Source organism: Candidatus Pantoea communis, from assembly GCF_011752685.1.
In the GTDB taxonomy this organism is placed as follows: domain Bacteria; phylum Pseudomonadota; class Gammaproteobacteria; order Enterobacterales; family Enterobacteriaceae; genus Pantoea; species Pantoea communis.
In genome coordinates, this window is sequence record NZ_VWXC01000006.1 from 172,491 (window position 1) to 230,003 (window position 57,513).

The 57,513-nt window shown below is 54.4% G+C and carries 57 protein-coding genes (2 of these 57 running past the window's edge); 16 read left to right on the plus strand and 41 right to left on the minus strand.

The features are described 5' to 3' along the window. A protein-coding gene (locus tag F3J37_RS10540; protein ID WP_166933342.1) for an aminotransferase-like domain-containing protein crosses the window boundary here: on the minus strand, positions 1-1,220 show its 5' portion. 229 nt of this gene lie to the left of the window's left edge; only the first 1,220 of its 1,449 coding nucleotides appear in the window; the start codon lies at positions 1,218-1,220; the stop codon falls past the left edge of the window. 183 nt (positions 1,221-1,403) lie between these two features. Between F3J37_RS10540 and F3J37_RS10545 the strand changes: the two genes are divergently transcribed. The 6 genes from F3J37_RS10545 to F3J37_RS10570 are packed head-to-tail and all read left to right on the plus strand — an operon-like array spanning position 1,404 to position 7,126. Continuing rightward, positions 1,404-2,870: a hypothetical protein gene (locus F3J37_RS10545; RefSeq protein ID WP_166933344.1), complete on the plus strand. Its 1,467-nt coding sequence runs from the start codon at positions 1,404-1,406 to the stop codon at positions 2,868-2,870. A gap of 17 nt (positions 2,871-2,887) precedes the next feature. Then, positions 2,888-4,165: an ATP-grasp domain-containing protein gene (locus F3J37_RS10550; protein ID WP_166933346.1), complete on the plus strand. Its 1,278-nt coding sequence runs from the start codon at positions 2,888-2,890 to the stop codon at positions 4,163-4,165. Continuing rightward, positions 4,153-4,863 carry a class II glutamine amidotransferase gene (locus F3J37_RS10555; protein ID WP_160869102.1) on the plus strand — a complete coding sequence of 237 codons (711 nt, stop codon included), beginning with the start codon at positions 4,153-4,155 and terminating at the stop codon, positions 4,861-4,863. The genes F3J37_RS10550 and F3J37_RS10555 overlap by 13 nt, the downstream gene beginning before the upstream one ends. Positions 4,864-4,868: 5 nt before the next feature. Further along, complete coding sequence (locus F3J37_RS10560; RefSeq protein ID WP_166933348.1) at positions 4,869-5,669, plus strand: 2OG-Fe(II)-dependent halogenase WelO5 family protein; 801 nt, start codon at positions 4,869-4,871, stop codon at positions 5,667-5,669. A gap of 27 nt (positions 5,670-5,696) precedes the next feature. After that, the gene (locus tag F3J37_RS10565; RefSeq protein WP_034829989.1) at positions 5,697-6,197 is read left to right on the plus strand and encodes a YbaK/EbsC family protein; all 501 of its coding nucleotides are present in this window, start codon (positions 5,697-5,699) and stop codon (positions 6,195-6,197) included. Positions 6,198-6,220: 23 nt separating this feature from the next. Further along, complete coding sequence (locus tag F3J37_RS10570; protein ID WP_166933350.1) at positions 6,221-7,126, plus strand: EamA family transporter; 906 nt, start codon at positions 6,221-6,223, stop codon at positions 7,124-7,126. 56 nt (positions 7,127-7,182) lie between these two features. Here the strand turns inward: F3J37_RS10570 and ibpA are convergent, their stop codons facing one another. Further along, positions 7,183-7,599 (minus strand): small heat shock chaperone IbpA, encoded by a 417-nt coding sequence (gene ibpA, locus F3J37_RS10575; RefSeq protein ID WP_034830093.1) that lies wholly within the window; start codon positions 7,597-7,599, stop codon positions 7,183-7,185. Positions 7,600-7,876: 277 nt separating this feature from the next. Here ibpA and F3J37_RS10580 point away from each other — a divergent pair, with 277 nt between their 5' ends. After that, complete coding sequence (locus tag F3J37_RS10580; RefSeq protein WP_034829992.1) at positions 7,877-8,224, plus strand: YceK/YidQ family lipoprotein; 348 nt, start codon at positions 7,877-7,879, stop codon at positions 8,222-8,224. On the opposite strand, the gene F3J37_RS10585 is transcribed toward F3J37_RS10580, so the two are convergent. The 15 genes from F3J37_RS10585 to dnaA all read right to left on the minus strand — a co-directional run bounded on the left by F3J37_RS10585 (position 8,202) and on the right by dnaA (position 26,409). After that, positions 8,202-9,464, minus strand: coding sequence for a YidR family protein (locus tag F3J37_RS10585; protein WP_166933352.1), 1,263 nt, complete (start codon positions 9,462-9,464; stop codon positions 8,202-8,204). The two genes, F3J37_RS10580 and F3J37_RS10585, sit on opposite strands and share 23 nt — an antisense overlap. Positions 9,465-9,736: 272 nt before the next feature. Continuing rightward, the gene (locus F3J37_RS10590) at positions 9,737-11,029 is read right to left on the minus strand and encodes an MFS transporter (protein WP_166933354.1); all 1,293 of its coding nucleotides are present in this window, start codon (positions 11,027-11,029) and stop codon (positions 9,737-9,739) included. 297 nt (positions 11,030-11,326) lie between these two features. Further along, positions 11,327-12,475 carry a galactonate dehydratase gene (gene dgoD / locus F3J37_RS10595; RefSeq protein ID WP_034829995.1) on the minus strand — a complete coding sequence of 383 codons (1,149 nt, stop codon included), beginning with the start codon at positions 12,473-12,475 and terminating at the stop codon, positions 11,327-11,329. Further along, a complete protein-coding gene (locus tag F3J37_RS10600; RefSeq protein ID WP_045833469.1) occupies positions 12,472-13,089 on the minus strand; it encodes a 2-dehydro-3-deoxy-6-phosphogalactonate aldolase in 618 nt (205 codons plus the stop codon). Before F3J37_RS10600 ends, dgoD begins: the two co-directional genes overlap by 4 nt. Beyond that, positions 13,073-13,948 (minus strand): 2-dehydro-3-deoxygalactonokinase, encoded by an 876-nt coding sequence (locus F3J37_RS10605; RefSeq protein WP_166933356.1) that lies wholly within the window; start codon positions 13,946-13,948, stop codon positions 13,073-13,075. Before F3J37_RS10605 ends, F3J37_RS10600 begins: the two co-directional genes overlap by 17 nt. Next, positions 13,945-14,643, minus strand: coding sequence for a FadR/GntR family transcriptional regulator (locus F3J37_RS10610; RefSeq protein WP_034829999.1), 699 nt, complete (start codon positions 14,641-14,643; stop codon positions 13,945-13,947). The genes F3J37_RS10605 and F3J37_RS10610 overlap by 4 nt, the downstream gene beginning before the upstream one ends. Before the next feature lie 453 nt (positions 14,644-15,096). Next, entirely contained in the window at positions 15,097-15,906 is an 810-nt protein-coding gene (yidA, locus tag F3J37_RS10615; RefSeq protein WP_034830000.1) for a sugar-phosphatase, read from the minus strand. 88 nt (positions 15,907-15,994) lie between these two features. Then, positions 15,995-17,284 carry an MFS transporter gene (locus F3J37_RS10620; RefSeq protein ID WP_058961707.1) on the minus strand — a complete coding sequence of 430 codons (1,290 nt, stop codon included), beginning with the start codon at positions 17,282-17,284 and terminating at the stop codon, positions 15,995-15,997. Next, entirely contained in the window at positions 17,281-17,775 is a 495-nt protein-coding gene (locus F3J37_RS10625; RefSeq protein WP_166933358.1) for a NanQ anomerase/TabA/YiaL family protein, read from the minus strand. Before F3J37_RS10625 ends, F3J37_RS10620 begins: the two co-directional genes overlap by 4 nt. Positions 17,776-17,847: 72 nt before the next feature. Next, the gene (locus tag F3J37_RS10630; RefSeq protein WP_166933360.1) at positions 17,848-18,771 is read right to left on the minus strand and encodes a dihydrodipicolinate synthase family protein; all 924 of its coding nucleotides are present in this window, start codon (positions 18,769-18,771) and stop codon (positions 17,848-17,850) included. A 44-nt stretch (positions 18,772-18,815) separates the two neighbouring features. Then, positions 18,816-20,012, minus strand: coding sequence for a PfkB family carbohydrate kinase (locus tag F3J37_RS10635; protein WP_166933362.1), 1,197 nt, complete (start codon positions 20,010-20,012; stop codon positions 18,816-18,818). 199 nt (positions 20,013-20,211) lie between these two features. Next, entirely contained in the window at positions 20,212-22,620 is a 2,409-nt protein-coding gene (gene gyrB, locus F3J37_RS10640) for a DNA topoisomerase (ATP-hydrolyzing) subunit B (protein WP_034830003.1), read from the minus strand. A gap of 17 nt (positions 22,621-22,637) precedes the next feature. Further along, entirely contained in the window at positions 22,638-23,723 is a 1,086-nt protein-coding gene (gene recF, locus F3J37_RS10645; RefSeq protein ID WP_034830004.1) for a DNA replication/repair protein RecF, read from the minus strand. A gap of 179 nt (positions 23,724-23,902) precedes the next feature. Then, the gene (gene dnaN / locus F3J37_RS10650) at positions 23,903-25,003 is read right to left on the minus strand and encodes a DNA polymerase III subunit beta (protein ID WP_034830010.1); all 1,101 of its coding nucleotides are present in this window, start codon (positions 25,001-25,003) and stop codon (positions 23,903-23,905) included. Between the two features lie 5 nt (positions 25,004-25,008). After that, complete coding sequence (gene dnaA, locus F3J37_RS10655) at positions 25,009-26,409, minus strand: chromosomal replication initiator protein DnaA (protein ID WP_034830012.1); 1,401 nt, start codon at positions 26,407-26,409, stop codon at positions 25,009-25,011. Between the two features lie 232 nt (positions 26,410-26,641). On the opposite strand from dnaA, the gene F3J37_RS10660 reads away from it, so the two are divergent. The 7 genes from F3J37_RS10660 (at position 26,642) to F3J37_RS10690 (ending at position 31,666) form a co-directional block, all read left to right on the plus strand. After that, entirely contained in the window at positions 26,642-26,818 is a 177-nt protein-coding gene (locus F3J37_RS10660; RefSeq protein ID WP_166933364.1) for a hypothetical protein, read from the plus strand. Between the two features lie 191 nt (positions 26,819-27,009). Continuing rightward, positions 27,010-27,150, plus strand: coding sequence for a 50S ribosomal protein L34 (gene rpmH / locus F3J37_RS10665; RefSeq protein ID WP_000831330.1), 141 nt, complete (start codon positions 27,010-27,012; stop codon positions 27,148-27,150). 14 nt (positions 27,151-27,164) lie between these two features. Continuing rightward, entirely contained in the window at positions 27,165-27,524 is a 360-nt protein-coding gene (gene rnpA, locus F3J37_RS10670; RefSeq protein WP_034830013.1) for a ribonuclease P protein component, read from the plus strand. Continuing rightward, positions 27,488-27,745, plus strand: a complete 258-nt coding sequence (gene yidD / locus F3J37_RS10675; RefSeq protein WP_007893564.1) for a membrane protein insertion efficiency factor YidD — start codon at positions 27,488-27,490, stop codon at positions 27,743-27,745. Before rnpA ends, yidD begins: the two co-directional genes overlap by 37 nt. Positions 27,746-27,747: 2 nt before the next feature. Beyond that, positions 27,748-29,394 (plus strand): membrane protein insertase YidC, encoded by a 1,647-nt coding sequence (gene yidC / locus F3J37_RS10680; protein WP_038643953.1) that lies wholly within the window; start codon positions 27,748-27,750, stop codon positions 29,392-29,394. Between the two features lie 141 nt (positions 29,395-29,535). Further along, complete coding sequence (mnmE, locus tag F3J37_RS10685) at positions 29,536-30,900, plus strand: tRNA uridine-5-carboxymethylaminomethyl(34) synthesis GTPase MnmE (RefSeq protein WP_034830015.1); 1,365 nt, start codon at positions 29,536-29,538, stop codon at positions 30,898-30,900. Between the two features lie 175 nt (positions 30,901-31,075). Further along, complete coding sequence (locus tag F3J37_RS10690) at positions 31,076-31,666, plus strand: malonic semialdehyde reductase (RefSeq protein ID WP_058961702.1); 591 nt, start codon at positions 31,076-31,078, stop codon at positions 31,664-31,666. A gap of 43 nt (positions 31,667-31,709) precedes the next feature. Here the strand turns inward: F3J37_RS10690 and F3J37_RS10695 are convergent, their stop codons facing one another. Next, positions 31,710-32,219: a flavin reductase family protein gene (locus F3J37_RS10695; RefSeq protein WP_034830017.1), complete on the minus strand. Its 510-nt coding sequence runs from the start codon at positions 32,217-32,219 to the stop codon at positions 31,710-31,712. A gap of 291 nt (positions 32,220-32,510) precedes the next feature. Between F3J37_RS10695 and F3J37_RS10700 the strand changes: the two genes are divergently transcribed. Then, a complete protein-coding gene (locus F3J37_RS10700) occupies positions 32,511-33,260 on the plus strand; it encodes a 4'-phosphopantetheinyl transferase family protein (protein WP_034830018.1) in 750 nt (249 codons plus the stop codon). A 31-nt stretch (positions 33,261-33,291) separates the two neighbouring features. On the opposite strand, the gene F3J37_RS10705 is transcribed toward F3J37_RS10700, so the two are convergent. Beyond that, positions 33,292-34,605 carry an NCS2 family permease gene (locus F3J37_RS10705; RefSeq protein ID WP_058961700.1) on the minus strand — a complete coding sequence of 438 codons (1,314 nt, stop codon included), beginning with the start codon at positions 34,603-34,605 and terminating at the stop codon, positions 33,292-33,294. Between the two features lie 150 nt (positions 34,606-34,755). On the opposite strand from F3J37_RS10705, the gene yieH reads away from it, so the two are divergent. Then, on the plus strand, positions 34,756-35,415 hold the full coding sequence (gene yieH / locus F3J37_RS10710; RefSeq protein ID WP_160833305.1) for a 6-phosphogluconate phosphatase: 660 nt from the start codon (positions 34,756-34,758) through the stop codon (positions 35,413-35,415). A 229-nt stretch (positions 35,416-35,644) separates the two neighbouring features. Here the strand turns inward: yieH and F3J37_RS10715 are convergent, their stop codons facing one another. The 22 genes from F3J37_RS10715 to ovoA form a co-directional block, all read right to left on the minus strand. Beyond that, positions 35,645-36,883 carry an MFS transporter gene (locus tag F3J37_RS10715; RefSeq protein ID WP_045815084.1) on the minus strand — a complete coding sequence of 413 codons (1,239 nt, stop codon included), beginning with the start codon at positions 36,881-36,883 and terminating at the stop codon, positions 35,645-35,647. A gap of 119 nt (positions 36,884-37,002) precedes the next feature. After that, the gene (gene phoU / locus F3J37_RS10720; RefSeq protein WP_038643963.1) at positions 37,003-37,737 is read right to left on the minus strand and encodes a phosphate signaling complex protein PhoU; all 735 of its coding nucleotides are present in this window, start codon (positions 37,735-37,737) and stop codon (positions 37,003-37,005) included. Positions 37,738-37,751: 14 nt separating this feature from the next. Continuing rightward, positions 37,752-38,525 carry a phosphate ABC transporter ATP-binding protein PstB gene (pstB, locus tag F3J37_RS10725; protein ID WP_034830029.1) on the minus strand — a complete coding sequence of 258 codons (774 nt, stop codon included), beginning with the start codon at positions 38,523-38,525 and terminating at the stop codon, positions 37,752-37,754. Positions 38,526-38,569: 44 nt separating this feature from the next. Continuing rightward, on the minus strand, positions 38,570-39,457 hold the full coding sequence (gene pstA / locus F3J37_RS10730; RefSeq protein ID WP_034830030.1) for a phosphate ABC transporter permease PstA: 888 nt from the start codon (positions 39,455-39,457) through the stop codon (positions 38,570-38,572). After that, on the minus strand, positions 39,454-40,416 hold the full coding sequence (gene pstC, locus F3J37_RS10735; protein ID WP_034830032.1) for a phosphate ABC transporter permease PstC: 963 nt from the start codon (positions 40,414-40,416) through the stop codon (positions 39,454-39,456). The genes pstA and pstC overlap by 4 nt, the downstream gene beginning before the upstream one ends. Before the next feature lie 90 nt (positions 40,417-40,506). Beyond that, positions 40,507-41,550, minus strand: coding sequence for a phosphate ABC transporter substrate-binding protein PstS (gene pstS, locus F3J37_RS10740; RefSeq protein WP_166933366.1), 1,044 nt, complete (start codon positions 41,548-41,550; stop codon positions 40,507-40,509). A 177-nt stretch (positions 41,551-41,727) separates the two neighbouring features. Further along, positions 41,728-43,557 carry a glutamine--fructose-6-phosphate transaminase (isomerizing) gene (gene glmS / locus F3J37_RS10745; RefSeq protein WP_166933368.1) on the minus strand — a complete coding sequence of 610 codons (1,830 nt, stop codon included), beginning with the start codon at positions 43,555-43,557 and terminating at the stop codon, positions 41,728-41,730. Between the two features lie 244 nt (positions 43,558-43,801). Next, on the minus strand, positions 43,802-45,172 hold the full coding sequence (gene glmU / locus F3J37_RS10750; protein ID WP_166933370.1) for a bifunctional UDP-N-acetylglucosamine diphosphorylase/glucosamine-1-phosphate N-acetyltransferase GlmU: 1,371 nt from the start codon (positions 45,170-45,172) through the stop codon (positions 43,802-43,804). Between the two features lie 265 nt (positions 45,173-45,437). Further along, on the minus strand, positions 45,438-45,857 hold the full coding sequence (locus F3J37_RS10755; protein ID WP_034830038.1) for a F0F1 ATP synthase subunit epsilon: 420 nt from the start codon (positions 45,855-45,857) through the stop codon (positions 45,438-45,440). Between the two features lie 24 nt (positions 45,858-45,881). Further along, positions 45,882-47,279, minus strand: a complete 1,398-nt coding sequence (atpD, locus tag F3J37_RS10760; protein WP_034830039.1) for a F0F1 ATP synthase subunit beta — start codon at positions 47,277-47,279, stop codon at positions 45,882-45,884. A 63-nt stretch (positions 47,280-47,342) separates the two neighbouring features. Beyond that, the gene (atpG, locus tag F3J37_RS10765; RefSeq protein WP_034830040.1) at positions 47,343-48,209 is read right to left on the minus strand and encodes a F0F1 ATP synthase subunit gamma; all 867 of its coding nucleotides are present in this window, start codon (positions 48,207-48,209) and stop codon (positions 47,343-47,345) included. Between the two features lie 52 nt (positions 48,210-48,261). Continuing rightward, on the minus strand, positions 48,262-49,803 hold the full coding sequence (gene atpA / locus F3J37_RS10770) for a F0F1 ATP synthase subunit alpha (protein ID WP_166933372.1): 1,542 nt from the start codon (positions 49,801-49,803) through the stop codon (positions 48,262-48,264). A 14-nt stretch (positions 49,804-49,817) separates the two neighbouring features. Continuing rightward, entirely contained in the window at positions 49,818-50,351 is a 534-nt protein-coding gene (gene atpH, locus F3J37_RS10775; protein WP_034830043.1) for a F0F1 ATP synthase subunit delta, read from the minus strand. A gap of 14 nt (positions 50,352-50,365) precedes the next feature. Further along, positions 50,366-50,836, minus strand: a complete 471-nt coding sequence (gene atpF, locus F3J37_RS10780) for a F0F1 ATP synthase subunit B (RefSeq protein WP_034830044.1) — start codon at positions 50,834-50,836, stop codon at positions 50,366-50,368. A gap of 107 nt (positions 50,837-50,943) precedes the next feature. Continuing rightward, a complete protein-coding gene (gene atpE / locus F3J37_RS10785; protein WP_003849523.1) occupies positions 50,944-51,183 on the minus strand; it encodes a F0F1 ATP synthase subunit C in 240 nt (79 codons plus the stop codon). A 50-nt stretch (positions 51,184-51,233) separates the two neighbouring features. Then, on the minus strand, positions 51,234-52,052 hold the full coding sequence (atpB, locus tag F3J37_RS10790) for a F0F1 ATP synthase subunit A (protein ID WP_034830046.1): 819 nt from the start codon (positions 52,050-52,052) through the stop codon (positions 51,234-51,236). An 8-nt stretch (positions 52,053-52,060) separates the two neighbouring features. Beyond that, the gene (gene atpI / locus F3J37_RS10795) at positions 52,061-52,441 is read right to left on the minus strand and encodes a F0F1 ATP synthase subunit I (protein WP_034830047.1); all 381 of its coding nucleotides are present in this window, start codon (positions 52,439-52,441) and stop codon (positions 52,061-52,063) included. A gap of 713 nt (positions 52,442-53,154) precedes the next feature. Then, entirely contained in the window at positions 53,155-53,772 is a 618-nt protein-coding gene (rsmG, locus tag F3J37_RS10800) for a 16S rRNA (guanine(527)-N(7))-methyltransferase RsmG (protein ID WP_038643976.1), read from the minus strand. Between the two features lie 47 nt (positions 53,773-53,819). Continuing rightward, entirely contained in the window at positions 53,820-55,709 is a 1,890-nt protein-coding gene (mnmG, locus tag F3J37_RS10805; RefSeq protein ID WP_166933374.1) for a tRNA uridine-5-carboxymethylaminomethyl(34) synthesis enzyme MnmG, read from the minus strand. 441 nt (positions 55,710-56,150) lie between these two features. Next, on the minus strand, positions 56,151-56,591 hold the full coding sequence (gene mioC, locus F3J37_RS10810; RefSeq protein WP_034830052.1) for an FMN-binding protein MioC: 441 nt from the start codon (positions 56,589-56,591) through the stop codon (positions 56,151-56,153). A gap of 155 nt (positions 56,592-56,746) precedes the next feature. Further along, complete coding sequence (gene asnC, locus F3J37_RS10815; protein ID WP_034830053.1) at positions 56,747-57,208, minus strand: transcriptional regulator AsnC; 462 nt, start codon at positions 57,206-57,208, stop codon at positions 56,747-56,749. A gap of 108 nt (positions 57,209-57,316) precedes the next feature. Next, on the minus strand, positions 57,317-57,513 hold the 3' portion of the coding sequence (ovoA, locus tag F3J37_RS10820; RefSeq protein ID WP_166933376.1) for a 5-histidylcysteine sulfoxide synthase. Its footprint extends 1,930 nt past the window's final position; 197 of the gene's 2,127 nt are visible here — the last part of the coding sequence; its start codon lies off the right edge, out of view; its stop codon occupies positions 57,317-57,319.

Below are 57,513 nucleotides of genomic sequence, written 5' to 3' on the forward strand. Positions count from 1 at the left end.
CCTTCCGGATTTGACACGCGCGTGCCCGCAGGGAAGTAGCGCAGCACCGCCTGGCGCATATGGTGAATCTGATTCTTCAGCTCACGACGCAATTTGCGCAAATGCGCATCGTAGCCGCCGCTGCGCAGCAGTTCGGCAATCGCTGCCTGTGACAACACCGAGGTGCCCATGCTGGTGGTGTATTTCAGCGAGGCGATTTTGCGCATGTAATTACTGCTGTGCACCCAGCCAATGCGGATACCGGGCGCCACCGTTTTCGAGAAGCCGCTGCACAGAATGGCATTCGGGCTAAAGGCGCGCATCGGGAACGGACGGCGATCGCCAAACGCCGTATCACCGAAAATATCGTCCTCAATGATCACCACATCATTCTCATCAGCCTGACGCGCAATATAGGCTTTCTGCTCGTTGGGAATGCTTTTCCCGAGCGGATTATTGATGTTGTTGATGGTGAGATAGGCCTGCACCGCTTTACGCTGAAATAGCGCGGTGAGTTTGCTGACATTAACGTAACCTTCCGGCCCGGCTTCCACTTCAATCACGCGCAGATTGAGGTTGTGCAGCATCTGTAACAGCACGAAGTAGCACGGCGATTCCACCGCCACAATATCGCCGGGGCGCGTGGTGGCGCGCAAAGCCAGTGAGATGGCTTCGATACAACCGTTGGTGATCAGGATGTCATCGGCGCTGATATTGCAGCCATAATCCACCGCACGGCGCGCAATTTCGGCTTTGAGCGGCGCATAGCCGGTGCCTTTCACCGTGTTGCCGAGCAGTGCCGGTTTGCTGTACCCCATCTGGCGCATCAGCAATCCAATTTTCTTGACCGGATAGAGCGAGATGTCGCCATTGGCCAGATCCAGCCGCACACGACAATCGGAGCCCAGCATGGCCAGATGCAGCTCGGTTTGCTCATCCAGCGGCGCGACTTCACGCGGCTGTTCGCTGTTGATCGCTGCCGGTAATGTCACCGGAGCCTTAAGGGGTGCCACAAAAAAGCCGGACTTAGGACGCGCCACCGCGTAGTGCTCATCCTCCAGCGTGCGTAATGTTTTCAGCGCGGTGGTCATGCTGACGCTGTACTGCGTCGCCAGCGTGCGCACCGACGGTAAACGGCTATCGGGCGGCAGTGATCCGCTGTGAATCGCCTGTTTTATCTGCTCTGCAATCTGACGGTAACGACTACTCTGGCTCTCCTGTTCACCCGTTCCATCCGCCATCTGTTCCACCCTATATCGTGCTGATCTGTGCGTATCCATCAGATTACATTCAAAGTACTTTAGGCTGCATCTGTTAATTCAGCCTCAGACATTCATTCCGTTGCAACTTCGTGGCCCCTTTTTCCTGCCCGTTGCCGCCAGCACGGTAACGGCGATTTTATTAGCCAAAGGATGAAGTGAAAAATGAATAATCTGTCCACCATGATGAGAGAAATTGAAGGTTATCTCACGCCCGCGATTATCGATTCTGCTCAACGCTGTTCTCAACGCTTACTTGCCGCCCTGCCCGATAGCGACAATCCCGCGCACAATCGAGTGCTACTCGCCTATGGCGGCGGGAAAGACAGCAGCTATATGGTGGCGTATGTGCGCTACATTCAGGGGCTGATCTGGCAGCAGCAGGGCAGCACCTTCCAGCTGCGCATCAGCACCAATCGTCATGCGGCGATGAACGACAGCGTGATGGACAATATCGACCGTGTGTACCGCGCATTGCAGATCCACAACGATGACTTTACCGAATGCCTGGTGACTGATGGCTTGCAAATCCGCCACTTCGAACGTCATCTGCCGATGCCCGACAGCGTGCGCCAGCAGAATCGCAACGATGTGCTGATGAATGGCCATCGCTTTCGTGCCGATGCGCGCTCCACTTTCTGTAACGCCTGCAACCTCAGCATGGTGAACTCGTTTGGCCTTGCCGCGCACTACGAGGGCGGCGTGGATGTGATCATCACCGGTGATTCGCCGCAGGAGCAAACCGCTTACCTCGCCTGGGCTCGTCATCTTTCACGCCTGTTTGATGCGCCCGTTGCCGACAAATCGCGCGGCTTTAGCGGCTTCCTGCAAACCCTGGATGGCGTGGCAGAACGCTATTTCGCCGACATTTACGGCGCCGATCAGGTTACCCCGGCCCATCGCATCACCTGGCAGCTGGCACGCGATCCGCTGTTCTTCAACATCTATCAGGACACCGCCTATGAAGCGGGTGCGCACTGGTCGCTACTCACCGAGTTCATGCACTTCCGCTTTGATGAGCTGATGTTCAGCTTCTCTGAATCGGACTGCGGCAACCCGACGTTAATGGCACATATTCGCGGTCTGCGAGCGGAGACGCTGATGCAGCGTAACTACGCCGAAGGCATTCGCGAATATGTGCGCTTTGCGCTCGGCCTGATGGAGAAGAAAGATTTCCCGCCGCAACTGATTGCGGAAATGGCGGCGCGTTATCAGGACGATGCGGCGATTGAACGTGCTCGCCAGCGTGCAGCGCAGTTTGCCGAACAGGCGTTTGGCCTCAACGAAACCCAGCTGGTGTGCATGATCTATTCGCCGTTTATCGCGCAGGGCCAGCAGCTCAATGTCTGGCTACAACAGCTCGATCAGGCGCCTGATGAACAGGCGGTGCGGGCGCTGCTATGCGGCGATAGCGATGATTTGCTGCTGGCACAGCAGCTTGAGCAGCTCTCCGGTCTGACGATTGCACAGATGCGCCAGTGCTGGCGCAGTGCACAGGTCAATACGCTGCTGGATGGCACGCGCGGCGATGCGCTTTCACGCGTGCTGCGTTTCGATCCGCACAAAGCAGTGATTCAGGTCAACAACGGTGCCTTGCAAGACATCGTCACTGAAGTGATCTCCGGGCGATAACCCGGTAAGGCGACGCGATGAGAAAGATTTTCCTGCAGATTGGTGCCACGCGTGACGGGCAAAATCCGTACTGTGCGGTGGCAAAACGTGAGGGCTATTTTACCGTGCTGGCGGAGATGGGCGACTTTGTCGACTATCAAAGCTTAAGCATTCAGCTGCCGTTCGATCTGATTGTGCGTCTCGATCGCCCGGAAAATCCGTGGGATGTGTTACAAGCCTGTCTGCGCGCGGGCTTACTGGAACATCCTCAGGTGGTGCTGGCAGGCTTTGAAGCCTACAACGCCAGCGCCGGTCGCGTACGCGAACTGCTGGCCGGGCCGGATGCCGGACCTTGCTTTATTCCGCCGGATAAGTACGCACAGCGCATGGCCTTGCGTAAAGCCTGGCCACGCTTTCCACAGCCGGAGTTTCGCTTCTTTGCCTCACCGCTGAGCATTCGTGACGCGCGTGATGCACTGCTGTATCCCTGCGTGATCAAACCGGTGGATGGCGGCGGCGGATTAGGGATCTGGCTGGTGGAAGAGGCCAGCCAGCTCGATGCGGTGATCGGCAAGCTGGTGGAGACCATGAACTACGGCGGGCGCGGCTTTAGCGGCTTTATTGTCGAAAGCTGGCTGCCGGGCGACGAATATTCACTACAAGGTGTGGTGGATAACGGACACGCGGTGGCGCTGACCTGCTGTCAGAAGGTGATCGAGCACCACATCGATGCAGAAGGCTGTATCAGCTTTTACGAATCCGGCCATGTGGCGATGGCTGCACAACAGCTGCCTGCTGCCTTTGCCAGTTTGATGAGCTTTTGCTGTGAGACCTTTGGCTATCGCCAGGGCGCCTTCCACATCGATTTTATTATGGTGAACGGTGAACCGCACTTCCTCGAAATGGGTTTCCGCTTATCGGGCATGGGCGTGGTGAATCTGGTCGAGGAAGTCACAGGTATTAACTGGGCGGAGGTAGCGTTTAAGATTGAAGCCGGACGGGGTTTGCCGGTGCTGCACTTCCCTAAGCAAGCCCAGGCCATTGGTCGCCTGCGCCTGCGTCAGCGCCTGCAATATGACGCAGCGGAACGCTGGATCGCCCAACATCAGCGCGGTCAGTTATTGCCACCGCTCAATCTGCCCGCGCTGGCCGTTTCGCCGCGATCCTCGCTCTACGCCGACCTCACCCGTCATGCTGGTATCCTCGCCACCTTCCGTCTTGCCGCAGACAGCCGTGACGATGTGTTAGCGGTGTTCCAGCAGATTCTCGACGTTCCGTCCTTAGCCCCCCGGAGAGATCTTCTATGTGCAGAATGATTCTGGCAAGCGGCCAGTTTGATGCGGCAGCGGTACTGGACGCCGCACGCGCCATGAGCTGTGGCGAAACCGCCACGCATGACGGCCCGATCAAACAGCACCCTAATGGCTGGGGCTGTTTGTGGCTGGATCAGGGAAAGATTCGCACCCTGCATGGCACTGGCACCTTTGCTGATGCGCTGCCTGGTATTGACGTTGATGCACTGCGTCACAGTCGTTTTCTGGCGGTACATGTCCGCCACGCCACGCTGAGCAAAAATCACGGCATCGAGTTTTCCCATCCGCTGTGGCGCACCAGCGGCGCGACGCAGTGGTACATGATGCACAACGGCTTTTTACCCACGGTCTATGCGCAACTGGGCATGGCGGAATCGCGCTTTGACTCCGCCGAATACCTTGAATATATCGTCGACCAGGTGACGCCTGCCGATTTTACCCGTGACTACCTGCGCAGCAAGATGGCGCGCGTGGCACCGGGTGGCAGTGCGGCTAATGCGATTTTTGTCACCCGGGATAAAGCCTGGGCGTGGCAGTGGCATCCCGATGACACCCCTTATCCTGACTATTTCACGTTGCATCATTATCAAAATAACAGCACCACTTTCATCTCTTCTGAACCTATTGCTGCACTGGGCACGGCGTCTGACTGGCGTCGCATGAACAACCATGAACTTCATGAATTTCCACTTGGGGAGTGATCAGCATGGCCATTTTCAATCAGATACGCGTTATCCATCCAAAAATGTTCGTCGAAAGCACCTGGCTGGATGACATCGTGACCGCGCGCGTGCCGCTGTTGGTGCTGCGCAATTTCCTGACGCCTGAAGTGCGCGAAGCGGTGGTGGACGATCTGCAACAGTGCCGCGATCAGGTGCGCGTCTCGCGCTATCCAAATGGCGCACTGACCACGCTCGGCCCCTATCTGGCTAAACACACTCGCGCACCCGAAAATTACTTCACCGAGTTGCGCGACATCCAGCCTGCACTGCCAGCATCACTGCACTGCCTGCGCGATCAGGTTTACAACTGGGTGAAGCACTCATTGCGTCTGGAGAGTCTGCACACTGCCCGCGAGCCGGAGTTGGGCGATTACGCGGGTTCGATTGTGCGCTTTCATGCCAATGGCGTCGCCAATCCACTGCATAACGACAACATCGTACGCGATGCCGCGGGCAGTGGTTTGGCCGTCACCCACATCCTGCATCAGTTGAGCTGCGTGGTCTGTTTGCAGGAGTGCAATGCGGGTGGAGAGCTGCGCATTTTCAACAAGAAGTGGCATCCGGTGGATGAGCGCTTCAAAACGCCGGGTGAGCTCGGCTATCAGACTGGCGTGATTGAGCAAAGCGAGGCGTGTGAGTTCTCCCCACGCAGCGGCGATATCTACCTGTTTAATCCGGCTTTTTATCACGAGATTGATCGCGTGGAAGGCGACACGCGCATCACCATGGGCTTTTTCTTTGGCCTGACCGACAAAAAAATGAAGCACGCCATTGCCTGGAGTTAATACCGGGCCTTCGACGAGGAGATGAACATGAATACCTATGAAAAAATCACCACCCTGCTGGATCAACACCACGCAGACTATCGCGTGGTGGAGCATGAGGCCATCGGTCAGACCGATGTGATCAGCGGCATTCGCGGCAACGATCTCAATCAGGCTGCCAAAGCCATGGTGCTGGAAGTGACGATGCCTGACGGTGCCGATGCGCGTTACCTGCTGGCGATAGTGCCGGGCGACTGCAAGATCAACTTCAAAAGTGCGGCACGCGCCATTGGTGGCAAGAAGTCGAGTTTTGCCGCGCCAGAGAAAGCACAGGAGCTGACGCAGTGTGTGATGGGCGCGGTGCCGCCCTTTAGTTTTGATGACCGACTGGCGCTGCGCGTCGATGCGCGCCTGCGTGATGTCGGCACGCTGTGGTTTAACGCCGGCGCGCTGGAGCGTTCCATGGCGCTGAATGTGGATGATTTTTTTCGTGTTATCGGCGATGACTGTTGTGCAGACATTGCCACTCCGATGACGGCGACTGCCTGAAACGGCTGCAGTAAGGAACGAGTATGTCAGTAAAAGATATGATGTTAGCCCTGTGCGTAGTGGTGGCGTGGGGCGTGAATTTTGTGGTGATCAAACTGGGTCTGCACGATATGCCGCCGTTTCTGCTGGCGGGATTGCGTTTTGCACTGGTGGCGTTCCCGGCGATCTTCTTTGTGAAGCGGCCGCAGATCCCTTTGCGCTGGCTGATCGTGTACGGCATGACTATCAGCTTTGGTCAGTTCGCTTTCCTGTTTCTGGCGATCAAACTCGGCATGCCTGCGGGACTGGCCTCACTGGTGTTACAGGCACAGGCGTTCTTTACGCTGCTGCTCGGCGCTTTGTTACTGGCGGAAAAACTGCGCTGGAACCACATCGCCGGGATTTTAGTGGCGACACTTGGCATGTTTATGCTGGCAACGGCGGGCATGGAGGGGCAAACCACCGCCGGGATTACGCTCACCACCATGATGCTGACGCTGGCGGCGGCGCTGTCATGGGGACTGGGCAATATCACCAACAAGATCATTCTGCGTAACCGTAAGGTGCCGGTGATGTCGCTGGTGGTGTGGAGTGCACTGGTGCCGGTGGTGCCCTTTTTCGCCTGCTCATGGTGGTTCGATGGTGAGGCAGCGATCGTCACCAGCCTGCTGAATCTCTCGTTGCAGACGGTGCTGGCGCTGATTTACCTCGCGTTTATTGCCACTATTGTCGGCTACGCGATCTGGGGCAATTTGCTCGGTCGCTATGAGACCTGGCGCGTGGCGCCGCTGTCACTGCTGGTGCCCGTGGTGGGCATTCTTAGCGCTGCGCTGGTACTCGACGAAACCCTGTCAGCGCAGGAAATTCTCGGTGCGTCAGTGATTATTCTCGGCCTGCTGGTGAACGTGTTCGGCGGGATGGTGAGCCAGCGATTATGGGTGCGCACCTGATCCGCAGAAACAAAAACGCCGCATTTCTGCGGCGTTTTCTTCTCAACACAATATCCTTAATTCAGGATTTCAATGCGACGCGGTTTCGCTTCTTCAGGAACGATGCGTTCCAAATCGATGCTCAGCAGGCCCAGTTCGAGACGCGCATCGCGCACCACGATGTGATCGGCCAGCTGGAATTTGCGCTCAAAGTTACGTTCGGCGATACCCTGATACAGGTATTTGCGCTCCGGTTGCTCTTCGGGGTGCGCACCGCGAATAATCAGCACATTGTCGTGTGAGGTAATATCTAACTCGCTCTGGGCAAAGCCCGCAACGGCAATGGTGATGCGATAGTGGTTTTCATCCACCAGCTCAACGTTGTACGGAGGATAGCCACCATTGGCCTGGTTCTGATTGGACTCAAGCAGACTAAACAGACGGTCGAAACCAATAGCAGAACGATAAAGCGGAGTGAGATCAAAGTTACGCATAAAAAGACTCCTGAAAATCAGCAAGTTTTGGCAACCTTCCACCATGGACAGGTTGTGCGGCCCGCTGCTGCCCCTGTCGGCAACAGCAACGCGACCGTGAAGTAAAAATGGGTGCGCTTTGATCGCTTTCAAGGGCAATGCGTATTTTTTTACAGCAATTTTGACGAAATAGCATACACTCAGAAATTCTTCGCCTGCATTGCATGACATCGCCACAGAGCTTTGCTGCAGCAGGAGACACACTCCAGCCAGAAGTGATGGCTGTAGGGATGATGAAATGAAAATGATGAAAAGCTTTCCGCTCACCGGCCTGCTGGTCTGCGGCGTTTTGACTACTTCGGGTTGCTCCAGCGTCATGTCTCACACTGGCGCCAGCCAGGGTTATTATCCCGGCACTCGCGCCAGCGCAGATATGATTGCCGATGACAATACCAGTTGGGCGATAAAGCCGCTGGCGGTGATCGATCTGCCCTTCTCCGCCGTACTGGATACGATTCTGTTGCCGTGGGATTACTTCCGCACTGACAAAGATTCGGCGCATGACCGTGTGCTGCAAAGCGAAAAATTGGCTGGCACTGACGCCAGCCTGGCGACTGCCGCCGCTATGCCATCGACGTCGCACTGACGCAGAACAGCTGGCGCCAGCCCTCAATTTCCCGCATATAAGCGATCTGTTTGCCGTCCGGTGACCACACTACCGCATCACCGGAAGGCGGCTGCTCGCTGCGTTTGGTTAAACGCGTGACGTGCCCGGTCGCCACATCACAGCGCATCACGCTGTTATCGCAAATAAAGGCGATCGCCTCGCCTGACGGCTGCCAGCTGAATGCTGACTGAATAGTGCTGCTGAGCCGTGTGATTTGACGCGGTGAACCACCGTTAGGCGACACACACCACAGCTGTACAAGGCCCTGCTCATCCGCCATCAGGAAGGCGATGGTGCTGCCGTCCGGCGACGCGCGCAGCCAGTGACGTGGCTGCAATGCTAACCCTTTACTGTGCGTGATGCGGCGCTGCTGCACACCGGCAGGCGGTGCAGGCAGTTTATCCGCCGTGCCCTGTAACGGTGATGCACCGGGTTTGGCGTAATCACTCAGCGCCTCGGGCAAATCCACCACAAACACTTCCGGCACTTTATCGCCGTTGGCAGCACGCGTATCACCGATAAACGCCAGCGCCCAGCGCTGCCAGCTGCCGTCTTCTTTCTGATACCCACGATCGCCAATCCAGCCCTCTTCATAAGCGCGGTCAATCTGATCGCTGCCAGGCTGTGGATCGCGCGTGGTTTGGCTTACCAGCACGCAGTAATGGCTGCCATCGTATTCGCGGGGATGCTGTTTCGGTGGACACACCGGATGCAGCGGTACGGCCACGCCGACATTACGCAGATCCTCACGCGCATCTTTTTCATGCATCACATGGTCGTTATAGGTATAGCTGAGGCGCGATCCGTCTGGACTGAATACATGCACATGCGAGCCGCCGCGCAATGCGCCGGGCGTATAAGGTGCGGTAATGTCACAGGCATCGAGATTTTCCGCATTGCCCTGCTGCACAATGACGCCGCGACGATGATGGAAATCATAATGCCAGTGTGCATCGGGATGCTCAGGGCCATGAATGCACACATAGCGCGGCGGCAGATCCGGGCTGACGGTCACCACGCCGACATGCGCACCGTCGCGTGCCTGATACAGCACCTCGACCGCACCGCTCGCGACGTTGACGCGTTCGATGGTCAGACTGGTAAAGGACGCGCCCGACGGACGAACATCAAACGCCAGCCACTGGCTGTCCGCGGTCCAGACGTTTATATTGGTGAGCTGATGATGACGCTGTGCAAAGGTGAGTTGTTTTTCTGACATGAGGCAACCTTACATCCAACAGTTGCCGAACAAAGTACGCGATTATGGGGTGAGGTGCAGCAGGCACAGCGCAATAATTTGCGAACAGTTGGCGCAATTCAATACGAATCGATCACGTCAGGAATGAGTGATAGATTGCGCGATAAATCATGAACAGATCGCGCAATGTATGGCTGACAGATTGCGTGATAAATCGTGAACAGACACGCAATGAATGGCGCCGCTACGCATCGCAGGGCGTTGTAGCGGTGCCATTTATCGCACGTTATCGATCACCCAACCCGCTTCACATCCCCGACCAGCAGGATATAGGAGAGCGCACCAACCAATGCCACGGCGGAGATATACACCAGCGCCGGGGCAAAGCCGTAATCCTGTGCCAGATAGCCCACCACCAGCGGTACCGTGATGCCGCCCAATCCACCGATAAAGTTAAACATTCCACCGGTTAAACCGATCAGGCGAATCGGCGCCAGCGACGACACCAGCGACCAGGTAATAGAGGCGAAGCCGTTGCCGAAGAACGCGATGGCCATCAGCGTCATAATCCACACCGGATCGTTGGTGTAGTTGGCACCCATGATGCAGGTAGAGATCAGCAATCCACAGATAATCGGCGTTTTACGCGCAAAACCAAGGGAACGCCCGCTGCGCACCAGACGATCGGCCACGATGCCAGAAAGAATCACACCAAAGAAGGCGGCGAGAAACGGCACGGTGGTCATAAAGCCTGCTGTCAGCGCGGAGATGTGTTTTTCCTGCGTCAGATAGTTCGGGAACCAGGTCAGGAAGAACCACAGCGTAGAGGTAACAGCGAACTGCCCAAGGTACACGCCGCACAGCTTGCGATGGAACACCAGTTTCCAGTCGGCGGCAGTGAGTTTGGTGCGCGTTTTTTTCGCCGCGGGAGCATCGCCGTCCACCATCGCCCCCCCTTCACGGATATAGTCCAGTTCCGCCTGGTTGATGCCTTTGCTCTGGCTTGGGGCTTGATAGAACTTGATCCACACCAGCGACCAGATGATGCCTATGCCGCCTGTGATGATGAACACCCAGTGCCAGCTCAACAGTTCCTGAATCCAGATCAGCAACGGTGTGAGAAAAGCGAGACCGACAAACTGACCAGAGGTATAAAAGCCCACGGCAGAGGCACGCTCCTGCTCCGGGAACCAGCTGGTGACCAGACGATTGTTGGTCGGGAACGCAGGCGCTTCAAAGATGCCGGTAATGGCACGCAAGCCAATCAGCGATAATAATCCGCTGGCAAAACCCTGGAATAACGTGGCGACCGACCAGCCGAAGATGGCAATAAAATAGGTCAGGCGGGAACCGACGCGATCGAGGAGCCAGCCGCCGGGAATCTGGCATAGCGTATATAACCAGGCAAAGGCAGAGAAGACATATCCCATCTCCGCTTTACTGATGCCGAACTCTTCCTGAATATGCGCAGAGGCCACCGCTAAATTAGCGCGGTCGACATAGCAAATCACCACCGTAATAAAGATCATCAGCAGCGTAATGTAACGACGCCGGGTGGGTTTGGCCTGAACAGCAGAGAGATCCATGGTGTGTCTCCGTAATCATATTTGTAGTTGAGGCGTGACGATGCCCGCCGCTACAAATGCAGGGTAAGGATAGTGAAGGTAAAACCGCACAGGCGGTAAATGTCATTTGCCGGGAAAAAGGCTGAGCGAGGTCCTATGCCTTATTTCACCGGCATATCTTTATCTAAAAGATTTTATAAATTCTTATACCCTAAATAATTCGACGTGCAGAATGGTGGCATGGGAATACACTCCCGAGAGCTTACTTAAGGTGAGTAAGCACAGCCAACGCATCTGTCGCTTAAATTATGACGAGTATTACCACTCAGCGACCGTTCCGTCTGGGAAACGCCATAATGGATTACGCCAGTCTGGTGCATTCTTACTTCTTTCAATCACCAGCTCTTCGTTAATTTCCACGCCGAGACCCGGTTTATTCAGTGGATAGAAGTGACCATCATCCATTTTGAAATCATCTTTATTGATAACGTAATCCAGCAGTTCAGCACCCTGATTATAGTGAATGCCCATGCTCTGCTCCTGGAACACCGCGTTGCGTGAAACGAAATCGACATGCAGGCAGGCAGCCAGCGCGATCGGGCCGAGCGGACAGTGTGGTGCCAGCGCTACATCGTAAGACTCTGCCATCGCGGCAATTTTGTAGCACTCGGTGATACCGCCCGCATGCGACAGATCCGGTTGCAGAATCGCCAGGCCACCCGCTTCCAGCACGCGTTTGAACTCGAAGCGCGAGAACATACGTTCGCCTGCGGCAATCGGAATATGGGTTTGCGCCGCCAGACGCGGATAATATTCCGCCTGTTCCGCCAGCACCGGCTCTTCAATGAACAGCGGACGATACGGCTCCAGCTCTTTGATCAGCACTTTCGCCATTGGCGCACTGACACGGCCGTGGAAATCGAGGCCGAACTCAATCTCTTTGCCAAAAGCTTCACGAATCTGTGCCACGGTATTCACCGCTGCATCCACTTTGCGCGAGTTGTCGATAATGCCCATCTCTTCGCATCCATTCAGCTTGAAGGTGTCGAAGCCAATCTTGCGCAGTTTCTTGATGCCGTCGACCACTTCTTCCGGACGATCGCCCCCCACCCAGCTGTAAGCCTTGATGCTGTCACGCACCAGACCACCAAGCAGCTGATACACCGGCACACCCAGCGCTTTACCTTTGATATCCCACAATGCCTGATCGATACCGGCGATGGCACTCATCAAAATCGGACCACCGCGATAGAATCCACCGCGATACATCACCTGCCACAAATCGTTGATGCGTGCCGGGTCCTGACCAATCAGATATTCCGACAACTCATGCACAGCCGCTTCGACGCTGCGCGCGCGCCCTTCAATCACCGGTTCGCCCCAGCCAACGATGCCTTCGTCGGTTTCGATTTTCAGGAACATCCAGCGCGGCGGCAGGCGATAAGTGGTCAGTTTGGTTATTTTCATCGTACAGCATCCTTATAAGCAGCAATAAATGCGCGAGCTTTCTCCACAGTGCGCGACAGCGGCTGGCCAGCGCGATAGAGATCGCTGCCCAAACCTGCGCCAATGCAGCCCGCGGCCAAAAATTCATGCAGGTTTTCTGGCGTCACGCCGCCCACCGCAAACACCGGCACTTCCGGCGGCAGCACCGCTTTCAAGGCCTTGATGTAGCCCGGACCAAACGCCGACGATGGGAAGATTTTCAGCGCCTGGGCGCCCGCTTGCAGTGCGGTGAAGGCTTCGGTGGCGGTGGCGCAACCCGCTGCAACAATCATCCCTTTCGCCACGGCCTGACGGATGACTGCCGCATCGGTATTCGGCGTCACCACCAGCTTGCTGTTAAGCGTGGCCAGTTCATCGACCTGTGCCGGATGCAACACGGTGCCCGCACCGATCAGCGCTTTATCGCCGAAAGTCTGCACCATCGCGCCGATGCTTTTGGCCCATTCCGGGGAATTCAGCGGGATCTCAATGGCATCGAAACCCGCTTCGATTAGGGCACCCACGTGCGCTTCGGCCTCGTCTGGCGTGATGCCACGCAGGATGGCGATCAATGGCAATTTAGTGTGCCAGGTCATCTGCAATACTCCTTATTCCATGCTGGAACGCGCGGTCGCCTTCCAGGGTGACTGAATCCATGCCGATAAATTGCAGCGCCTGCTGATAACGCTGCGCCAGCGCATTTCCAGCAATAATGATGATCGGTTGGCGGCGATCCGCGTGTTCCGTCATCAGCGCCACTTCATGACCAATCAGCAGGCCGGATAGGAAATCGCTGATATGGCGGCGATCGCGTGCGCCCAATACATGAGAAGCACGCACTTCGAACAGCCGGGAAAGGATCGATGCGTCGTGGCTGCCGACCGCTAAGCCCTCACGGAAAGCGGCGGCATTCTCTTCCTGTTCGGGTAAACCCGCACCGATTAGCGACTGTTTCAGCAGCAGATGATGCAGTTCGCCCGTCATCACCGTGCGGAAATCCTGCACACGCAGCTGCTCCACCTGCACCCATTTGGCATGCGTGCCAGGCATCACATACTGCATAGCGGGTTGCAGCGCGAAGGCACCTAGCAACTGTGTCTCTTCACCGCGCATCACGTTGTAGTTGTCAGCACGTTCGACGCTCAATCCCGGCACGATCCACGCTTTATCTTCAACGCGGGTCAGGCGGCTGCTGAGTTGATCCAACGCCACAGGACAGGCCAGATAAGGCACCGTAAGCCAGCCTGCATTGCTACCGACCATGCCCGCCATCACCACCGGCACATCATTCACTGGCCAGCCGTCTGTCACACTGGCAAAGACCTCTGCAGGCGTGCGTCCGCCAAGACGCGTGACGCCCGCTTCTGACCGGCGCTCATCAACGCAGTTACCCTGCTGATAATGCCAGGCACGCAGATTGGTTGAACCCCAATCAATCGCGATATAGCTGGTCACATAATCTCCTTGAGTCGGGCGGTGGAGCTGGCGATCATCGCTTTTGCCGCCTGCTCCGCCGCATCACCATCCTGATGTCGGATGGCATCAAACAGCGCCTTGTGTTCGGCTAAGGTGCGCGGCATGTTGCCGGAATCCGCCATGTAGGTTTTCGCAAACACCGCTTTCTGTAACTGGCTGATCGCCACATTAAGCTGCTGCAATACCGGATTGTGCACCGAAGCCAGCACCGCTTCGTGGTAGCGGATATCCGCCTCATTGAATGCTTCCCGATCGAGATGATGGGCAACCATGTCGTTATAAGCCTGCTCAATCGCCGCCAAATCGTTGGAGGTCGCGCGTTCCGCCGACCAGCGCGCAATCTGCGGCTCCACCAGCACGCGCACTTCACTCATGGCGGCAATCAGCCTGGGATCTTGATCGTGCGCCAGTGCCCATTGCAGGACATCGCTGTCGAGGTAATTCCACTGATTGCGCGGGGTGACAAAGGCGCCACGGTAACGCTTCATTTCCATCAACCGCTTTGCCATCAGCGAGCGAAATACTTCGCGGATGATGTTTCGCGAGGTGCCAAAGCGCTCACACAACTCTGCTTCGGCGGGCAACGCGGCGCCCGGCACATACTTCCCTGCTACAATTTCTTCACCCAGCGTCAGGATGATGCGCTCGGTTTTGCTTAATTGTTCTTGCGTCATGATGTTCCATTCAGTGAAAGACGGTAGCCCATCAGATTACTGCTTTCGACGCGTGAAAACTAACAGACACCTCACGTCACGACGCAGATTGTAGTACTAACCAAACAGGTTGTACTACAATCTGGATCACATAATAGACAATTCATCGACGCATAAATGTGCACCCGATTAAATCAAGCTGAGTGTGAGTTGGGGCATCACTTATGACGGATCAGTGTGCCCCAGGCAGAAACTTAGAAGCTCGCTCGTTGGGTGATCATTCATGGTGAAGCAATGCGCACCGGGTGGAAACGAGACTGATCGTTCGCGGGTTCATCATTTATGAAGTATGAATAGCTGCTTCACGGAAACCGTAACGATCATTCGTCGTGTCGGCATTGATGGCGACCGATGGACATTTGCAGAATGAATTCAGAGAGGCGGACAGCAGCACGCTGCCCGCAAAAGAAAGGATTACAGCACCAGCTCTTCAATGGCATGCGCGACGCCATCTTCCATATTGGTTTTGGTCACGAACTGCGCAATGTTTTTGACTGAATCAATGGCATTACCCATCGCCACGCCGGTTCCCGCGTACTCAATCATCGCCAGGTCGTTTTCCTGATCGCCAATCGCCATCACTTCCGACTGCTGCAGGCCGAGTTTGTCCGCCAGCATTTTCACGCCGTAGCCTTTGTTGACCAGTGGATTGAGAATTTCGAGGTAGTACGGCGCACTTTTCAGGATGGTGTAGCTGTCACGGGCACGCGCAGGCAGGCCAGCAATCGCTTTATCCAGCAAATGTGGCTTGTCGATCATCATCAGTTTCGGGAAGCGAGTGGCCGGGTCCATCTCTTCTACCGCGCGGTAGCGAACCGGAATGCCGGTCAGGCTGGCTTCATGGATGGTATATTCGCTGATGTCTTTATTTGGCGTGTAGAGGAAAGATTTGTCGAATGCCTGGAAATGCACGCCGAGGTCGCGCGCCAGCTGTTCCAGATAAAGATAGTCATCAAAGCTCAGCGTTTTTTCTGCCACCACATCGCCGCTATCCGCGCTGTGCACCAGCGCACCGTTGTTACTGATGCAATACTGGCCGGGCTGCTGCATATCGAGTTCCATCAGATAGCGCTCAATGCCGACCAACGGACGACCGGTCGCCAGCACAATGGATACGCCTTTATCACGCGCACGACCAATCGCCGATTTCACCGCCGCCGTCACTTCGTGCTGCGGGTTGAGCAGCGTGCCGTCCATATCGATCGCAATCAATTTTATCGCCATAACATCCTCGGTTAAGTCAGAGTTTGTTTAATGCTAGCGCGATTCAGCTCACATTGACCAGTTAATCGGCAACGGACGGCACTTCAGGCTATTTTGCGGTCAGCGGCTTGCGGACAAACAAGCCATAGCTCAGCGCACCCAGCATTAGCAAGCCCGCTCCCAGCAAGAACACGTTGGTAAATTTGCCGGTAGTATCCAGGATGATGCCCGTGACAATGGGTGCCATTGCTGCGCCGAGGAAGCCACCAAAGTTCTGAATCGCACCAAGGGAAGCCACCTGAGATTTTGGTGCAATATCACTGGCAAGCGTCCAAAGTGCCCCTTGTGGCATCTGCGAACAGAAGTAGCCCATGGCCAGCAGGCCAATTGCCAGTGGCGTACTATCCACGAAGGGGATCGGTGCCACGAAGCAGGCGGCCAATGCTGCGCCAGTCACAATCGGAACTTTACGCGCGGTGATTGCCCGCACACCGCGACGCACTAATCGATCGGACAGCATACCGCCCACCAGCACGCCTAAAATGCCGGCGAAGAATGGAATCGAGGCGATCCAACCAGTGGCTTTGAGACTGAAACCCAGGGATTTTTCCAGATAGCCGGGCAGCCAGGTGAGATAGACCCAAATAGTGAACATGATGGAGAAGTTGCCGATCACCATAAACCAGGTGGTGCTATGGCGGAACAGTGCGCCCCAACTGGCTTGTGCCTTCTCTTCTGGTGCAGCGACACTGCGCTGCCCGGCATGCAGCAAAGCATCTTCACGCGCTTCTGGATCACGATAAAACTTCCACCACGCCAGCAGTAATGGGATCCCCATTAAGCCAATGGCGACAAACATGCCGCGCCAGCCGAATGTCAGCAACAATACGGTCAGAATCGGAGGGGCAATCGCATTTGCGATTTGCGAACCGGTATTGATGATCGCCGTGGGTAAGCCTCGCTCGTTATCACCAAACCAGCGATGGGTGATCTTAATGCCCGAAGTGAAAAACGGCGATTCGGCGATCCCTAACATCATGCGTAAGCCATAGAAGAAGCTGTAGCTGTTCACAAACGCCGCCAGCACAGTAAACGTGGACCATAAGCCAAGCGCCCATGAAAACATTTTCTTCGGGCCAAACTTATCCACCAGCCAGCCAGCGGGTAAATTCGCCAGCGCATAAGGCCAGAGGAACGCGGAAAGTAACAAGCCCATTTCCGTTTGAGAGAAACCAAATTCAGCGGCAATGGTGGTGTTGGCAATGCTCAGGTTGGCGCGATCAAGATAGTTAACCACCGCTGCCAACAACAGAAGGAGGACGATGCCCCAGCGCAGTTTACCTATGGTTGTCGGCTGGGTAATGGTCGCATCAGATAAGGTATGCGCAGAAGGTTTCATGACGCCTCCTGCGGTGTAGTAAACAGGTCGAGATGGATTTTAATCACTGCTTTGCGAATGCGCTGTACTTCGGGCGCGGCACAGCATGGGCGATGCACATCGTGCGGGAAAAACAGCGCGAATTGGCCAGGCGTTAAGGTAATCATCGATTCATTGATGGTGTCCTGATAAAACACCACATCTCGTTCATTGCGCAAATCTTCAGTAATGACATGCTGCGGATGCGCACGCGCCACGCCGATATTTTCACGTCCTTCCAGTAAATATTGAATATCAACATAGTTAAAGTGCGACTCCGCACGGCGCGCACTCGCCGGCTCGGTCTCCATTTCCTGCACCAGACAGAACATCTGGTTGTTGGGCAGTAAATCGTATTTCCCTGCTTCCAGCTGGCTGAAATCGGTATCCGCAATCCAGCGAATAGCCTGGTCAACTATGGGATGAAAAGCGTGGCGCTCGCGCGTCCAGTCCAGTCGATCGCATACAATCATGATGTCTTCCCGTGTCGTTATCGTTAGAGGGTTCAGGTACAGCGGGAGGATAAGCATCCTCCCTGAGAGGTGTTATTTGGCTACACGTGGCTGCCACAACGCACTGCCATCACGGATTTGATCGAGCAGCACGCTCAATCCCCAGAATTTTTCCAGCACGTTGTCTTTGTTCACCCGGCAGTGCTCACTGGCAAACGTGCCCAGTCGCTGGTGATAAATCTTGGCGTTTTTTGGATAGCCGAGCGTTTCAGTCACAGCGCTCAGCGACAGGAACAGCGACAGTTCATGGGCTTTTTCCGGCTGCTGTGCGCCATGGTGATAAAGCCAGTGATATAAGCCCGGGTGGAAGTTGGTGAACACACCGCTGAAACCTTTGGATCCCGCTTGCATCGCCGGCCAGGCAATCGCGGCATTCGCATTGATAATGGCCAGTGGCGTGCCCTGAGCCAGTTTGACGCGGCGCTCAACAGTTGGCAGATCGCAGCTCACATCTTTCAGCACCACAAAACGGCCACTATTGGCGCAGAAACTGAACTCTTCATCACTCAACAGTCGACGATATGGCGCCGGGCACTCATAAAGCCCCAATGGCATGTCTGCGGGTAACGATTCCAACAGATGATTGAGATGGGTATAGAATGCTTCGCTGCCCTGATTTTGAGGATCGAGGTGGTTGGTCACCAGCACCAAAGCATCAATCCCGGTATTGGCCATAGCCTGCAGCTCTTTAGTTTGCTCTGCCAGATCATCACTGATATGGCCTGAGGCGATAACGGGCACACGGCCTTCAACTTTCTGTACCACAAAGCGAGCCAGTCCTACTCGCTCCTCAAGGCTGAGATACTGCATCTCACTCGACTGGCACACCGCGAATAGCGCATCCACGCCCTCTTTTAAGTACCAGCTAATTAGCTTTTCCAGGCCGGGATAATCAATCTGGTTACCTGGGGTAAACGGGGTCAGCATGACCGGTACAATGCCTTCAATCTTTTTCATCATCTCTCCTGCCAGCGAAAGGCCGCTGTGATTAGTTATCTGGTTTATCGTTGTTGAAGTCGGGTCAGCACCTGCTGACGATCGGGCATGTTGCTTGCCCCTTCTCGTTCAACAGCGAGCGAAGCAAAAGCTGAGGCCCAGGTCGCCGCTTGCAGCAAGCTTTGGCCCTGAGCGAGTGCCGCCGCCAACGCGCCGTTGAAGGCATCGCCCGCGCCCGTGGTATCCACGCTGAGCGCAGGAAATGCCGGAATATGGTGAAATTGTTGGTTATCAAACAGCAGTGCACCGCGCGATCCCATGGTGATGATCACCCTCCGCGCGCCCAGTACGACAATGGCCTGAGCAGCCGCGCGTGCGCTGGGGACATCATGGATTTCAATGCCAGACAGACGCGAAGCTTCGGTTTCATTCGGCGTGAGTACATCAATCATCGGCAGGCAGCTCACCACGTCAGGGGAAAATGGCGCAGGGTTCATAATGACGCGCACGCCCATGGTGTGTGCGAGACGGATGGCGCTGCGGGTAGCTTCAAAGTTGTTTTCCAACTGCAGTAGCATCACATCCGCATCGGTTAATTCATGCGTGAGTTCAGCAATCTCTTCGTCGGTAATGGTTTTGTTGGCACCCGAATAGATGGCAATCATGTTCTCGCCATTTTCTTGCGAGACATAAATGATGGCGCTGCCCGTGGGTTCGGTATCGGTCTGATAGAGACGAAAGGAGTGAATGTCGGAAGCGGAGAGATGATCGAACGCAAACTGGCTGAATTGATCGGTACCGACTTTGGCCACAAAATGGACGCGCGTACCCGCACAGCTAGCGGCCATCGCCTGATTGGCGCCTTTACCGCCAGGCCCCAGCGTGCTGCCTAACGCCATCAGTGATTCGCCACTTTGCGGAAACTGCGCCACTTTCGCCACGATATCGACGTTAAAAGCACCAAGAATGCAGACTTTCCCCTGCTTACCGGATGACTTTATCTGGCCTTTACGTGACTGCAGGCGTTGTAGCAACACCTCAAAGTTGCCGCTTTCGCTGATGAGCTTTTCCTGCAAATTGCGGCGTAACGCAATCGCTCCACCATAGCAGCGCTGCACTAAGCCCTGCTGTGCCAGTGCACTGAGATCGGTACGAATGGTTTCTCGTGTCACGCCTAACTGGCTTGCCAATCCATTAACCGTGACCCGTTCGTGCTCATCCAGCCATTGCAAAATCTGGCTACGTCGTTCTTCCAAAAACATGCGTTTCCCTCCGTTTCGCTCGCAAGCGTAAGGGAGACGACTGTTTATGAAAGTGATGCGGATCTCAGCACTCGGGAAAAAACGGAAGCAAACAAAAGCGAATGCAGATGTTTTTCAAGGAAAAAGAAGATTGTCAGGCGGATAACAAAATAGGGGGAATAAAAAACCCTTCCCGATAGGGAAGGGTTGATGTGACAAATCAGATATCGATGTTAGCAGCTTTCAGCGCGTTCTCTTCGATGAAGGCGCGGCGCGGTTCAACCGCATCGCCCATCAGCGTGGTGAACAGCTGGTCAGCCGCGATGGCGTCTTTAATGGTGACGCGCAGCATGCGGCGGCTGTCTGGATCCATGGTAGTTTCCCACAGCTGCTCTGGGTTCATTTCGCCCAGACCTTTATAGCGCTGGACTGACAGACCACGGCGCGACTCTTTCACCAGCCACTCAATTGCCTGCTCGAAGCTGGTCACTGGCTGACGGCGATCGCCACGTTCGATAAACGCATCTTCTTCAATCAGACCGCGCAGCTGCTCGCCCAGACCACAGATTTTACGGTATTCCGGTCCATCAATGAACTCGCTGTCCATCGGATAGTCGGTATCAACGCCGTGCGTACGCACACGCAATACCGGTTCGAACACGTTCAGTTCGCTGTTGGTGCGTACGTGCGCCATATAACTGCTGCCGTGCGCTTCGCGCTCGCTCAGGTATGCGACTAAACCTTCAATCCAGCCTTTAACTGCGGCTTCATTGCTGAGATCGCTGAGGGTTGGATGGTAGATCAGGCCACGCAGCATTGCCGTTGGGAAGCGACGTTCCATACGTTTGATCATGCGCTGGGTGCTGTTGAAATCACCCACCAGATTTTCCAGCGGCTGGCCGCCGAGCGCCGGTGCGCTGGCGTTGGTGTGCAGTGTTGCGCCATCCAGTGCGATAGCGATCTGGTACTGATCCATCGCTTCGTCATCTTTAATGTATTGTTCCTGCTTGCCTTTCTTCACTTTGTACAGTGGCGGCTGAGCAATATACACATGACCACGCTCGACAATTTCCGGCATCTGACGATAGAAGAAGGTCAACAGCAGCGTACGGATGTGCGAGCCATCGACGTCGGCATCGGTCATGATGATAATGCTGTGATAACGCAGTTTGTCCGGGTTGTATTCGTCGCGACCGATACCACAGCCGAGTGCGGTGATCAGCGTCGCCACTTCCTGAGAGGAGAGCATCTTGTCGAAACGCGCTTTCTCCACGTTGAGGATTTTACCTTTCAGCGGCAGGATCGCCTGGTTCTTACGGTTACGTCCCTGCTTGGCAGAGCCGCCCGCTGAGTCACCTTCCACAAGGTAAATTTCAGACAGCGCAGGGTCACGTTCCTGGCAATCAGCCAGCTTGCCCGGCAGACCAGCCAAGTCCAGCGCGCCTTTACGACGGGTCATTTCACGGGCGCGGCGCGCCGCTTCACGTGCACGCGCGGCATCGATAATTTTGCCAACCACGATTTTCGCGTCTGACGGGTTTTCCAGCAGGTATTCGCTCAGCAGTTCGTTCATCTGCTGCTCAACCGCGGATTTCACCTCAGAAGAGACCAGTTTGTCTTTGGTCTGTGAGGAGAACTTTGGATCCGGCACTTTCACCGAGACCACAGCAATCAGGCCTTCACGCGCATCATCACCGGTGGCGCTGACTTTGGCTTTTTTGCTGTAGCCTTCTTTGTCCATATAAGCGTTCAGCGTACGCGTCATTGCCGCACGGAAGCCCGCAAGGTGCGTACCGCCATCGCGCTGTGGAATGTTGTTGGTGAAGCAGTAGATGTTTTCCTGGAAACCATCGTTCCACTGCAGCGCGACTTCCACACCAATACCGTCTTTCTCGTTAGAGAAATAGAACACGGTTGGGTGAATCGGGGTTTTGTTCTTGTTGAGGTACTCAACAAACGCCTTGATGCCGCCTTCGTAGTGGAAGTGGTCACTCTTGCCGTCACGCTTGTCTTCCAGACGGATTGAAACACCCGAGTTCAGGAAGGAGAGTTCACGCAGGCGTTTCGCCAAAATGTCATACTCGAACTCCACTACATTGGTGAAGGTTTCGTAGCTCGGCCAGAAACGGACGCGTGTACCGGTGGTTTCAGTATCACCAGATACCGCCAGCGGTGCCTGCGGCACACCGTGCTGATAAATCTGCTGATGCACTTTACCTTCGCGGCGAATGGTCAGTTCCAGTTTCTGCGACAGGGCGTTAACCACTGACACGCCCACGCCGTGCAGACCACCGGACACTTTATACGAGTTATCGTCGAATTTACCGCCGGCGTGCAGCACGGTCATGATCACTTCTGCCGCAGACACACCCTCTTCCGGGTGAATGCCGGTCGGAATACCACGGCCATCATCCTGAACAGACACAGAATTGTCCGCATGGATGGTGACGACGATGTCACTACAGTGACCCGCGAGCGCTTCGTCGATTGCGTTATCCACGACCTCGAATACCATGTGATGCAGACCGGTGCCGTCATCGGTATCACCGATATACATACCCGGGCGTTTGCGTACCGCATCAAGCCCTTTAAGGACTTTGATACTTGAGGAGTCATAAGAATTCGACATCAACGTTTCTCGCTCATTTAATCTTCAGGTTGAACCGCTATTTTACCCTGTTCCACGCGGAACATCTTGCCCTTTTCGTCACTCATGTCGATTACATGTTCGACACCAATGGCGCTGACAAATACCTGAGCCTGCGTGGCTTTCAGGCGCTCGGCAAGCAACCGACGACGCGAATCGTCCAGCTCCGAGGCAAAGTCATCAATCAGGTACAAACAGCGACGTCCGCTGCTACGCGTCAGATATTCGCCCTGCGCTAAACGCAGTGCACACATCAGCAGCTTTAATTGACCGCGTGAGAGTAAATCTTCCACCGGCGTGCCTTCCGCACGGATGCGAAAATCCGCTTTGTGCGGGCCGCTGGCGGTATAGGTGAGCGCGCGATCGCGCTCGAAATTACGTTCCAGCAGTTCGGCAAAGTCGCTCTCTTTATCCCAGCCGCGCTGAAACGAAAACGACAACTCAAACTCTGGTAAAAATTGACTGCAGGTAGCGATGATCTCTTTCGAGATCGCCGCACTGTACTCGGCTCGCCACTGGCTAATCTGTTCGGCCAGCGGCACCAGTTCCTGATCCCACGGGCGAATTTGGCTGTAACGCGAAACTTGTCTCAGCGCGGCGTTACGCTGTTTCATCAGACGCCGTAAATTATTCCAGGCATTGAAGAAACCGGGTGCGGAGTGAAAGCATCCCCAATCAATATAGGCTCTACGGTATTTGGGGCCGCCGTTGAGCAAAGTAAACCCTTCCGGCGTGATCAACTGCATCGGCAGCAATTGCGCCAGCTCCGCCACTTTATGACCGTCGCTGCCGTCGATGCGCACTTTGCTATCACCGGCGCGATTTTTGGTCAGCCCCACGGCCAATTCGCGCTCACTGCCTTCAATTCGTCCGTGCAGGACAAACGCATCCTGATCGTGACGAATGACGCGTCCAGCCTGCAAACTGCGAAATGCGCGGCCATGTCCGAGGGTGTAAATAGCCTCCAGCACGCTGGTTTTACCGCTGCCGTTAGCACCCACGAGGAAATTAAAGCCTGGTGCCAGCGTGAGATCGGCCTGCTCGATGTTGCGGAAATCTTTAATCAGGAGGCGGGTTAAAGCCATGAACGAATCCAGCTGCGCATTAAGAAGTGGTTTTCACCTAACCCTGCCATCGAGGGCGTTAACGGCGAAGCTAGTTTGCTCACGGCCAGCGCGCAGGCCCTGGGAGCATACTGAAGTATGTGACCAGGGACGAGCACTGCCCGGGGGCAAAATAGCGAGTAAGTTAGCCCGCTATAAGATCACAAGCGCATTGGCATGACGACGTATGCCGCCGCTGGGCTGGCAACGTCTTCAATTTGCACACTCGAAACCGAATCGGTCAGCAGCAAACGCACGTTTTCGCATTTCAGCGCATTCAGCACATCTAACACGTAACTCACGTTAAAGCCGATCTCCAGTTCAGTGCCGCTATACGACACATCCAGCATCTCTTCCGCTTCTTCCTGTTCAGGGTTATTGGCGGTGATCTTGAGCTGATTTTCGGTGATATAGATACGAACACCGCGGAACTTCTCATTCGAGAGAATCGCTGCACGGGCAAACGCCTGTTTCAGCAGATCGCATCCCGCTTCCAGCGCTTTGTCCGGGTTTTTCGGCAATACGCGGCGATAATCCGGGAAACGGCCATCAACCAGCTTAGAGGTAAAGATAAAGTCACCAACGTGGGCGCGAATGTTGCTGCTGCCGATCTGTACCTGCAGCGGAGTCTCGCCGCCATCAAGCAAACGGACTAATTCAATCACACCTTTACGTGGCACGATCACCGAATGGTTAGGCAACGCCTGGCCAATCGGCATGGAGCATACCGCCAGACGGTGTCCATCGGTGGCGACGGTGCGCAACTCTTCACCTTCGGTCTCAAACAGCATGCCATTGAGGTAGTAACGCACATCCTGATGCGCCATCGAGAACTGGGTTGCTTCAATCAGACGTTTCAGCGTGGCCTGTGGCAAAGTGAATTCCACCTCGCTCTGCCAGTCATCCAGATTAGGGAAGTCAGTGGCGGGCAGCGTCGATAAGGAAAAACGGCTGCGGCCAGAACGCACCAGCATTCTGTCACCTTCCAGCGTCAGGCTAATTTCCGCCCCCTCTGGCAAACCGCGACAGATATCGAGGAATTTACGCGCGGGCACGGTGGTCGCACCGGGCTCGTGGGGCTGCGTTAATGCAACGCGGGCCACCATCTCCATTTCCAAATCGGTGCCGGTCAGACGCAGTACGCCTTCACTCACCTGCAACAGTAAATTTCCGAGGATCGGTAAGGTCGGGCGTCCACCAAGCGGGCCGCTAACCTGTTGCAGTGGTTTCAGCAACTGCTCACGTTCTACAATAAATTTCATATGCGTCAGGAAGATAATGTTCGAATGAGGTTAGAGAAATCTTCTTTGATGTCGTGGCTCTCTTCACGCAACTGCTCAATTTTACGGCAGGCATGGAGCACGGTGGTATGATCGCGGCCACCAAACGCATCGCCAATTTCCGGCAGGCTATGGTTGGTCAACTCTTTCGCCATTGCCATTGCCATCTGACGCGGACGTGCCACCGAGCGCGAACGGCGCTTCGACAGTAAATCCGCGACTTTGATCTTGTAGTATTCGGCCACCGTTTTCTGGATGTTATCGATGGTGACCAGCTTTTCCTGCAGCGCCAGTAAATCTCGCAGCGCTTCGCGCACGAAATCGATGGTGATCGCGCGGCCGGTAAAGTTGGCATTGGCGATGACGCGGTTCAGTGCCCCTTCCAGCTCACGCACATTGGAGCGCAGACGCTTGGCAATAAAGAAGGCGACTTCTCCCGGCAGGCGAATATCGTTTTCATCCGCTTTCTTCATCAGGATCGCCACACGCGTTTCCAGCTCAGGCGGCTCGATCGCGACGGTTAATCCCCAGCCAAAGCGCGACTTCAGGCGATCTTCAACACCATTGATCTCTTTTGGATAGCGATCCGAGGTCAAAATGATCTGCTGATTGCCTTCCAGCAGGGCGTTAAAGGTATGGAAAAACTCTTCCTGCGAGCGCTCTTTATTGGCAAAGAACTGAATGTCATCGATCAACAGTGCATCGACGGAGCGGTAATAACGCTTAAATTCTTCAATGGCGTTGTTCTGCAGCGCTTTTACCATGTCCTGCACAAAACGTTCTGAGTGCATGTAAACCACTTTGGCATTCGGCTTGCGCGCAATAATGCCATTTCCCACTGCATGTAACAGGTGAGTTTTACCTAAACCGGTTCCGCCATAAAGGAAGAGCGGGTTGTAAGCCCCACCAGGATTATCCGCCACCTGACGTGCCGCCGCGCGCGCCAGCTGGTTAGATTTACCTTCAACGAAGTTATCGAAGTTATGGCGGTTATTCACATTTGAGCGGTAAGTGACATCCGCCGGGGCGGGCACTGAATCCCAGCTTGGACGCAAGATTTGCGCCGGAGCAGGACGGTTTTCAACAGGAGCAGGGGTGCTGTAAGCCGCCATGGCTGGCTGGCTGGCTGCAACCTGCGCAGCCGGGCGCGTGCCCACTTCAAAACGCAGCAAAGGCACATTCGGACCGCAGAATTCATTCAGCAGCCCATTAATACTATTGAGATATTTATCCCGAACCCAGTCGAGTACAAACCGATTTGGTGCATACAAGGTCAGCGTATTGTCGTTTAATTCAGCTTGCAGCGGACGAATCCACATGCTGAATTCGGTGGCAGGAAGCTCATCCTGCAAACGGGCAAGACACTGTTGCCAAAGCGTAAGTGACACGGCGGACTCCACTCGTACAAAATCGATAAGAATTTCAGGCGCTAATAATAGAAACTGTCTTTTTTGACACAGGCGATCAGAAAGCGCCTGCGACCGCTATCCGCGGTAGTCATCCCTGGCGATCGCAGTGAGGATCGTCAGCGGAAGGGCGGATCATAGCGCAAAGCGGCACAGAGATCTTCCCTTTCTACACAGTTTTGATCCAATTTATCCACAGGCTAGTGAAGCGCTAATGAGTTTACGCTTTCTGTGGAAAAAGCGAGCGGTGATCTTGCTGAAAGAGGCAATTTTTCTGGTCGCCTCTCGTTTCCGCGCAATAAATCTGCAAATTGATCGCAAGAAGATCCTGCGCGATCCTTGCGCTTTACCCTATAGCCCGTATAATTCCCCACCCGGCATTATTGCGTGAAGCCTTGATGCCCGGAATCAGCGGGCTGTATCTGGTTTCCAGGTGCCGCGAACTGCGAAGTAAATTGACTCTGGACTGTACAATTATTACAATCCCGCCTCTTTATTAAAGACACATTGAGGCGTAGGTCGATTTACTGGCCCGAAAACGCGTCACCCAGTGAAAATTTTCAAGTTTAGGTAGAAATCGCCATGAAACGCACTTTTCAACCGTCCGTACTGAAGCGCAACCGTTCACACGGTTTCCGTGCTCGTATGGCAACAAAAAATGGTCGTCAGGTTCTGGCACGTCGTCGTGCTAAAGGCCGTGCTCGTTTGACCGTTTCTAAGTAATAAAGCTAACCCTCGTGGTTAAGCTCGCATTTCCCAGGGAGTTACGTTTGTTAACTCCCACTCATTTCACTTTCGTCTTCCAGCAGCCACAAAGAGCCGGTACGCCGCAAATCACCATCCTCGGCCGCCTTAACTCGCTGGGGCATCCCCGCATCGGTCTTACCGTCGCCAAAAAGCATGTGAAACGCGCCCATGAACGCAACCGGATCAAGCGATTGACCCGCGAAAGCTTTCGTCTGCGCCAACATGAGCTGCCTGCGATGGATTTTGTCATCGTGGCGAAAAAGGGGATTGCTGACCTCGATAACCGTGCGTTAACGGAAGCGTTGGAGAAATTATGGCGTCGTCACTGTCGCCTGGCTCGCGGCTCCTGATCGCCCTGATACGCGTTTATCAACGCGCCATCAGCCCACTACTTGGACCTCATTGTCGGTTCCATCCCACCTGCTCGCAGTATGGGATTGAGGCATTACGTCGTTTCGGCGTCGTAAAAGGTAGTTGGTTGACGATAAAACGCGTATTAAAATGCCACCCTTTGAACCCGGGTGGTGACGATCCTGTGCCGCCAAAAACCTTTGATACCAGAGAACATTAACGATGGATTCGCAACGCAATCTCTTTCTCATCGCTTTTCTGTTCGTGTCTTTTATGATCTGGCAAGCCTGGCAGACGGACCACGCTCCGCAGCCACAGCAGACTCAGACCACGCAGAACACAAGCAGCGCAGCGGGTGATGCCGCCTCTTCCGGCGTGCCGGCTAGCGGTCAGGGCCAAACGATCACCGTTAAGACTGATGTCCTGTCACTCAGCATCAATACTCGCGGTGGCGATATTGAGCAGGCACAGCTGCTGACTTACCCGGACAAACTGGGTTCAGACGCACCGTTCCAGTTGCTGGAAACCACCCCCGCCTTCGTTTATCAGGCGCAAAGTGGCTTAACCGGTCGTAATGGCCCGGATAACCCGAACAATGGCGCTCGTCCGCTGTTCACCACCACTCAGGATCACTTCGAGATGGCCGATGGCCAGACCGAGCTGCGTGTACCACTGACCTGGACCGATGAAAAAGGTGTGGTTTATACCAAAACCTTCGTGTTCAAGCGTGGCGACTTCGCGGTTAACGTTGACTACAACATCAATAACGCCTCGCAGCAGCCGCTGGAAGTGTCGATGTTCGGTCAGTTGAAGCAGACCATTGATCTGCCGAAGCATCGTGATACCGGCAGCAACAACTTTGCCCTGCACACCTTCCGTGGCGCAGCGTACTCGACCAGCGAAGCGAAATACGAAAAATACAAATTCGATACCATCGCGGATAACGAGAACCTGAACGCCACCACCAGCAATGGTTGGGTGGCGATGCTGCAGCAGTACTTCGCTACCGCCTGGGTGCCGCGTACTCAGGGTAACAACACCCTGTACACCAGCAACCTCGGTAACGGCGTTGCGGCAATCGGTTATAAATCTTCACCGGTGACCGTGGCAGCAGGCGCACAGCAAGACCTGGGCGCGACCCTGTGGTTAGGGCCGGAAATCCAGGACAAGATGGCCGCTATCGCGCCTCACCTGGATCTGACTGTAGATTACGGTTGGTTGTGGTTCATCTCTCAGCCACTGTTTAAGCTGCTGAAGTTCCTGCACAGCTTTATCGGTAACTGGGGCTTCTCGATTATCGTTATCACCTTCATCGTTCGTGGCATCATGTACCCGCTGACCAAAGCGCAGTACACCTCCATGGCGAAGATGCGCATGCTGCAGCCGAAGATTCAGGCAATGCGTGAGCGTCTGGGCGATGACAAGCAGAAGCAGAGCCAGGAAATGATGGCGCTGTACAAAGCAGAGAAAGTGAACCCGCTGGGTGGCTGCTTGCCGCTGGTTATCCAGATGCCTATCTTCCTGGCCTTGTACTACATGCTGTCAGGTTCGATTGAACTGCGTCATGCACCGTTCATTCTGTGGATTCATGACCTTTCCGCGCAGGATCCGTACTACATTCTGCCGGTTATCATGGGTATCACCATGTTCTTCATCCAGAAGATGTCACCGACCACCGTGACCGATCCGATGCAGCAGAAGATCATGACCTATATGCCGGTTATCTTTACCGTGTTCTTCCTGTGGTTCCCTGCGGGTCTGGTGCTGTACTACATCGTCAGTAACCTGGTGACCATCCTCCAGCAGCAGCTGATTTATCGCGGGCTGGAAAAACGTGGTCTGCACAGCCGCGACAAGAAGAAAGCGTAACGTCTGACTGCAACAGCAGCAGCGTATACTCAAGGGGCGGCATTTATGTCGCCCTGTTTTTTTTCAAATTTTGTACCCTAAATAATTCGAGCGCAGCCAACGCCGCTGCAGCTTGAAGTATGACGGGTAAGAGAGAGAATCATGAGCCACAGCGATACTATCGTTGCCCAGGCGACACCTCCCGGCCGTGGCGGCGTCGGCATTCTGCGTATTTCCGGCGCCAAAGCCGCTGACGTCGCGCAAGCCGTGCTCGGCAAATTGCCGAAACCGCGTTATGCCGACTACTTGCCATTCAGCGATGCGGATGGCAGCGTGCTGGATCAGGGGATTGCGCTGTGGTTTCCAGGCCCCCACTCTTTCACCGGCGAAGATGTGCTGGAGCTGCAGGGTCACGGCGGCCCGGTGATTCTGGATCTGCTGCTGAAACGCATCGTGGCGCTGTCGGGTGTACGCATCGCTCAGCCGGGTGAATTCTCCGAACGTGCGTTCCTCAACGACAAACTCGATCTGGCGCAGGCGGAAGCGATCGCCGACCTGATCGACGCCAGTTCAGAGCAGGCCGCGCGTTCCGCCGTGAATTCACTGCAAGGCGCATTTTCCCTGCGCATCAATACACTCGTGGAAGCACTCACTCACCTGCGCATCTACGTGGAGGCCGCTATCGACTTCCCGGATGAGGAGATCGATTTTCTGTCTGACGGCAAAATCGAAGGTCAGCTTAATGCGGTGATCGGCGATCTTGATAACGTGCGCGCCGAAGCGCGCCAAGGCAGCCTGCTGCGCGAAGGAATGAAAGTGGTGATTGCTGGTCGTCCTAATGCCGGTAAATCCAGCTTGCTGAATGCCCTCGCCGGTCGTGAAGCCGCGATTGTCACCGATATCGCTGGCACCACGCGTGACGTGCTGCGTGAGCATATTCATATCGACGGCATGCCGCTGCACATCATCGATACTGCGGGGCTGCGTGAAGCCAGTGATGAAGTTGAGCGAATTGGAATTGAGCGCGCCTGGCAGGAAATCGAGCAAGCCGATCGCGTGCTGTTTATGGTCGATGGCACCACCACCGACGCCACCGAAGCGGCCGCAATCTGGCCTGATTTTGTCGCACGTTTACCGGCACAACTGCCGATTACTGTGGTGCGTAACAAAGCCGATATGACCGGGGAAGTGCTGGGTCTGACAGAAGTGAATGATCACTCACTGATTCGTCTCTCTGCGCGGACGGGGGAAGGCGTGGATGCACTGCGCGACCATCTGAAACAGAGCATGGGCTTCTCTGGCAATATGGAAGGTGGCTTCCTGGCACGCCGACGCCATCTGCAGGCATTAGAGTTAGCAGCCACTCACTTACAGCAGGGTAAAGACCAGCTGCTGGGTGCATGGGCCGGTGAACTGCTGGCGGAAGAGTTGCGTCTGGCTCAGCAAGCACTGAGCGAGATCACCGGTGAGTTCACCTCCGACGACCTGCTCGGCAGGATTTTCTCCAGCTTCTGTATTGGTAAGTAGTCTTTACCCTGTTTCCCCCATCACTGTTTGGTTGGGGGAAACATGCGTCTTTGTTATTTGGCACCCCCTCTCCTTTGCAGTATAACGATCGCTGGCCCGTGCTAAAGCGTATCGGCCTCACCCACGATTCATGCTAAACATTAGGCGCAAGTTGCTGCCTGAACAGGAGAGAAACATGAGTACACCGCTCGACAGCGTGGCGCTGAACGCGCTGTTCAATGACGCTCGCACCCACAGCTACTGGCAGGACAAACCGATTTCTCACGATGTGCTGCAGCAACTCTATAGCCTGACCGCGCTCGGCCCGACTTCAGCCAACTGTTCACCAGGACGGTTCGTGTTTGTCACTTCGCAGGAAGGCAAAGAGAAGCTGAAACCTGCGCTCTCCTCCGGCAACGTGGATAAAACCATGGCGGCACCGGCAACGGTGATCGTGGCGTGGGATCCTGAGTTCTATGAAGCGCTGCCCAAACTCTTCCCGCACGGTGATGCGCGTAGCTGGTTCACCAGCAGCCCGGATTTGGCTAAAGAGACGGCTTTCCGCAATAGCAGCCTGCAGGCAGGATATTTAATTCTGGCGGCGCGTTCGCTGGGGCTGGATGCCGGCCCGATGTCCGGTTTTGACCCGTCAAAAGTCAATGAAGCCTTCTTTAGCGAAAGCAAATGGCAGGTGAATTTACTGATTAATCTGGGCTACGGCGAAGCCAGCAAACTACATGCGCGTTTACCGCGTCTCGGCTTTGATGAAGCCTGCAAATTTGCCTGATTGATTCCAGGCGTCGGGCATTGCGCGACGCCTGTCACTCACATTAACCCAGCGAGTGAAAACCGCTGTTGAAATAGACCATCGGCTCCGCCGCTTCACCTGGCAGTGAAATGCCAACGATGCGCGCCAGCAGCACGCTGTGCGTATTCCACTCCACCACTTTCTCCAGCTGGCAGTCAAAACTCACCAATGCATCAGCCAGCACCGGTGCACCGGTGTTCAGCGTTTGCCACTCACCGCTCTGGAAGCGTTCTGCGCGACGTGCAGACTGACTGAACTGCGCGCATAAATCGTCATGCTGTTCACGCAAGACGTTCACAGCGAAATGGCCAGCATTCACAAATGCGTCGTGGCTGGATGCACTACGGTTAACACACACCAGCAAGCTTGGCGGCTCGGCAGCCAGTGAGCTAACGGAGGTCGCAATCAGACCCAGCTTTTCGCCCTGAAACTCAGTGGTCACTAAAGAAACGCCTGCGGTCAGACGGCGCATACCATGACGAAATTCATCAAGTGAGATTGATTCCTGGCGAGTAAGTGAAGTTACTGACATAAAAAAACTCCGACGTGCATGCTGCTGCGATGGGCACGATTATCTTGAGGTGGATTGTTCACGCACTTAGATGTGCTTTTGGTTGCCCAAATCCTACACTACCTCAGACTTTACGGCACCCCATCCGCGCAAAATCAGCAAAAGCGTTATATGCAAATTCAACTGATGGGATTAGCCGCCGCTTCGGTCTTATCTGATTTTTGGTCATTCCATGTTATGCCGGATGCAAACCTCTGAGAAAATTCCTACAATAGCGCTGATGATTATCTGACCATTTTCACGGAGCGACAGATGGCTAGTCATTTTGTACGTTGGATGGGTAACTCGCCGCTCTCTTCAGAGCTGTTTCGGGTTCCACAGGATGTGATTAACAGCGCCGAGCGCTTCCCTGACAAGCGCCGTAGCCGTTTTCTCGCCGCACGCGAATTGCTGGCTCAGCTGATGCTGCGTGTCTATGGCATTCGTGAACTCCCGCCGCTTGTGACCACCAGCAGCGGACGACCTTGCTTTGCCGATCCTAACCTCCCTGACTTTAGTATAGCGTACGCCGGTAATATGGTCGGTGTGCTGCTGGCGGAAGAAGGCGGACGTGCGGGGTTGGATATGGAGATTGTCCGCGCCCACAGCCGTCAGACGCAGGACACGCTCACGCAGGATCTCTCATCGGGTGAGAAAGCGTGGATCAACGCGCAGCAGGATTTTATGGAAGCGGTGACGCAAATCTGGACGCTGCGCCAGAGCATCCTCAAATTAACCGGTGAAAGTGAGAACGGTGCCGGTTCGCTGCAGTTGCACCCTGCTGCCGGCCGTCTGCGCTCCAGCGTGTTTCCGGATATTCAGGCGGTCTGTGATGCCGAGCCGATGCTGGTGTGGTCGTGCGCGCTCTCTCCGGGCACTGAGCGCTTATGCCTGTGGGAGATTGATGCACAGCAGCAATGGCAGCCATTGCGCGACGTTGAAATGAGCAAACCGAATATTGGCCCGCGCTCGCTGCGTCTGACCAGCCTCACTCCCACACCCCAGGAAATCGGACATCTCTAACAAAACAGGCCGCAATCGCGGCCTGTTGCTTTTAGTGCGCGTCGATAAACGCGATTTTTAGCACAAACAGCAGGGCAACAATCACCACGCACGGGCTGATTTCACGCCAGCGTCCTGTGCCAAGCTTCATCACACAGTACGAGATGAAGCCCAGCGCGATACCTTCGGTGATCGAGAAGCTGAATGGCATCATCGCCGCCGTGACAAACGCCGGGACCGCTTCGGTGAGATCGTCCCAGCGCACGCGTGACAGTGACGCCGTCATCAAGACTCCCACATAGATCAGCGCACCTGCTGCCGCATAAGAAGGCACCATCGCGGCCAGGGGTGACAGGAACATCACCAGCAGGAACAGAATCCCGGTGATGACCGCCATCAAGCCGGTACGGCCACCAATCGCCACGCCGGAAGAGCTTTCGATATACGCCGTCACTGAAGAGGTGCCGATGAGCGAACCGGTCACCGAGCTGATGCTATCAACATACAGCGCCTGCTTCATACGCGGGAAAGTGCCCTTTTCATCGGTCAGTCCGGCCTTATCGGTGACACCGATCAGCGTGCCGGAAGAGTCGAACAGGTTGACCAGCATAAAGGAGAAGATCACTCCCGCCATGCCGATGTTGAACGCCCCTTTAATATCGACCTGACCCACAACTGCGGTCACGGCGGGCGGCGCGGCAAACACGCCGCTGAATTTCACATCGCCAATGGCTAAGCCAATCGCCGTAGTGACCACAATCGATACCAGCACCGCCGCGTGGATATTGCGTGAGGCCAGAATCGCGATAATGAAGAAGCCCAGCGCCCCCAGCAGTACGCTATGCGAGGTCAGGTTCCCGACCGTCACAATGGTGTCGGCATTCGGCACGATGATACCGGCGTTTTTCAGGCCCATCATGGCGATAAACAGGCCGATACCGGCGGTGATGCCGACACGCAGGCTCATCGGGATGTTAGCAATCATCCAGTAGCGCACACGCAGCAGCGTGAGGATCAGCAGACCCAGTGCGCCCCAGAAGATCGCGCCCATACCAACCTGCCATGAGTAACCCATCGCGCCCACCACCACAAACGCGAAGAAGGCGTTCAGCCCCATCGCCGGTGCCAGCGCGACCGGCAAGTTCGCCACCAGCCCCATCAGGATGCTACCAAAGGCCGCTATCAAACAGGTGGTGACAAACACCGCCTGAGTATCCATGCCTGCGGCGCCCAGAATTTGCGGGTTTACAAAGACGATATACACCATCGTCAGGAAAGTCGTGAAACCGGCGATCACTTCGGTGCGCGCGGTTGTGCCGTGTTCCTGCAGCTTAAAGATGCGCTGCAACAAGCCCTGATTGTTCATTCAACTGTCCCGGAAAAAAATTTATCGCCGCGTATCCTATAGATTTTAGCGCAGCAAAACACTGATTATTCGCAAACGGTTGCCGGGGTCGCTTTCTACGCTCAGTGCGCTAGAGTGTCAGCTGGCTGTTTAATAAAAGGATGATGTGCGATGTCAGTTGAATGTGTGTTTTTCGATTGCGACGGTACGCTGGTCGACAGTGAAGTGATCTGTACGCAATCCTACGTCAACACCTTTGCCCAATACGGTATTGAGCTCTCTTTGCAGCAGATGTTTGAGCAGTACAAAGGGGTAAAGCTCTATGACATCGTGCGGGATGTACTGGCGCAGCATCAGAAAGAGGTGCCGTTAGACGAGTTCGAAACGGCGTATCGCGCGGATGTGGCCCGCCTGTTTGACCTCGACCTGAAGCCGATTGCCGGTGCCAAAGCGCTGGTGGAAAGCGTGAAAGTGCCGATGTGCGTGGTCTCGAACGGGACAGTGAAGAAGATGCAGCACTCGCTGGGTTTAACCGGCATGCTGCCCTACCTCGAAGGTCGGCTGTACAGCGGTTATGACATTAACCACTGGAAGCCCGATCCCGAGTTGATGTATCACGCGGCGGAGCAAATGCAGGTGCCGATTGAGAAGTGCATTCTGGTGGATGATTCAGAAGCCGGTGCGCGTGCGGGGATCGCGGCGGGCATTCCGGTATTTTACTACTGCGCTGATGCGCACAATCCGGAGTTGGATCATCCGCTGGTGACGCGCTTTGATGATATGACGCAACTGCCCGCACTGTGGCGCGCACGGGGTTGGGATTTGGTGTAAACCCAGGGCGGCATGAATGTCGCCCCTGCAGAAACCGGCGCACGATGTCCGGGCAATGCAGGATGCAAATCGACTGACCCCAAAAGTGTTACCTCTGTGGTCGGTCTGATCTGTTACCTCTGTGCCCGGTGGAACCTGGTGCTGCCTCTACAGAGGCCGATGTGCGATTTTGATCTGTTCGCAGATCTAATAGGGTGCGCATTTATGCGCACCAGGTAACCTAAACGCCTTAGCCAATCGCGCCCAGTGAATCCTCGTTGCTCTGCTTCTTCGGCAGCAGGAACAGGGTGGCAACAATATCCAGCAGGTAAATCAGCGCCAGCAGCGTGATCGCCGCGGTAAACGAGATTTGCGCCGCCAGCAGACCAATCACCAGTGGACCAAAGCCGCCAACACCGCGTCCGAGGTTAAACAGTACGTTCTGCGCAGTGGCACGCGCCTGCGGTGGGAAGGTGTCGGAGATCAGCGCACCGTAGCCGCCAATCATGCCATTCACAAACATCCCCATGATCGCACCAGTGAACAACATCACAGTAGGATCGCGCAGCTGCGCATACACCACCACCATGGCGACCGCGCCAAACTGGTACAGCAGGAAAATCTTCCAGCGCGCGAAGCGATCGGCCAATACACCAAACAGCCAGATGCCAAAGGTCATGCCCACCACGGTCACCGCCGTCCACAAGCCGGATTTGGTCAGGCTAAAACCAAAGCTGGATGAGAGGTAACTTGGCATCCAGATCATCAGACCGTAATAACCGAAGTTCTGCACTGAGCAGAGGATGAAAATCCCGAGACTGGCTTTGCTGGTGGCGCGATCGGCAAACAGCAATTTGATGCGCGCGGCGAATGACAGCTGTGGCGTCTTCTCAACATGGCGTGTGAAACCCTCCGGCTCCCCCATACTGCGACGAATCACGAAGGACACCAGCGCGGGCAGTAAACCCACCAGGAACATGCCGCGCCAGCCGATCACACTCAGTAGCGGCGGAGTAATAAACGCCGCCAGCAGCACACCGAGCTGCCAGCCGATGCCGACCCATGCCGAGGCGCGATTACGCTTCTCCTTCGGCCAGGCTTCCGCAATCAGCGCCATGCCAATACCAAACTCACCGCCTAAGCCCACGCCCGCCAACGTGCGATAGGCCAACAGATCCCAGTAGCCCTGCGCCACCGCGCACAGCCCGGTGAAGATTGAGAACATCAGGATCGTCACGGTAAGAATACGGATACGACCATAGCGATCGCTGAGATGACCAAACACAATGCCACCGATCACCGCGCCGATCAGCGTCCAGGTGACCAGCGAACCAGCCTGAGAGGGATCGAGCGCCAGCGAGACGCTGATCGCCGGTAACATAAAGCCCAGAATTAACAGATCGAAGCCGTCCATCGCATAGCCACTAATGGCAGCAACCATCGCTTTTGCCGGCGTCACGGCGTTTTTTTTCGTTATTGGGGAAGACATTTAACAGCACCTGGCAGAAAAAAGTGCGCCAAGTATAAAGAGAGGGAATCGCGGAGACCAATCAGAAATGAAGATGGCTGCCTGTTTGCCACAGTGGCAACAGGCAGCCGAAACGGCAATTAGGAGGGTTTATTGCTGCCGTCGTCACCTGACAGCAGTTCATCCAGCTTGTCGCCGCCAACGTGACGGAAATCCTGACCTTTAACGAAATAGAAGATAATTTCGCAGATGTTCTGGCAACGGTCACCGATACGCTCGATAGCGCGGGCACAGAACAGCGCCGTCAATACACTTGGGATGGTGCGTGGATCTTCCATCATGTAGGTCATCAGCTGACGCACAATGCCTTCGTACTCTTTGTCGACCTTCTTATCTTCACGATAGATCTTAATGGCTTCATTCAGATCCATACGCGCGAAGGCATCCAGCACGTCATGCAGCATCTGCACGGTGTGGCGACCCAGAGACTCCAGGCTCACCAGCAGAGGCAGGTGCTGCTGGCTGAACTTCTCCAGCGCCGTGCGGCTGATTTTCTCAGCGACGTCACCGATACGTTCCAGCTCAGAGATGGTCTTGATGATTGCCATCACCAGACGCAAGTCGCTGGCGGTAGGTTGACGTTTGGCGATGATGCGCACGCAGGCTTCATCAATCTCCACTTCCATCATGTTGACCTTCTGATCACCGTCGATGACGCGACGTGCCAGCTCGCCATCCTGGTTGTGCATCGCGGTAATGGCATCGGTAAGCTGCTGCTCAACCATGCCACCCATGATCATCACCTGGGTGCGAATGTGTTCCAGCTCCGCGTTGAACTGACCGGAGATGTGTTTGTTCAGATTCAAATTGTCCATGTGCGTCTCCTGAATCAGCCGTAACGACCGGTGATGTAATCTTCGGTCTGCTTCTGCGCGGGCTTGGTAAACAGTGTATCGGTGTCGCTGAATTCGATCAGCTCGCCCAGATACATGAAAGCGGTATGGTCAGAACAACGCGCGGCCTGCTGCATGTTGTGCGTCACGATCACCACGGTGTAATCCTGCTTCAGCTCGGTGATCAGCTCTTCAATACGACCGGTAGAGATCGGGTCGAGGGCTGAGCATGGCTCATCCAGCAACAGCACTTCCGGGCGAATCGCGATACCGCGTGCGATGCACAGACGCTGCTGCTGACCGCCGGAGAGACTGTAACCGCTCTGATGCAGCTTGTCTTTGGTTTCATTCCACAGCGCGGCTTTGGTCAGCGCCCACTGCACACGCTCGTCCATATCGGCACGTGACAGCTTTTCAAACAGACGCACGCCAAACGCGATGTTGTCATAAATCGACATAGGGAACGGCGTTGGCTTCTGGAACACCATGCCAACGCGTGCGCGCAGCAGGGCGATATCCTGATGGGAAGCCAGAATATTGTCGCCATCCAGCAGAATGTCACCTTCAGCACGCTGCTCAGGGTAGAGCGAGTACATTTTGTTGAAGGTGCGCAGCAGGGTGGATTTACCACAACCTGATGGTCCGATGAAGGCGGTGACCTGGTTCTTCGCGATATCCAGGTTAATGTTCTTCAGAGCGTGAAACTTTCCGTAATAGAAGTTCAGATTGCGAACCTGAATTTTACCGGCAGAAGTCGTTGCCATACTCATTGCTCATCTCTCATGTGCAGCGCCGCCGAAGCCGCGCCGGGAAATTAATGTTTGCCCTTGGCGAAAACCACTCGCGCGACAATGTTCAGCAGCAGCACGCACAGGGTAATGATCAACACACCCGCCCATGCCAGGCTTTGCCACTCGGCAAATGGGCTCATGGCGAATTTGAAAATCGTCACCGGCAGGTTCGCGATCGGCTGCATCATGTCGGTACTCCAGAACTGGTTCGACAGCGCAGTAAACAGCAGCGGTGCGGTTTCGCCCGCGATACGTGCCACGGCAAGCAGGACACCGGTAATAATGCCGGAGACTGAAGCTTTCAGCGTAATGGCCGAAATCATCTTCCACTTCGGCGTACCCAGTGCATAAGCCGCTTCACGCATGCTGTCTGGTACCAGACGCAGCATGTTTTCTGAGGTACGAATCACGATAGGAATCTGCAACAGCGCCAGCGCCACCACACCCGCCCAGCCAGAGAAGTGCTGCATCTGTGCCACCACGATGGTATAGACGAACAGGCCCACCACAATCGACGGTGCTGACAACAGGATGTCGTTGATGAAGCGAATCACTTCCGCCAGCCAGTGCTTACGGCCATATTCGGCAAGATAAATACCGGCCATGATGCCCAGCGGTGTACCGAACACCGTTGACCACAGAATGAGTAACCCACTGCCCGCCAGGGCGTTGGCTAAACCACCGCCTGCGGTGTTCGGTGGCGGGGTCGATTCAGTGAACAGTGACCAGCTCAGACCATCAATGCCTTTGGTGACGGTAGTGAACAGAATCCACACCAGCCAGAACAGGCCAAAGGCCATGGTCAGCATCGACAGCGTCAGTGCCACTTTATTTTTAGCGCTGCGACGTGCCTGCATTTTACGGCGCGAGGCTTCCAGCTCAGCACGAGCATGCATTTCGATAGCGGTCATGAACGGGCTCCTTCACTCTTCGCCAGGCGCAGGATCATCAGTTTGGAGATGGCCAGTACGATAAAGGTAATCACGAACAGAATCAGACCCAGTTCCATCAATGCCGCGACATGCACACCGGATTCAGCTTCAGCGAATTCGTTCGCCAGCGCGGAGGTGATACTGTTGCCCGGCATAAACAGCGAGGCGCTGTCGAGCTGGTAGGTGTTACCGATGATGAAGGTCACCGCCATGGTTTCACCCAGTGCACGACCCAGGCCCAGCATCACACCACCGATTACACCGTTTTTGGTGAACGGCAGCACGATACGCCAGATCACTTCCCACGTGGTGCAACCAATACCGTAGGCGGACTCTTTCATCATCACTGGCGTCTGCTCAAACACATCACGCATGACCGATGCAATGTACGGAATGATCATGATGGCGAGGATCACGCCAGCGGCCAGAATACCGATACCGAATGCCGGGCCTGAGAACAGGGCACCCACAATGGGAATGTTCGACATGATGTTGCCGACCGGTGTCTGGAAGTACTCAGCGAACAGCGGAGCGAAGATAAACAGGCCCCACATGCCGTAAACGATACTCGGGATCGCTGCCAGCAACTCAATTGCGGTACCCAGCGGGCGACGCAACCAGTTAGGTGCCAGTTCCGTCAGGAATAGCGCAATGCCAAAGCTCACCGGCACAGCGATGATTAAGGCAATGATGGAGGTGACGAGGGTGCCGTAGATCGGTACCAGCGCACCAAATTGTTCGTTTGGCGCATCCCAGGTTTTGGTCCATAAGAAGGAAAAACCAAATTTTTGGATGCTTGGCCAGGAAGAGAAAATCAGGGAGACGATAATGCCACCCATCAACAACAACACGATAAGCGCGGAAAGTTTCACCAGCGCGCCGAAAATCATGTCACCTTGTTTACCTGGGGCTTTGAACGTCGGCTTAGTGGCAGCCATAAGTTTCTCGGTTCTCAGAGGAAGTTCAGGGCGGCATACCATGCCGCCCATCGGGTTGGTCAATCAGGGGAGACTGACCGGGTCATTCGCTTACTTGTAAATCGCTTTGCCTGAGCTGTCTTTGATGTTCGCTTTCCAGGCAGTACGAATCTGGTTAGCAACGCTTTCTGGCAGCGCAGCGTAATCCAGTGCGGTTGCAGTTTTGCTGCCGCCTTTGTAAGCCCAGTCGAAGAACTTCATCACTTCAGCACCTTTAGCCGCATCAGCCTGCTCTTTGTAGATCAGGATGAAGGTGGTAGAAGAGATTGGCCATGCATCGGCACCTTTCTGGAAGGTCAGGTCTTGAGCGAAAGATTTGCTCCAGTCTGCGCCTTTAGCAGAGTTTGAGAAGCTGGTTTCGCTTGGCGTTACCGGCTTGCCATCTGCATCCATCAGCTTGGTATAGGTCAGGTTGTTCTGCTTAGCGTAAGCGTACTCAACGTAGCCGATTGAACCCGGCAGACGCTGTACGAAGGCTGCAACGCCGTCGTTACCTTTACCGCCCAGACCGGTTGGCCAGTTAACGGTGTTGCCTTTACCAATTTTGCTGTTCCAGTCTGCGTTGACTTTAGACAGGTAGCTGGTGAACACGAAAGAGGTACCTGAACCATCTGCGCGGCGAACCACGTTGATGTTGGTGTCTGGCAGTTTCACGCCTGGGTTCAGTTTAGTGATCGCCGGGTCGTTCCACTTTTTGATGTTACCCAGGTAGATATCGCCAACGGTTTTGCCGTCCAGCGTCAGTTCACCTGATTTAATACCTGGGATGTTAACGGCCAGTACCACGCCACCGATTACGGTAGGGAACTGGAACAGACCATTTTTATCCAGATCGGCATCACTTAACGGCGCATCAGACGCACCGAAATCGACGGTTTTAGCGATGATTTGCTTAACGCCGCCTGAAGAACCAATACCCTGATAGTTGATTTTGCTACCGGTGGCTTGCTGATACTCTGCTGCCCACTTGGCATAAACCGGTGCCGGGAATGTACCGCCAGCGCCAGTCAGGTCGGTGGCTGCAAAAGCAGATACCGCGCTTACTGCGAAGGTGGCGGCGAGGATTCGGGCTACGGATGTACGCATCAGTGTCATGTTCCCTCCAGGGGATTTAAAAAAAATCAGGCTCAATGCCATTTTAGTTGGAGTCAGTGATTGCTGCTGGAGGGAAAATAGGACAGTTTGATGACAGTGAAATGTACGAAATATGACAGTTATATGACACCGTTTAAAAAGCAAGCGGACCCGTTGCAGGCCCGCCCTTTTTATAGATTATTCAACAGTAACCGATTTTGCCAGGTTACGGGGCTGGTCAACGTCGGTGCCTTTAATCAGCGCAACATGATACGAAAGCAGCTGCAACGGCACGGTATAGAAGATCGGTGCTATCACCTCTTCGACGTGTGGCAGTGAGATAATTTTCATGCCTTCGCTGTCGGTGAAACCCGCATCCTGATCGGCAAATACATACAGCAAACCGCCGCGCGCACGCACCTCTTCAATGTTCGATTTCAGCTTCTCCAGCAGCTCGTTATTCGGCGCAACGACGATCACCGGCATATCGGCATCAATTAGCGCCAGCGGGCCGTGTTTCAGCTCTCCGGCGGCGTAGGCTTCTGCGTGAATATAGGAGATCTCTTTCAGCTTCAGCGCGCCTTCCATCGCGATCGGATACTGATCGCCACGGCCCAGGAACAAGGCATGATGCTTGTCAGAGAAACCTTCAGCCAGGTTTTCAATCACTTTATCCTGCGCCAACATCTGCTCAATGCGGCTTGGCAATGCCTGCAGCGCATGCACAATTTCGTGCTCGGTTTCTGGCTTCATGCCATGCAGACGACCCAGTTTTGCCACCAGCATCAGCAACACCGCCAACTGCGTGGTGAAGGCTTTCGTTGAGGCCACACCAATTTCGGTGCCGGCTTTGGTCATCAGCGCCAGATCGGATTCACGCACCAGCGAAGAGCCGGCAACGTTACAGATGGCCAGCGAACCGAGATAACCCAGCTCTTTAGACAAGCGAAGCGCGGCCAGCGTATCGGCGGTTTCACCCGATTGCGACAGGGTGATCAGCAGACTGTTTTTACGCACAGCGGATTTGCGATAGCGGAATTCGGAGGCGATTTCCACATCGCAAGGAATGTTGGCCAGCGACTCAAACCAGTAGCGCGACACCATCCCGGAGTTATACGAGGTACCGCAGGCGATAATCTGGATGTGCTCAACCTTACTCAGCAAGGCTTCGGCATTGGCACCCAGTTCGCTGAGATCGATCTGCCCATGATTAAAACGACCAGTGATGGTGTTTTTAATCGCGTTCGGCTGCTCATAGATCTCTTTCTGCATGTAGTGACGATAGGCACCTTTATCACCAGCATCGTACTGCGCCGTGGATTCGATTTCCGCGCGTTTGGCTGGCTTGCCATCACGATCGATGATGGTGACTTCACGGCGCGTAATCTCGGCGATATCGCCCTCTTCCAGGTACATAAAGCGGCGGGTCACCGGCAGTAGCGCCAGTTGGTCAGAAGCAATGAAGTTTTCACCCACGCCACGGCCAATCACCAGCGGGCTACCTGAACGCGCAGCCACCAGCACGGATGGATCGCGGCTGTCCATGATCACCATGCCATAAGCACCGCGCAGTTGCGGGATCACGCGCAGTACCACTTCACGCAATGTGCCGCCCTGCTTCTGCTCCCAGTGCACCAGATGCGCCACCACTTCGGTGTCCGTTTCTGAGGCAAACTGGTAACCGCGTTCGATCATCTGCGCACGCAATGGCTCATGGTTCTCAATGATGCCGTTATGCACAATGATAATGTGCTCAGAGACATGCGGATGCGCATTGGCTTCTGATGGCTCACCGTGGGTTGCCCAACGCGTATGAGCAATACCAGTGCCACCAATCAGTGGCTGCTGCTCTGCGGATTCGGCCAGATTAGCCACTTTGCCAAGACGACGCAGACGCGTCATATGTCCCTGGCGATCGACAACGGCCAGACCCGCAGAGTCATAACCGCGATACTCAAGACGACGCAGACCTTCCAGCAGAATTTCTGCGATGTCACGCTGCGCTACTGCACCAACAATTCCACACATAATAGTTTCCTGACTTCATGGCTTTCGGCCATTGCATTGTCTTCTGACCTGATTATTCCCCGAGCCTTGTAGAGAGTGGGGGATCTACCCTTCATACATCAAATTTCAGGTGCGTTGGCTACGCGCATTCACCTCAGTCACTGACTTCAGTCAGCTCCTGAGGATTCGCGCTTGCCGCCTTTCTGAAACTCGAATGAGTTCGGGTAGTTTTTTTCACGGGCCGATCTTTGCCGGCCCTTAAAATTTATTTTTTCTTAACCGGACGCTGCCAGCCAGACTTCTGATTCTGTTCTTTGCGGTTGTAGACCAAATCGGCGGCGGTGACATCTTTCATTACCGTGGTACCTGCCGCGATGGTCGCGCCAGCCGCGACGGTGACCGGGGCCACCAACTGGGTATCGGAGCCGACAAATACGTTGTCGCCGATAATGGTTTTCGATTTATTCGCGCCATCGTAGTTACAGGTGATGGTACCTGCACCGATATTCACGCCCGCACCAATTTCGGCATCGCCAAGATAGGAAAGATGGCCGGCTTTAGAACCTTTGCCCAGCGTGGCTTTTTTCATCTCAACGAAATTACCCACGTGCGCCTCTTCCGCCAACTCGCTGCCAGGACGCAAACGTGCGAATGGCCCAACGGTGCAGGCAGCGGCTAAAGTGGCATCTTCGAGGACTGAATAAGGGCTGATTTCACAATCATCACCAATAACGCTGTTTTTGATGATGCACCCAGCGCCAATTTTGACGCGGTCGCCCAATGTCACGGTGCCTTCAATGATAACGTTGGTATCGATCTCGACATCACGCCCATGTTGCAGCGAACCGCGCAGGTCGAAACGCGCAGGATCGCGCAGCATGACGCCCGCCAGCAGCAATTGTTCTGCCTGCTCGCTCTGATAGGCACGCTCCAGCGTGACCAGTTGCAGGCGGTTATTCACACCATCGGTCTCACTGATACGCGCAGGATGTACCGCGTTGATCACGCGACCTTCGTGATGCGCCATGGCGATGATATCGGTGATATAAAACTCGCCTTGAGCATTGTTATTGTTGAGCTGCGCCAGCCAGCGTTTGAGGTCGCCGCCGTTGGCAATCAGGATGCCGGTGTTAATTTCCTGAATCTTAAGCTGTTCTGCTGAGGCATCTTTCTGCTCAATGATGCCGATCACCGTGCCGTTTTCACGCACGATGCGACCATAGCCGGTAGGGTTGTCTAACACCACGGTGAGCAAACCGATTCCACCTTCAGGTTTCGCTTCACGCAAACGCTGTAAAGTGGCTTGCGAGATCAGCGGCACATCGCCGTACAGCATCAGGATGTCTTCGTCATCGGCAAAGAAAGGTGCTGCCTGCTGCATCGCATGGCCGGTACCCAGCTGTTCAGCCTGCAGTACCCAGTTCAGGGTGTTGTGGGCCAGTTTATCTTGCAGCAGATCGCCGCCGTGACCGTACACCAGATGCACCTGCTGGGCACCCAGACCGGTCGCGGCATCGATCACATGCTGAACCATCGGTTTGCCTGCCAGGGTGTGCAGTACTTTGGGCAGATCGGAATACATACGGGTGCCTTTGCCAGCGGCTAAAATCACCACACTCATTGCGCTTGTAGACATAACTATCCTGACTCAATTTATCTTTCGAAAGTGTAAGGTTTACCCCTGAGATTACTACATTTTTCTCGGACCGAAATTAGCGGATAAAGATGAAAGGGTGATTGGAGATAAAACCAGTGCCGGCCTGGGCATCACGCGATGCATTTTGCCGATGAAATCGGGCAGAGCAAGACAACATCGCCCTCCCCCAAAGCAGGATGATTTATCGCGCGCAAAAAAAATGCCAACCCAATGGGGCTGGCATTTCGTGACGCATAAAGCCTGATTACATCGCTTTCTTGGTCAGCTCGATTACACGCAGTTTCGCGATAGCTTTCGCCAGTTCCGCAGAGGCCTGAGCATAGTCCACATCACCGTGGCTGCTGTTCATGTGCTCTTCTGCTTTACGTTTCGCTTCCAGCGCGCGCGCTTCGTCGAGGTCTTCACCGCGAATCGCGGTGTCGGCCAGAACGGTCGTGCTGCCCGGCTGTACTTCCAGCACGCCGCCAGAGAGGTAGATATACTCCTCTTCGCCGTGCTGTTTCACGATGCGAATCATACCAGGCTTGATGGCTGTCAGCAGCGGGGCGTGGCCAGGGTAAATACCCAGCTCACCTTCGCTACCTGACACCTGGATGCGCTCAACCAGACCGGAGAACATTTGTTGCTCCGCGCTGACAACGTCCAGATGATAAGTCATAGCCATACTATTCCTCCTGGGAAACCGTTATTACAGTTTCTTCGCTTTTTCTACAGCTTCTTCGATAGCGCCGACCATGTAGAACGCCTGCTCTGGCAGGTGGTCGAATTCGCCTTCCATGATGCCTTTGAAGCCACGAATCGTGTCTTTCAGGGTCACGTACTTACCTGGAGAACCGGTGAAGACTTCAGCAACGAAGAACGGCTGAGACAGGAAGCGCTGAATCTTACGCGCACGTGCCACCAACAGTTTGTCTTCTTCAGACAGCTCGTCCATACCGAGGATGGCGATGATGTCTTTCAGTTCCTGGTAACGCTGCAGCAGAGACTGCACGCCACGCGCAACGTCGTAGTGCTCCTGACCCACGATCAGTGGATCCAGCTGACGGCTGGTTGAATCCAGCGGGTCAACGGCTGGGTAGATACCCAGAGAGGCGATCTGACGGCTCAGCGTAACGGTTGAGTCTAAGTGAGCAAAGGTGGTTGCTGGTGATGGGTCAGTCAAGTCATCCGCAGGAACGTAAACGGCCTGTACAGAGGTGATTGAACCCGTCTTAGTGGAGGTAATACGCTCCTGCAACACACCCATCTCTTCTGCCAGCGTTGGCTGGTAGCCTACCGCAGATGGCATACGACCCAGCAGTGCTGATACTTCAGTACCGGCCAGGGTGTAACGGTAGATGTTGTCGATGAACAGCAGAACGTCACGGCCTTCATCACGGAATTTCTCCGCCATGGTCAGACCGGTCAGTGCTACGCGCAGACGGTTACCCGGCGGCTCGTTCATCTGGCCATACACCAGCGCTACTTTATCGATAACGTTGGAGTCAGTCATTTCGTGGTAGAAGTCGTTACCCTCACGAGTACGTTCACCCACACCAGCAAATACCGAGTAACCTGAGTGCTCAGCCGCGATGTTACGGATCAGCTCCATCATGTTTACGGTTTTACCTACACCCGCACCACCGAACAGACCGACTTTACCGCCCTTAGCGAACGGACACATCAGGTCGATAACCTTAATGCCGGTTTCCAGCAGCTCTTGCGAGTTAGACTGATCTTCATAAGAAGGCGCAGCACGGTGAATAGAGGAAACCTCTACGGTGGTGCCGTCGTCATTCTGCAGGTCGCCTTTCATGTCGATTGGTTCGCCCAATACGTTCATGATACGGCCGAGGGTTGCTTTACCAACCGGTACCTGGATCGGTTTTTTCAGGTCGGTAACTTGCAGACCGCGCTTCAGGCCGTCAGAAGTACCCATGGCGATGGTACGAACCACGCCACCACCCAGCTGCTGCTGAACTTCCAGCACCAGACGAGCGTCACCATTTTGAACCTCAAGCGCGCTATATACCTGCGGTACCGCGTCCTGAGGGAATTCGACGTCAACTACGGCGCCGATAATCTGGACAATCTTTCCAGCTGCCATCTTGAATCCTCTACCTAATACGAGAATATCCGGCCGCGCTCGCGCGACAGGATATATGCCTGGTTAAACCGCGGAGGCTCCCGAGACGATCTCGGTAAGTTCCTGGGTGATGCTGGCCTGACGAGCTTTGTTGTAAACCAACTGCAGCTCTTTGATCAGGTTTCCGCCGTTATCGGTTGCTGCTTTCATTGCCACCATACGTGCAGCCTGCTCACTGGCCAGGTTTTCCACCACACCCTGATAAACCTGCGATTCGACATAACGGCGCAGCAGGGTATCCAGCAGCGCTTTCGGATCGGGTTCGTACAGGTAATCCCAGGTCTTCGCCTTCATCTCTTCTTCACCTTCCGCTGGCGGTAACGGCAGCAGTTGGGTAATGGTCGGAGTCTGAGACATGGTGTTATTAAACTTGTTGCTGACGATATACAGCTTGTCGATGCGGCCTTCATCATAGGCCTGCAACATCACTTTTACCGGGCCGATAAGATCAGACAGTGCAGGCTTGTCGCCCATACCAGTGACCTGTGCCACGATGTTGCCACCGACAGAGCCGAAGAATGAATTGCCTTTAGAACCAATAACGGCCAGATCGCTCTGTACACCTTTATCAGCCCAGCCCTTCATATCTGCCAGCAATTTTTTGAACAGGTTAATGTTCAAACCACCACAAAGCCCGCGGTCAGTCGAAACGACCAGGTAGCCGACGCGCTTAACGTCACGCTCATCCAGGTAAGGGTGCTTGTATTCCAGATTACCGAGAGCAAGGTGACCAATCACTTTGCGCATGGTATCTGCATACGGACGGCTGGCCGCCATGCGTTCCTGCGTTTTACGCATTTTGGAGGCGGCGACCATTTCCATCGCTTTGGTGATCTTCTGCGTATTTTTTACGCTTCCAATCTTGGTACGTATCTCTTTTGCACCGGCCATTAGCTTCTCCTCAAAGCCTTGCGGCCTGCCTTTTCAGACAAGCCGCCAGACATTACCAGGACTGGGTTGCTTTAAACGTTTCGAGGAGGCCTTTCAGCTTCTCTTCGATTTCGTTATTAAAGTTGCCCGCTTGGTTGATTTCAGCCATCAGCTCGGCGTGATCGCGGTCTGCGAACGCCAGCAGAGCGGCTTCGAAGCTGCCGATTTTCGCCAGTTCAACGTCGTTCAGGAAGCCGCGCTCAGCAGCAAACAGCACCAGACCCTGTTGCGCGACAGACATCGGCGCATACTGTTTCTGTTTCAGCAGCTCGGTCACTTTCTGACCGTGGCTCAGCTGTTTACGCGTTGCATCGTCCAGATCGGATGCGAACTGAGAGAACGCAGCCAGTTCACGATACTGTGCCAGCGCGGTACGGATACCACCGGACAGTTTCTTGATGATCTTGGTCTGTGCAGCACCACCAACACGGGATACAGAGATACCCGGGTTAACGGCTGGACGAATACCGGAGTTGAACAGGTTCGATTCAAGGAAGATCTGACCATCAGTAATCGAGATTACGTTGGTCGGAACGAACGCAGAAACGTCACCCGCCTGAGTTTCGATGATTGGCAGCGCGGTCAGAGAACCGGTCTGGCCTTTCACATCACCGTTAGTGAAACGCTCAACGTAGTCAGCGCTTACGCGTGATGCACGCTCCAGCAGACGAGAGTGGAGATAGAACACGTCGCCTGGGAATGCTTCACGACCTGGTGGACGGCGCAGCAGCAGTGAAATCTGACGGTAAGCAACAGCCTGCTTAGACAGGTCATCGTATACGATCAGGGCATCTTCACCGCGGTCACGGAAGTACTCACCCATTGCGCAACCGGCGTATGGCGCCAGGTATTGCAGTGCAGCGGATTCAGAAGCAGAAGCCACAACGACGATGGTGTTAGCCAACGCGCCGTGTTCTTCCAGCTTACGTACCACGTTAGAAATGGTTGACGCTTTCTGGCCAATCGCAACGTAGACACACTTGATGCCTGAATCGCGCTGGTTGATGATGGCGTCGATTGCCATTGCGGTTTTACCGGTCTGACGGTCACCGATGATCAGCTCACGCTGGCCACGGCCGATTGGAATCATCGCATCGACAGATTTGTAACCGGTCTGAACAGGCTGGTCTACTGACTGACGGTCGATAACGCCCGGTGCAATCACTTCAACCGGCGAGAAGCCGTCGTTGTCGATTGCGCCTTTACCGTCGATCGGTGCACCCAGGGTGTTCACCACACGGCCCAGCAGGCCACGGCCAACTGGAACTTCAAGAATACGGCCAGTACATTTAACCTTCATGCCTTCGGCGAGGTCAGCGTACGGGCCCATCACTACTGCACCAACCGAGTCACGCTCGAGGTTCAGTGCGATAGCGTAACGGTTGCCCGGCAGGGCAATCATCTCACCCTGCATCACATCGGCCAGGCCGTGTACGCGGATGATACCGTCACTTACAGAAACAATAGTACCTTCGTTGTGAGCTTCGCTCACCACATTGAACTGAGCAATGCGCTGCTTGATCAGTTCGCTGATTTCGGTGGAATTCAGTTGCATATGCTCCAGTCCCCTTAAGACTGCAAGACGTCTGCCAGACGATCAAGACGGCCGCGTACGCTACCATCAATGACCAGGTCACCCGCACGGATAACCACACCTGCCATTACAGACTTGTCAATTTTGCAATTCAGCTTAACTTTGCGTGACAGACGTTTTTCCATCGCGGCGCTGATTTTACTCAGCTGGCTGTCACTCAGGGTACTGGCAGAAATCACATCCACTTCGGCGGTCGCTTCATAAGCGTCACGCAGTTGGATGTACTGTTCCAGTACCGCTGGAAGTGCTGTCAAACGTCCGTTTTCCGCCATTACCTTAATCAGGTTCTGAGCGGGTTCATCAAGTTGATCGCCACATACCGCGTTGAAAGAAGCAGACAAAGCTTCCGGCGCGAGCGCACCGGAAAGAAGATCTGCCATCTGTTCGTTGCGAGCCACTTCAGCGGCAAACGCCAGCATGGTCTGCCAACGATCGATACTTTGATGCTCAACAGCAAAGTCAAAAGCTGCTTTGGCGTAGGGGCGAGCTACAGTAATCAGATCAGACATCAGCCCCTCCCTCCTTACAGTTCAGCGACCAGTTTATCAACGATGTCGCTGTTAGCAGCTTCATCCACGGAACGTTCGATGATTTTCTCGGCGCCAGCTAATGCCAGCAACGCGACTTGCTTACGCAGCTCTTCACGGGCACGTGAACGCTCGGCTTCGATTTCTGCCTGCGCTTGTGCCACGATGCGGTTACGTTCAGTCTCAGCTTCGGTTTTCGCTTCGTCCAGAATCTGTGCACGGCGTTTGTTCGCCTGCTCGATAATGACCTGAGCGTCTTCTTTCGCTTTTTTCAGCTGGTCGGTCGCATTGGCCTGCGCGAGATCTAAATCTTTCTTCGCGCGCTCAGCAGAAGCAAGGCCATCAGCAATTTCTTTCTGACGCTTCTCGATGGCAGCCATGATCGGCGGCCATACGTACTTCATGCAGAACGCGACAAACAGAATGAACGCGATGGCCTGGCCGAGGATTGTTGCATTAATGTTCACAGCACAATGCCTCTTATTAAGTTAACTTGCTCTGCCGCTATCAGCGATAAACGGCAGAATCCGTTCCTCATCACACCGGGTGCCATGAGTGAACAAGGCTACCAGGTTTAGGCGACCGCAAACATCACGTAGAGACCCAGACCTACAGCGATCATTGGGATTGCATCCACCAGACCCATTACAACAAAGAACTGCGTACGCAGCAGAGGAATCAGATCCGGTTGACGCGCAGCGCCTTCCAGGAATTTGCCTCCGAGGATGCCGATACCGATCGCAGCACCGATTGCCGCCAGGCCCATCATCACAGCGGCAGCCATGTACAGCAGATCCATATTCAGGTTTTCCATGACAGTCTCCAGTTTGTTTCAGTTAAAAGCTTAGTGTTGAGATAAAAAAATCAATGTTCTTCAGATGCCATCGACAGATAGACGATCGTGAGGACCATGAAAATGAAAGCCTGCAGCGAAATGATCAGGATGTGGAAAATGGCCCATGGCACATTCAACACCCACTGCGACCACCACGGCAGCAAGCCGGCAATCAGGATAAAGATCAGTTCACCCGCATACATGTTGCCGAACAGTCGCAGACCGAGTGAAACCGGTTTAGACAGCAGGCTAACACCTTCAAGAATCAGGTTGATTGGGATGAAGATCGGGTGATTAAAAGGCTGCAGCGTCAGTTCTTTGGTGAAGCCGCCAATGCCTTTCATTTTGATGCTGTAGAACAGAATCAAAATAAAGACGCCCAACGCCATAGACAGCGTGATGTTCACATCTGCAGACGGCACAACGCGCAGCGCTGGCAGGCCAAGATAGTGCTCACCGATAAACGGCAGCAAATCGATAGGCAGCAGATCCATGAAGTTCATCAGGAAGACCCAGACAAAAATTGTCAGAGCCAGCGGGGCGATAAGTTTGCTTTTACCGTGGTACATGTCGCGAACGTTGTTATCAACGAAACCGACAACCAGTTCGATAGCCGCTTGAAGTTTCCCTGGCACACCGCTGGTGGCGCTTTTTGCCACTTTACGGAACAACACCAGGAAAAGCAGTCCCAGTACCACAGAGAAAAACATGGAATCGATATTTAATACCCAGAACGTCGCAGGAGCGTCGTGCGGATTCACCAACTCGAAAGTACGCAGGTCCAGCTGAAGGTTATTCAGGTGGTGACCTATGTATTCTTGCGGAGTAGAGATTTCTCCAGCAGCCATGATGCCTCTTACCCTTTGTTGTTAATTACAGCCGGCGCGACGATCTGCACCACCAGCACCGATAACCAAGTGATTGCGAGAGGCCAGAAGACCGCTCCAAACACACCTAACGCCACCATGAGAAGAATGACTGTCGTGAAGACCTTCAACACTTCACCGAGGGCGAAGCTCCAGGCCACACGACCTTTGGCAGGCGTTTGATCCTGCAGGCGCCAGGCTAAAAACATAAACAACACATTCGGCAGCCAGGCTGCCGCTCCACCCGCGATGGCGGAGGCGCCCCAGATAACATCTTTCAGAGTAAAGAGTGCACCGATGATGACAAACGTCACCAGCTGGATCACCAGCACGGTCCGGGCTAATTTCACACTGTAAAGAGACACTGACATGGCGTTGAACTCTCCTGCCCCGAACGGGGTATGTCGCGTGTCGTATAAGACTGCCTTTACTCATTTGAGTCAAGCAGCAAAAGCCGTGCAAATTATACGGGCGCCACCTGCGATTTCAATCGGTAAGTAGCGAAAAGGTGAACAATTATTTAAATTTCTTTCTGGAGGGCTATTTTTCAAAACATCACCTTCCACTATGACTCAGCTAAATCGCTGAAATTGCCTTGTTGGCTTGCTTTTAAAGCGTGCTTCAGATCACATTATAGGCAATAGGCTGGCGAATGAATTTGTTTTAAGCATGAATTTTAAGATTTCAAAAGTGATGAAAGCTGTTTTTTATCATAACGATAGAATTATCCATTCGGTATCAGGTCATGATTTTCGATAAAAACACTCTATTGACATCGTACATCGCAATAAAAACGTAAAACTGATATTACGCACGCCGATTTATTGCAGAGTTATATTTTCTGACGTGACTATTTGCGCAGGTAAATACAGCCAATAAAGTGATCTAACTGATAATGAAATGTGAAATGTTCGTTAAATGTAACAGAGCTTTTCGGATAATTTCCGTGGCGCTTGTTAACCGTCTCACCCTGCCCTGCCGAATAAAAGCTTTTGACTAAAAGTGTTCAACTGCTGTTTTTTTATTCAGGACGTTTTCACTGACTAAAGGTGCGGTTGGTGTTAAATCCGCACCTTCTTTATGGCTATTGGCGAGACAGCACCACTAAATGACGTTCACCATCCAGTTCTGGCACATGCAGTGATTCAATCTTCTCCACCACAAAGCCCGCAGGCAAGGCTGAAATTTCATCATCCGGACGCACCCCCTTCAGTGCGTAGAAGCGGCCTGAGGTGCCCGGTAAATGATGGCACCAGTTCAGCATGTCTTCCAGCGAAGCAAAGGCACGGCTGATAACGCCATCAAACGGTGGTTCTGCGGGGAACTCTTCCACACGACTTTGTACCGGGGTGATGTTAGTGAGCCCTAACTCATGTTGTACCTGACGCAGGAAACGGATGCGTTTTCCCAGGCTATCCAGCAGCGTAAAATGCGCCTGCGGACGGACAATGGCTAACGGAATCCCTGGCAGACCCGGCCCGGTGCCCACATCAATAAAGCGCTCGCCTTGTAAATGCGGTTCGACGACCACGCTGTCGAGAATATGGCGCACCAGCATCTGCTGCGGATCGCGCACCGATGTCAGGTTGTACGCCTTGTTCCACTTATGCAGCAATTCTACATAGCCGACGAGCTGCTGTTTTTGTTGATCGGTAAGTGAAATATTTGCCGCATCGAGCAGCTGGGAGAGTTTGTTAATCACAAGGAACGTTCCATAAACGGGGGCGAGTGACCTCGCCCCAGGGTCGATCAGGCACTTTTACGCAGCAGGCCCTGTTTTTTCAGGTAAATCAGCAAAATGGAGATCGCTGCTGGTGTAATACCTGAAATACGCGAGGCCTGCCCAATGGAGGTAGGTTTGTGATCGTTGAGTTTGGCGATCACTTCATTCGACAAGCCATTAACCTGACGATAGTCGAGATCGCCAGGCAGCAAGGTGTTTTCGTTGCGTTGCTGGCGGTCAATTTCTTCCTGCTGGCGTGCAATGTACCCTTCATACTTCACCTGAATCTCAACCTGCTCTGCAGATTGCTCGTCAGATAATGCCGGGCCATAACTCGGTAACGTCATCAGCAGTTCGTAGGTCATTTCCGGGCGACGCAACAGATCTTCACCGCTGGCTTCTTTCGTCAGTGGCGCACTGATGACGCTATTCACTTCGCCCACATTGTCTGATTTCGGATGTACCCACAGATCGCGCAGGCGCTGGCGCTCCTGCTCAATCGCTTCCAGCTTCTGGTTATAACGCGCCCAACGCGCATCATCGACCAGACCCAACTCGCGGCCTTTTTCTGTCAAACGCAGATCGGCGTTGTCTTCGCGCAGCATCAAACGATATTCCGCACGCGAGGTAAACATGCGGTACGGCTCTTTGGTGCCGAGCGTGCAGAGATCGTCAACCAGCACACCGAGATAAGCCTGGTCGCGACGCGGCGCCCAGCCCTCTTTGTCTGCTGAGGCACGTGCAGCGTTCAAACCGGCCAGCAAGCCCTGCGCCGCAGCTTCTTCATAGCCGGTGGTGCCGTTAATCTGACCGGCAAAGAACAGCCCGTGGATAAATTTGCTTTCCAGCGTCGGCTTCAGATCGCGCGGATCGAAGAAATCGTACTCGATGGCATAGCCTGGCCGCACAATCTTTGCGTTCTCCAGACCTTTCATCGAACGGACGATCTGCATCTGCACGTCAAACGGCAAGCTGGTGGAGATACCGTTCGGGTAGATCTCGTTGCTGGTCAGCCCTTCCGGTTCAAGGAAGATCTGATGCGCATTACGATCGGCAAAGCGCATCACTTTGTCTTCGATCGATGGGCAGTAACGTGGTCCGATCCCTTCAATGATCCCGGCATACATCGGGCTGCGATCGAGGTTATTGCGGATCACATCGTGCGTTTGTTCGTTGGTATGGGTGATCCAGCATGGAACTTGTTGCGGATGCTGAGAAACATTACCCATAAACGAGAACACCGGCATTGGCGTATCGCCATGCTGTGGTGTCAGCACCGAAAAATCGATGGTGCGTGCGTCAATACGGGGCGGCGTACCAGTTTTCAGACGATTTACGCGCAGCGGCAAAGCACGCAGGCGTTTCGCCAGTGGAATGGATGGCGGATCGCCAGCACGGCCACCGCTGTAGTTATCCAGACCAATATGAATTTTGCCGTCAAGGAATGTCCCGACTGTCAGCACCACACTTTTGGCACGGAATTTCAGGCCCATCTGCGTGACAGCACCGACGACGCGATCGTTCTCCACAATCAGATCGTCAACGGCCTGCTGGAAGATCATCAGGTTCGGCTGGTTCTCCAACGCCGTACGTACTGCCTGGCGATAGAGCACGCGGTCGGCTTGCGCACGCGTTGCCCGCACAGCAGGGCCTTTGCTCGCGTTTAGTATCCTAAACTGAATACCGGCCTGGTCAATTGCTGTCGCCATCAAACCGCCTAAGGCATCCACTTCCTTCACCAGGTGTCCTTTCCCAATGCCACCAATCGCCGGGTTGCAGGACATTTGTCCAAGCGTATCAATGTTATGGGTGAGTAACAGCGTTTGCTGACCCATTCGGGCAGCGGCCATCGCGGCTTCTGTGCCCGCATGACCACCACCGATTACGATGACGTCAAAAGGATCTGGATAAAACATGAAGTGGGTCCTCGTTAATGTTCGGACAGGGATCATTGCCCTGGGCGGTGGATTCTACTGAAATTCTGTCGACTGCGAAAGCCGCGGGATCCTGCGGTTTAAAAGAAAGGATCTTTATTCTTTTATATGATCTCTCTGTTAGATCTCTTATTAGGATCGTCAGGGTCTGTTGATAACCCCGAAAAGCAAAGCATTAACAGAGGATTAGAGAGGATCGCTTGCTGTGAATGATCGGTGATCCTGATCCGTATAAGCTGGGATCTAAATGGCGACTTATACACAGCCGAAAAAAGCATCACGAGTTGTTATTGGGATAACTACCGGTTATACGCAAGATTAAGGCTGTGTTATCCACAGACAATGGCATAAAAAAAACAATAAAACAGCGAAATAAACTGGGGATCGTTCACTTTTCCCGATCCCCAACCGGCAAAGATCGTCTTAAATTTGCGTTTTCCAGGTCTCAACCCACACTTCAGCCGGATCCTCAGGAATCTCATGTTCGAGAACGTCGATCTCCAGGCGATCGCCAATGCGTTTGGCGCCTAACTGGTTGAGCTGATCTTCCAGCAGTTTAATGGCACCGCAGAAAAGGTCATATTCATGGTTGCCGATACCCACTGCGCCATAACGTACCGCGGAAAGGTCCGGCTGCGTTTCCTGCAAGGCTTCATATAAAGGAAGCAGATTGTCTGGCAGTTCGCCCGCACCGTGCGTGGAAGTCACAATCAGCCAGATCCCTTCCTGTGGCAGCTCGTCCAGCTCTGGACCGTGCAGCACCTCGGTTGAAAAGCCCGCTTCCTGCAGTTTTGCTTCCAGATGTTCGGCGACGTATTCGGCGCTGCCAAGGGTACTGCCACTGATTAAGGTAATATCGGCCATGATCTTCTCCCGCACTAAAGGCGAGCATTGTACGCTGTGATCAAGCCGTGATCCACCTGTGGAAAACAGGGTTAATAACAGAAAGCATCAGCCGACAAGGCGCATCACACAAGTGATCCGCCTGGGAAAAGGTTGTGCACAGGAAAGAGAGGGAATTACGGCTTGATGGTACGCATGATCGGGTTTTGCAACGAGATCAGGGTTTCGGTGGACTGGATTTCGTCTATGGTCTGGATCTTGTTGATCAACACCTGCTGAAGTGCATCGATGGATCGGCACATCACCTTAATAAAGATGCTGTAGTGGCCGGTGGTGTACCAGGCTTCTACCACTTCATCCAGCGCTTCCAGCTTGCTGAGTGCTGCGGGATAATCGCGGGCGCTTTTCAGAATGATGCCGATAAAACAGCAGACATCAAAACCCAACTGACGAGGATCGATTTCAACACGAGTGCCCAGGATAATGCCTGCCTGGCGCATTTTTTCTACGCGTACGTGAATGGTGCCGGGGCTGACATTGAACTGTTTGGCCAGCTCGGCATATGCGGTGCGCGCGTTTTCCAACAGCGCATTGAGAATGCCGCGATCAAGGTTATCCAGTTGCAGTTGTTCTGCCATCATCCATCCTCTTTAAGTTCTTCTTCTATGAACAGTGGAGAATGTGCAGCAAATTAGCAGTGCAGGCAAGGTGCAGACCGCGGGGTAACCACAGTCTGCACGCTTTTTTTATCGCTTACGCCAGATTGTGAGCTGCGCTTCGGTATGTTGATACTTGCGCGCCGTCTCGCGGATCACAAACGGCACATCCTGCGGCGGCACCACTTCTTCAAAGGCATCACGCAGCAAACGCTGCAATGCCTGATAGGTCGTCAAAGCTTCACCGTTCTCACGCACGCCGCCCAGCCAGTTCTCCTTCGGCGTGA

What these genes read in the sequence shown, in the direction of transcription:
- mioC (WP_034830052.1), bottom strand. Translation starts at nt 56,591, where the DNA reads ATGGCCGATATTACCTTAATCAGTGGCAGTACCCTTGGCAGCGCCGAA.
- F3J37_RS10715 (WP_045815084.1), bottom strand. Translation starts at nt 36,883, where the DNA reads ATGTCTTCCCCAATAACGAAAAAAAACGCCGTGACGCCGGCAAAAGCG.
- rpmH (WP_000831330.1), top strand. Translation starts at nt 27,010, where the DNA reads ATGAAACGCACTTTTCAACCGTCCGTACTGAAGCGCAACCGTTCACAC.
- asnC (WP_034830053.1), bottom strand. Translation starts at nt 57,208, where the DNA reads ATGGCAGAACAACTGCAACTGGATAACCTTGATCGCGGCATTCTCAAT.
- F3J37_RS10610 (WP_034829999.1), bottom strand. Translation starts at nt 14,643, where the DNA reads ATGACGCAAGAACAATTAAGCAAAACCGAGCGCATCATCCTGACGCTG.
- mnmG (WP_166933374.1), bottom strand. Translation starts at nt 55,709, where the DNA reads ATGTTTTATCCAGATCCTTTTGACGTCATCGTAATCGGTGGTGGTCAT.
- atpD (WP_034830039.1), bottom strand. Translation starts at nt 47,279, where the DNA reads ATGGCAGCTGGAAAGATTGTCCAGATTATCGGCGCCGTAGTTGACGTC.
- atpH (WP_034830043.1), bottom strand. Translation starts at nt 50,351, where the DNA reads ATGTCTGATCTGATTACTGTAGCTCGCCCCTACGCCAAAGCAGCTTTT.
- F3J37_RS10630 (WP_166933360.1), bottom strand. Translation starts at nt 18,771, where the DNA reads ATGAAAAAGATTGAAGGCATTGTACCGGTCATGCTGACCCCGTTTACC.
- yidD (WP_007893564.1), top strand. Translation starts at nt 27,488, where the DNA reads ATGGCGTCGTCACTGTCGCCTGGCTCGCGGCTCCTGATCGCCCTGATA.
- F3J37_RS10755 (WP_034830038.1), bottom strand. Translation starts at nt 45,857, where the DNA reads ATGGCTATGACTTATCATCTGGACGTTGTCAGCGCGGAGCAACAAATG.
- F3J37_RS10700 (WP_034830018.1), top strand. Translation starts at nt 32,511, where the DNA reads ATGGCTAGTCATTTTGTACGTTGGATGGGTAACTCGCCGCTCTCTTCA.
- atpI (WP_034830047.1), bottom strand. Translation starts at nt 52,441, where the DNA reads ATGTCAGTGTCTCTTTACAGTGTGAAATTAGCCCGGACCGTGCTGGTG.
- glmS (WP_166933368.1), bottom strand. Translation starts at nt 43,557, where the DNA reads ATGTGTGGAATTGTTGGTGCAGTAGCGCAGCGTGACATCGCAGAAATT.
- ibpA (WP_034830093.1), bottom strand. Translation starts at nt 7,599, where the DNA reads ATGCGTAACTTTGATCTCACTCCGCTTTATCGTTCTGCTATTGGTTTC.
- F3J37_RS10635 (WP_166933362.1), bottom strand. Translation starts at nt 20,012, where the DNA reads ATGTTTTTGGAAGAACGACGTAGCCAGATTTTGCAATGGCTGGATGAG.
- F3J37_RS10580 (WP_034829992.1), top strand. Translation starts at nt 7,877, where the DNA reads ATGAAAATGATGAAAAGCTTTCCGCTCACCGGCCTGCTGGTCTGCGGC.
- dgoD (WP_034829995.1), bottom strand. Translation starts at nt 12,475, where the DNA reads ATGAAAATAACCAAACTGACCACTTATCGCCTGCCGCCGCGCTGGATG.
- F3J37_RS10690 (WP_058961702.1), top strand. Translation starts at nt 31,076, where the DNA reads ATGAGTACACCGCTCGACAGCGTGGCGCTGAACGCGCTGTTCAATGAC.
- F3J37_RS10585 (WP_166933352.1), bottom strand. Translation starts at nt 9,464, where the DNA reads ATGTCAGAAAAACAACTCACCTTTGCACAGCGTCATCATCAGCTCACC.
- atpE (WP_003849523.1), bottom strand. Translation starts at nt 51,183, where the DNA reads ATGGAAAACCTGAATATGGATCTGCTGTACATGGCTGCCGCTGTGATG.
- F3J37_RS10545 (WP_166933344.1), top strand. Translation starts at nt 1,404, where the DNA reads ATGAATAATCTGTCCACCATGATGAGAGAAATTGAAGGTTATCTCACG.
- recF (WP_034830004.1), bottom strand. Translation starts at nt 23,723, where the DNA reads ATGGCTTTAACCCGCCTCCTGATTAAAGATTTCCGCAACATCGAGCAG.
- F3J37_RS10555 (WP_160869102.1), top strand. Translation starts at nt 4,153, where the DNA reads ATGTGCAGAATGATTCTGGCAAGCGGCCAGTTTGATGCGGCAGCGGTA.
- F3J37_RS10705 (WP_058961700.1), bottom strand. Translation starts at nt 34,605, where the DNA reads ATGAACAATCAGGGCTTGTTGCAGCGCATCTTTAAGCTGCAGGAACAC.
- F3J37_RS10560 (WP_166933348.1), top strand. Translation starts at nt 4,869, where the DNA reads ATGGCCATTTTCAATCAGATACGCGTTATCCATCCAAAAATGTTCGTC.
- phoU (WP_038643963.1), bottom strand. Translation starts at nt 37,737, where the DNA reads ATGGACAATTTGAATCTGAACAAACACATCTCCGGTCAGTTCAACGCG.
- yidA (WP_034830000.1), bottom strand. Translation starts at nt 15,906, where the DNA reads ATGGCGATAAAATTGATTGCGATCGATATGGACGGCACGCTGCTCAAC.
- F3J37_RS10600 (WP_045833469.1), bottom strand. Translation starts at nt 13,089, where the DNA reads ATGACCTGGCACACTAAATTGCCATTGATCGCCATCCTGCGTGGCATC.
- pstC (WP_034830032.1), bottom strand. Translation starts at nt 40,416, where the DNA reads ATGGCTGCCACTAAGCCGACGTTCAAAGCCCCAGGTAAACAAGGTGAC.
- pstB (WP_034830029.1), bottom strand. Translation starts at nt 38,525, where the DNA reads ATGAGTATGGCAACGACTTCTGCCGGTAAAATTCAGGTTCGCAATCTG.
- atpB (WP_034830046.1), bottom strand. Translation starts at nt 52,052, where the DNA reads ATGGCTGCTGGAGAAATCTCTACTCCGCAAGAATACATAGGTCACCAC.
- dnaN (WP_034830010.1), bottom strand. Translation starts at nt 25,003, where the DNA reads ATGAAATTTATTGTAGAACGTGAGCAGTTGCTGAAACCACTGCAACAG.
- F3J37_RS10660 (WP_166933364.1), top strand. Translation starts at nt 26,642, where the DNA reads ATGAGTTTACGCTTTCTGTGGAAAAAGCGAGCGGTGATCTTGCTGAAA.
- pstS (WP_166933366.1), bottom strand. Translation starts at nt 41,550, where the DNA reads ATGACACTGATGCGTACATCCGTAGCCCGAATCCTCGCCGCCACCTTC.
- F3J37_RS10565 (WP_034829989.1), top strand. Translation starts at nt 5,697, where the DNA reads ATGAATACCTATGAAAAAATCACCACCCTGCTGGATCAACACCACGCA.
- mnmE (WP_034830015.1), top strand. Translation starts at nt 29,536, where the DNA reads ATGAGCCACAGCGATACTATCGTTGCCCAGGCGACACCTCCCGGCCGT.
- F3J37_RS10550 (WP_166933346.1), top strand. Translation starts at nt 2,888, where the DNA reads ATGAGAAAGATTTTCCTGCAGATTGGTGCCACGCGTGACGGGCAAAAT.
- atpG (WP_034830040.1), bottom strand. Translation starts at nt 48,209, where the DNA reads ATGGCCGGTGCAAAAGAGATACGTACCAAGATTGGAAGCGTAAAAAAT.
- yieH (WP_160833305.1), top strand. Translation starts at nt 34,756, where the DNA reads ATGTCAGTTGAATGTGTGTTTTTCGATTGCGACGGTACGCTGGTCGAC.
- F3J37_RS10625 (WP_166933358.1), bottom strand. Translation starts at nt 17,775, where the DNA reads ATGATTGTATGCGATCGACTGGACTGGACGCGCGAGCGCCACGCTTTT.
- yidC (WP_038643953.1), top strand. Translation starts at nt 27,748, where the DNA reads ATGGATTCGCAACGCAATCTCTTTCTCATCGCTTTTCTGTTCGTGTCT.
- F3J37_RS10590 (WP_166933354.1), bottom strand. Translation starts at nt 11,029, where the DNA reads ATGGATCTCTCTGCTGTTCAGGCCAAACCCACCCGGCGTCGTTACATT.
- F3J37_RS10695 (WP_034830017.1), bottom strand. Translation starts at nt 32,219, where the DNA reads ATGTCAGTAACTTCACTTACTCGCCAGGAATCAATCTCACTTGATGAA.
- atpA (WP_166933372.1), bottom strand. Translation starts at nt 49,803, where the DNA reads ATGCAACTGAATTCCACCGAAATCAGCGAACTGATCAAGCAGCGCATT.
- gyrB (WP_034830003.1), bottom strand. Translation starts at nt 22,620, where the DNA reads ATGTCGAATTCTTATGACTCCTCAAGTATCAAAGTCCTTAAAGGGCTT.
- F3J37_RS10620 (WP_058961707.1), bottom strand. Translation starts at nt 17,284, where the DNA reads ATGAAACCTTCTGCGCATACCTTATCTGATGCGACCATTACCCAGCCG.
- F3J37_RS10570 (WP_166933350.1), top strand. Translation starts at nt 6,221, where the DNA reads ATGTCAGTAAAAGATATGATGTTAGCCCTGTGCGTAGTGGTGGCGTGG.
- glmU (WP_166933370.1), bottom strand. Translation starts at nt 45,172, where the DNA reads ATGTCTACAAGCGCAATGAGTGTGGTGATTTTAGCCGCTGGCAAAGGC.
- pstA (WP_034830030.1), bottom strand. Translation starts at nt 39,457, where the DNA reads ATGACCGCTATCGAAATGCATGCTCGTGCTGAGCTGGAAGCCTCGCGC.